General features: G+C 58.7%; 47 protein-coding genes, 1 pseudogene and 1 riboswitch (1 of these 49 running past the window's edge). Of the genes and pseudogenes, 19 read left to right on the top strand and 29 right to left on the bottom strand.

Features of this window, described 5'->3' with window-relative positions; translation table 11 throughout:
- Nucleotides 1-358 carry the 5' end (the start) of a hypothetical protein gene (locus CQ018_RS04295; RefSeq protein WP_105548764.1) on the bottom strand. 413 nt of this gene lie to the left of the window's left edge, so the window shows 358 of its 771 coding nt (coding positions 1-358); it begins with the start codon at nucleotides 356-358; its stop codon lies off the left edge, out of view.
- 261 nt (nucleotides 359-619) lie between these two features.
- Here CQ018_RS04295 and CQ018_RS04290 point away from each other — a divergent pair, with 261 nt between their 5' ends.
- Nucleotides 620-1,804 carry a thiolase family protein gene (locus tag CQ018_RS04290; RefSeq protein WP_105548763.1) on the top strand — a complete coding sequence of 395 codons (1,185 nt, stop codon included), beginning with the start codon at nucleotides 620-622 and terminating at the stop codon, nucleotides 1,802-1,804.
- A gap of 213 nt (nucleotides 1,805-2,017) precedes the next feature.
- On the opposite strand, the gene CQ018_RS04285 is transcribed toward CQ018_RS04290, so the two are convergent.
- Nucleotides 2,018-3,484: an MFS transporter gene (locus tag CQ018_RS04285; RefSeq protein ID WP_105548762.1), complete on the bottom strand. Its 1,467-nt coding sequence runs from the start codon at nucleotides 3,482-3,484 to the stop codon at nucleotides 2,018-2,020.
- A gap of 395 nt (nucleotides 3,485-3,879) precedes the next feature.
- The gene (locus CQ018_RS04280; RefSeq protein ID WP_258142400.1) at nucleotides 3,880-5,346 is read right to left on the bottom strand and encodes an MFS transporter; all 1,467 of its coding nucleotides are present in this window, start codon (nucleotides 5,344-5,346) and stop codon (nucleotides 3,880-3,882) included.
- Nucleotides 5,347-5,738: 392 nt separating this feature from the next.
- Between CQ018_RS04280 and CQ018_RS04275 the strand changes: the two genes are divergently transcribed.
- The 4 genes from CQ018_RS04275 (at nucleotide 5,739) to CQ018_RS04260 (ending at nucleotide 9,879) form a co-directional block, all read left to right on the top strand.
- On the top strand, nucleotides 5,739-6,494 hold the full coding sequence (locus CQ018_RS04275) for an SDR family NAD(P)-dependent oxidoreductase (RefSeq protein WP_105548761.1): 756 nt from the start codon (nucleotides 5,739-5,741) through the stop codon (nucleotides 6,492-6,494).
- Nucleotides 6,495-6,644: 150 nt separating this feature from the next.
- A complete protein-coding gene (locus CQ018_RS04270) occupies nucleotides 6,645-7,826 on the top strand; it encodes a Rieske 2Fe-2S domain-containing protein (RefSeq protein ID WP_219843992.1) in 1,182 nt (393 codons plus the stop codon).
- A 217-nt stretch (nucleotides 7,827-8,043) separates the two neighbouring features.
- Nucleotides 8,044-8,307, top strand: coding sequence for a hypothetical protein (locus CQ018_RS04265; RefSeq protein WP_105548760.1), 264 nt, complete (start codon nucleotides 8,044-8,046; stop codon nucleotides 8,305-8,307).
- Between the two features lie 288 nt (nucleotides 8,308-8,595).
- On the top strand, nucleotides 8,596-9,879 hold the full coding sequence (locus tag CQ018_RS04260) for an NADH:flavin oxidoreductase (protein WP_105548759.1): 1,284 nt from the start codon (nucleotides 8,596-8,598) through the stop codon (nucleotides 9,877-9,879).
- Between the two features lie 166 nt (nucleotides 9,880-10,045).
- Here the strand turns inward: CQ018_RS04260 and CQ018_RS04255 are convergent, their stop codons facing one another.
- Nucleotides 10,046-11,062: an alpha/beta fold hydrolase gene (locus CQ018_RS04255; RefSeq protein WP_105548758.1), complete on the bottom strand. Its 1,017-nt coding sequence runs from the start codon at nucleotides 11,060-11,062 to the stop codon at nucleotides 10,046-10,048.
- Between the two features lie 358 nt (nucleotides 11,063-11,420).
- Here CQ018_RS04255 and CQ018_RS04250 point away from each other — a divergent pair, with 358 nt between their 5' ends.
- The 3 genes from CQ018_RS04250 to CQ018_RS04240 all read left to right on the top strand — a co-directional run bounded on the left by CQ018_RS04250 (nucleotide 11,421) and on the right by CQ018_RS04240 (nucleotide 14,755).
- A complete protein-coding gene (locus CQ018_RS04250; protein WP_105548757.1) occupies nucleotides 11,421-12,008 on the top strand; it encodes a TetR/AcrR family transcriptional regulator in 588 nt (195 codons plus the stop codon).
- A gap of 403 nt (nucleotides 12,009-12,411) precedes the next feature.
- Complete coding sequence (locus tag CQ018_RS04245; RefSeq protein ID WP_105548756.1) at nucleotides 12,412-14,073, top strand: AMP-binding protein; 1,662 nt, start codon at nucleotides 12,412-12,414, stop codon at nucleotides 14,071-14,073.
- Nucleotides 14,066-14,755: an enoyl-CoA hydratase/isomerase family protein gene (locus tag CQ018_RS04240; RefSeq protein ID WP_105548755.1), complete on the top strand. Its 690-nt coding sequence runs from the start codon at nucleotides 14,066-14,068 to the stop codon at nucleotides 14,753-14,755. Before CQ018_RS04245 ends, CQ018_RS04240 begins: the two co-directional genes overlap by 8 nt.
- A 210-nt stretch (nucleotides 14,756-14,965) precedes the next feature.
- Here the strand turns inward: CQ018_RS04240 and CQ018_RS04235 are convergent, their stop codons facing one another.
- Nucleotides 14,966-16,516 (bottom strand): FAD-binding protein, encoded by a 1,551-nt coding sequence (locus tag CQ018_RS04235; protein WP_105548754.1) that lies wholly within the window; start codon nucleotides 16,514-16,516, stop codon nucleotides 14,966-14,968.
- 227 nt (nucleotides 16,517-16,743) lie between these two features.
- Here CQ018_RS04235 and CQ018_RS04230 point away from each other — a divergent pair, with 227 nt between their 5' ends.
- Nucleotides 16,744-17,859, top strand: coding sequence for a 3-ketosteroid-9-alpha-hydroxylase (locus tag CQ018_RS04230; protein WP_146111815.1), 1,116 nt, complete (start codon nucleotides 16,744-16,746; stop codon nucleotides 17,857-17,859).
- Complete coding sequence (locus tag CQ018_RS04225; RefSeq protein ID WP_181149727.1) at nucleotides 17,859-18,164, top strand: ferredoxin; 306 nt, start codon at nucleotides 17,859-17,861, stop codon at nucleotides 18,162-18,164. The genes CQ018_RS04230 and CQ018_RS04225 overlap by 1 nt, the downstream gene beginning before the upstream one ends.
- A gap of 358 nt (nucleotides 18,165-18,522) precedes the next feature.
- Here CQ018_RS04225 and CQ018_RS04220 read toward each other — a convergent pair whose 3' ends face one another.
- Both CQ018_RS04220 and CQ018_RS04215 read right to left on the bottom strand, forming a co-directional pair.
- Complete coding sequence (locus CQ018_RS04220) at nucleotides 18,523-19,578, bottom strand: ferredoxin--NADP reductase (RefSeq protein ID WP_105548752.1); 1,056 nt, start codon at nucleotides 19,576-19,578, stop codon at nucleotides 18,523-18,525.
- Entirely contained in the window at nucleotides 19,575-20,480 is a 906-nt protein-coding gene (locus CQ018_RS04215) for an alpha/beta fold hydrolase (RefSeq protein ID WP_105548751.1), read from the bottom strand. The genes CQ018_RS04220 and CQ018_RS04215 overlap by 4 nt, the downstream gene beginning before the upstream one ends.
- Nucleotides 20,481-20,740: 260 nt before the next feature.
- On the opposite strand from CQ018_RS04215, the gene CQ018_RS04210 reads away from it, so the two are divergent.
- From CQ018_RS04210 to CQ018_RS04200, 3 genes are all read left to right on the top strand, one after another.
- Nucleotides 20,741-21,925 carry a hydroxylase gene (locus CQ018_RS04210; protein ID WP_105548750.1) on the top strand — a complete coding sequence of 395 codons (1,185 nt, stop codon included), beginning with the start codon at nucleotides 20,741-20,743 and terminating at the stop codon, nucleotides 21,923-21,925.
- 51 nt (nucleotides 21,926-21,976) lie between these two features.
- Nucleotides 21,977-22,192 (top strand): hypothetical protein, encoded by a 216-nt coding sequence (locus CQ018_RS04205; RefSeq protein WP_105548749.1) that lies wholly within the window; start codon nucleotides 21,977-21,979, stop codon nucleotides 22,190-22,192.
- Nucleotides 22,193-22,300: 108 nt separating this feature from the next.
- Nucleotides 22,301-23,227, top strand: a complete 927-nt coding sequence (locus tag CQ018_RS04200) for a VOC family protein (protein ID WP_105548748.1) — start codon at nucleotides 22,301-22,303, stop codon at nucleotides 23,225-23,227.
- Nucleotides 23,228-23,532: 305 nt separating this feature from the next.
- Here the strand turns inward: CQ018_RS04200 and CQ018_RS20225 are convergent, their stop codons facing one another.
- From CQ018_RS20225 to xsc, 4 genes are all read right to left on the bottom strand, one after another.
- Nucleotides 23,533-23,781, bottom strand: coding sequence for a hypothetical protein (locus tag CQ018_RS20225; RefSeq protein ID WP_105548747.1), 249 nt, complete (start codon nucleotides 23,779-23,781; stop codon nucleotides 23,533-23,535).
- Nucleotides 23,782-24,137: 356 nt separating this feature from the next.
- Nucleotides 24,138-25,397, bottom strand: coding sequence for an exonuclease domain-containing protein (locus CQ018_RS04190; RefSeq protein WP_105548746.1), 1,260 nt, complete (start codon nucleotides 25,395-25,397; stop codon nucleotides 24,138-24,140).
- A 211-nt stretch (nucleotides 25,398-25,608) separates the two neighbouring features.
- A complete protein-coding gene (locus CQ018_RS04185) occupies nucleotides 25,609-26,946 on the bottom strand; it encodes an FAD-binding oxidoreductase (RefSeq protein WP_105548745.1) in 1,338 nt (445 codons plus the stop codon).
- 175 nt (nucleotides 26,947-27,121) lie between these two features.
- Entirely contained in the window at nucleotides 27,122-28,927 is a 1,806-nt protein-coding gene (gene xsc, locus CQ018_RS04180) for a sulfoacetaldehyde acetyltransferase (protein WP_105548744.1), read from the bottom strand.
- A 192-nt stretch (nucleotides 28,928-29,119) separates the two neighbouring features.
- Here xsc and CQ018_RS04175 point away from each other — a divergent pair, with 192 nt between their 5' ends.
- From CQ018_RS04175 to CQ018_RS04165, 3 genes are read left to right on the top strand one after another with little or no spacing between them, the layout of a single operon-like run.
- A complete protein-coding gene (locus tag CQ018_RS04175) occupies nucleotides 29,120-29,959 on the top strand; it encodes an IclR family transcriptional regulator (protein ID WP_105548743.1) in 840 nt (279 codons plus the stop codon).
- On the top strand, nucleotides 29,953-30,957 hold the full coding sequence (locus CQ018_RS04170; RefSeq protein ID WP_258142399.1) for an AAA family ATPase: 1,005 nt from the start codon (nucleotides 29,953-29,955) through the stop codon (nucleotides 30,955-30,957). Before CQ018_RS04175 ends, CQ018_RS04170 begins: the two co-directional genes overlap by 7 nt.
- 5 nt (nucleotides 30,958-30,962) lie before the next feature.
- A complete protein-coding gene (locus CQ018_RS04165; RefSeq protein WP_105548741.1) occupies nucleotides 30,963-32,690 on the top strand; it encodes a cobalt chelatase in 1,728 nt (575 codons plus the stop codon).
- Nucleotides 32,691-32,938: 248 nt separating this feature from the next.
- Here CQ018_RS04165 and CQ018_RS04160 read toward each other — a convergent pair whose 3' ends face one another.
- From CQ018_RS04160 to CQ018_RS04100, 13 genes are all read right to left on the bottom strand, one after another.
- Nucleotides 32,939-34,270 (bottom strand): LLM class flavin-dependent oxidoreductase, encoded by a 1,332-nt coding sequence (locus tag CQ018_RS04160; RefSeq protein WP_105548740.1) that lies wholly within the window; start codon nucleotides 34,268-34,270, stop codon nucleotides 32,939-32,941.
- A 17-nt stretch (nucleotides 34,271-34,287) separates the two neighbouring features.
- Complete coding sequence (locus CQ018_RS04155) at nucleotides 34,288-35,052, bottom strand: 3-oxoacyl-ACP reductase (RefSeq protein WP_105548739.1); 765 nt, start codon at nucleotides 35,050-35,052, stop codon at nucleotides 34,288-34,290.
- Nucleotides 35,053-35,123: 71 nt separating this feature from the next.
- A riboswitch (TPP riboswitch) is annotated at nucleotides 35,124-35,217 on the bottom strand.
- Between the two features lie 183 nt (nucleotides 35,218-35,400).
- Nucleotides 35,401-36,321 carry an NADP-dependent oxidoreductase gene (locus tag CQ018_RS20220; RefSeq protein WP_219843991.1) on the bottom strand — a complete coding sequence of 307 codons (921 nt, stop codon included), beginning with the start codon at nucleotides 36,319-36,321 and terminating at the stop codon, nucleotides 35,401-35,403.
- Nucleotides 36,322-36,779: 458 nt separating this feature from the next.
- Nucleotides 36,780-38,342 (bottom strand): APC family permease, encoded by a 1,563-nt coding sequence (locus CQ018_RS04145; RefSeq protein WP_219843990.1) that lies wholly within the window; start codon nucleotides 38,340-38,342, stop codon nucleotides 36,780-36,782.
- A gap of 78 nt (nucleotides 38,343-38,420) precedes the next feature.
- Nucleotides 38,421-39,434 carry a phosphotransacetylase gene (locus tag CQ018_RS04140; RefSeq protein WP_105548738.1) on the bottom strand — a complete coding sequence of 338 codons (1,014 nt, stop codon included), beginning with the start codon at nucleotides 39,432-39,434 and terminating at the stop codon, nucleotides 38,421-38,423.
- A 21-nt stretch (nucleotides 39,435-39,455) separates the two neighbouring features.
- Nucleotides 39,456-40,847 (bottom strand): aspartate aminotransferase family protein, encoded by a 1,392-nt coding sequence (locus CQ018_RS04135; protein ID WP_105548737.1) that lies wholly within the window; start codon nucleotides 40,845-40,847, stop codon nucleotides 39,456-39,458.
- 158 nt (nucleotides 40,848-41,005) lie between these two features.
- The gene (gene alr, locus CQ018_RS04130) at nucleotides 41,006-42,187 is read right to left on the bottom strand and encodes an alanine racemase (RefSeq protein ID WP_105548736.1); all 1,182 of its coding nucleotides are present in this window, start codon (nucleotides 42,185-42,187) and stop codon (nucleotides 41,006-41,008) included.
- A gap of 144 nt (nucleotides 42,188-42,331) precedes the next feature.
- Nucleotides 42,332-43,852: a PLP-dependent aminotransferase family protein gene (locus CQ018_RS04125; protein ID WP_181149726.1), complete on the bottom strand. Its 1,521-nt coding sequence runs from the start codon at nucleotides 43,850-43,852 to the stop codon at nucleotides 42,332-42,334.
- Nucleotides 43,853-43,871: 19 nt separating this feature from the next.
- Complete coding sequence (locus tag CQ018_RS04120; RefSeq protein ID WP_105548734.1) at nucleotides 43,872-44,768, bottom strand: universal stress protein; 897 nt, start codon at nucleotides 44,766-44,768, stop codon at nucleotides 43,872-43,874.
- 323 nt (nucleotides 44,769-45,091) lie between these two features.
- Nucleotides 45,092-45,928: a bifunctional allantoicase/(S)-ureidoglycine aminohydrolase gene (locus CQ018_RS04115; protein ID WP_105548733.1), complete on the bottom strand. Its 837-nt coding sequence runs from the start codon at nucleotides 45,926-45,928 to the stop codon at nucleotides 45,092-45,094.
- Complete coding sequence (locus tag CQ018_RS04110; RefSeq protein WP_105548732.1) at nucleotides 45,921-47,198, bottom strand: DUF6986 family protein; 1,278 nt, start codon at nucleotides 47,196-47,198, stop codon at nucleotides 45,921-45,923. The genes CQ018_RS04115 and CQ018_RS04110 overlap by 8 nt, the downstream gene beginning before the upstream one ends.
- Nucleotides 47,195-48,823: a malate synthase A gene (aceB, locus tag CQ018_RS04105; protein ID WP_105548731.1), complete on the bottom strand. Its 1,629-nt coding sequence runs from the start codon at nucleotides 48,821-48,823 to the stop codon at nucleotides 47,195-47,197. The genes CQ018_RS04110 and aceB overlap by 4 nt, the downstream gene beginning before the upstream one ends.
- Before the next feature lie 15 nt (nucleotides 48,824-48,838).
- A complete protein-coding gene (locus tag CQ018_RS04100; protein ID WP_105548730.1) occupies nucleotides 48,839-50,230 on the bottom strand; it encodes an NAD-dependent malic enzyme in 1,392 nt (463 codons plus the stop codon).
- 200 nt (nucleotides 50,231-50,430) lie between these two features.
- Here CQ018_RS04100 and CQ018_RS04095 point away from each other — a divergent pair, with 200 nt between their 5' ends.
- On the top strand, nucleotides 50,431-51,195 hold the full coding sequence (locus tag CQ018_RS04095; protein ID WP_105548729.1) for an IclR family transcriptional regulator: 765 nt from the start codon (nucleotides 50,431-50,433) through the stop codon (nucleotides 51,193-51,195).
- A gap of 114 nt (nucleotides 51,196-51,309) precedes the next feature.
- Here CQ018_RS04095 and CQ018_RS04090 read toward each other — a convergent pair whose 3' ends face one another.
- The 4 genes from CQ018_RS04090 to uraD form a co-directional block, all read right to left on the bottom strand.
- Nucleotides 51,310-52,908, bottom strand: coding sequence for a nucleobase:cation symporter-2 family protein (locus CQ018_RS04090; RefSeq protein ID WP_105548728.1), 1,599 nt, complete (start codon nucleotides 52,906-52,908; stop codon nucleotides 51,310-51,312).
- A gap of 76 nt (nucleotides 52,909-52,984) precedes the next feature.
- A complete protein-coding gene (pucL, locus tag CQ018_RS04085; protein ID WP_105548727.1) occupies nucleotides 52,985-53,911 on the bottom strand; it encodes a factor-independent urate hydroxylase in 927 nt (308 codons plus the stop codon).
- 4 nt (nucleotides 53,912-53,915) lie between these two features.
- Nucleotides 53,916-54,263 (bottom strand): hydroxyisourate hydrolase, encoded by a 348-nt coding sequence (gene uraH, locus CQ018_RS04080; RefSeq protein WP_105548726.1) that lies wholly within the window; start codon nucleotides 54,261-54,263, stop codon nucleotides 53,916-53,918.
- A 68-nt stretch (nucleotides 54,264-54,331) separates the two neighbouring features.
- The gene (gene uraD, locus CQ018_RS04075) at nucleotides 54,332-54,820 is read right to left on the bottom strand and encodes a 2-oxo-4-hydroxy-4-carboxy-5-ureidoimidazoline decarboxylase (RefSeq protein WP_105548725.1); all 489 of its coding nucleotides are present in this window, start codon (nucleotides 54,818-54,820) and stop codon (nucleotides 54,332-54,334) included.
- Between the two features lie 319 nt (nucleotides 54,821-55,139).
- On the opposite strand from uraD, the gene CQ018_RS04070 reads away from it, so the two are divergent.
- Together CQ018_RS04070 and CQ018_RS04065 are read left to right on the top strand one after the other, a co-directional pair.
- Complete coding sequence (locus CQ018_RS04070) at nucleotides 55,140-55,337, top strand: hypothetical protein (protein ID WP_105548724.1); 198 nt, start codon at nucleotides 55,140-55,142, stop codon at nucleotides 55,335-55,337.
- Between the two features lie 202 nt (nucleotides 55,338-55,539).
- Nucleotides 55,540-56,076 (top strand): hypothetical protein, encoded by a 537-nt coding sequence (locus tag CQ018_RS04065; RefSeq protein WP_146111814.1) that lies wholly within the window; start codon nucleotides 55,540-55,542, stop codon nucleotides 56,074-56,076.
- Nucleotides 56,077-56,150: 74 nt separating this feature from the next.
- Here CQ018_RS04065 and CQ018_RS04060 read toward each other — a convergent pair.
- Nucleotides 56,151-57,671 (bottom strand): annotated as a pseudogene (locus tag CQ018_RS04060) (pyruvate dehydrogenase (acetyl-transferring), homodimeric type); the annotation flags it as partial.

Raw genomic sequence — 57,671 nt, 5'->3', positions numbered from 1 at the left:
GTGCTACATAACCCTTAACCGGACGGAAAAATGCCAGCAGGCGACGTTCAACCCCGGGAATAATCGGTCCGCGGCCCCATTGGAACGAAGCTTCTCCCAGCTTGTCCCATTCCGCGACGCTTTCCCGAATTGGAGACCGGAACCAATACATTGCCACAAAGTCCGTACCGGCAAAGACCGGATCATGTTTCAGCCCTAGACCCGGCTCCTGAACACGTTGCCAGCGATCCCCCCAGGCGACCCCTGGCAGGGCAAGATTTTCCGGGCGGTGATCAAGTTGATGCCAACGGTTGTACTCGCCGTGCAAGGACGCATCGGCAAGTTCAACAAATGAGAAAAAAGCAAGTTCAGAAAGCATGTAATTCCGGTCTTTTGTATTCCCCTCGCAGGGCAATGACACCTACTGATGTTTAGTTTCAATAGTCACCGGACATGGCCAGTTACGGGGGAAGAATCCCAAACAGCGGGATCACCCACACACCAATCCCCGCCAATTTCGTAGCGTGCCCAGATAAGAAGGGCGGTCTATCGATACAACGGATAGCGCTCTATGTTCTGGGCTCTGCATTTAGGCAGTGCCTGTCTAAACTTTAAACCCAGCTAGCCAAAGGAAAGCTCCTTGCTCAAAGAAAAAATTGTCATTGTCAACGGAGCACGAACACCGGTGGGTCGATACGGCGGAAGCCTCAAATCTGTTCCCGCCCATGAGTTAGGCGCCTTTGCAGCTCGTGAAGCAATGGCTCGTAGCGGTGTTAGCCCCGAGAGCATTGATGAGGTGGTGATGGGATGTGTCGGGCAGGTAGGTGCCGATGCTTATATTGCCCGCCGGGTCGCGTTGGGAGCGGGTCTACCCGTGTCGACTCCCGCATTCACGGTAAATCGACTCTGCGGTAGCGGCTTACAGGCAATCTGGTCCGGTGCCCAGCAGCTAGCGTGGGGCTCGGCTCAAGCAATCGTTGCCGGTGGCACCGAATCAATGTCTCGCATGCCGTTCTTGGACTTCAATGCTCGAAATAACTCCCGGTTGGGTGACAGGAAGTTACTCGATGGCACCCTTGCCATGTTGACCGATCCTTTTAGCAGCCAGCATATGGGTATTACCGCTGAAAATGTGGCATCAAAGTACGGTGTTTCACGCCATGACCAAGATGAGTTTGCTGCCGAAAGCCAACGACGGGCAGCGACACCTGAGGCAAAATCCGCGTTTTCCGAGGAAATTGCGGAGTTCACTATTGAGGGCGGCAAGCCGATTACCGTGAGCTTTGATGAGCATCCACGTGCCGAGACAACCATTGAAAGCCTCTCGTCGCTACGTCCAGCATTTCGGGCCGACGGCACGGTCACCGCAGGCAATGCCTCGGGTATCAACGACGGAGCTGCCGCGGTAGTCCTCATGTCCCAGAGTCTGGTTCGCGAGCAGGGTCTCACTGGATTAGCTACCTTGGAACATGTCACCACGGCCGCGTTGGATCCCAGCATCATGGGATTTGCCCCGGCATTGGCCCTGCACAAGCTTTTTGCCGAAACCGGGTTGAGTCCCAAAGACATCGATACCATCGAACTCAATGAGGCTTTTGCCTCTCAGGCGCTTGCGGTTATCCGTGATGCCAGGTTAGATCCCGAACGAACCAATCCCTACGGTGGAGCCATCGCATTGGGGCATCCGATTGGGGCAACCGGTGCCATTTTGCTGTTACGTGCGGCAAAAGACCTCAAACGCCGAAACCTTGAATATGGGGTTGTCACGATGTGTATCGGAGGCGGACAGGCATTGGCTGCTTTGATCAAACGCTTTGACGGTTAGCCGAGGAAGCTAAGAGGATTTCAGTCTTCCTTCAGCTCTTCACCGAGATTACAAAAATAGACAGTTTTTACATCATAGGAGGGCTCCCGCGCATTGTCGCAGGAGCCCTCCTAGGTGTTCTAGAGGTAATACTATGAAGTTCTATCTTCCGCTACGTATGCAAGCTACCAACGGAAAAGAGCTCCCCAGCTAGCACCCCCCTAGTCCGGCGCCTTATCCTTCAAGCGAAGATACCAACTCCGGATTTTCTGGCGCCGCAGCTTCTACCTTTTTGTCTTTGATAAGCAAAGCCAAAATGAAGCCGACAACACAGGTGCCGAGGATAATCGCGTAAGCCAAACTGTAGGCTGCCTCTGTGGGAACCTGAGTCTCTGGAACTGTCGATGACGCCAGCGCCATCGTCGTAACGGTGGTGCCCACGGCCATGAAGATTGTTCGGGTAACGGTATTGATGCCCATTCCTTCACTGGTGTTTTCCATAGGCACCGATTCTGCGACCAGGTTCGGGAACGCGGTGTAAGCGAACATCGAGCCAATGAAGATGATGGTCTTGGCGATAATGAAGGTCACGAGGCCGTGCTGGGCCCAGAAGAGGAAAATAAACCCGACGGTAATGGTCACAATGCCAATCAAAAGTGCCTGACGTGCGCCCAACACTGCGGCGATCTTTCCGCTAATCGGCGAGCTGATAAAGGCGATTGACGACGCACCAAAGATAATGAGACCACCCATGGTAGCGGTGAGTCCCAGACCAACGGGTGAGCCAACCGGTGAGAGCATGATCATTGGACCGATAATCGATGCCGCAACTAGCGGGCCAATGCCCAAGATTGCCGTACACAGCTGAGTCAAGGCCATCTTGTTTGACTTTAAGAGACGCAAATTGATCATCGGGTTTTCGACACGCAGTTCCCACCAGCACCAAATTGCGGCTACCGCGAGCCCACCGAAGATGAACTGAAGCGTGCGGCTGTCGGTAATGCCCCAGGCCGAGGAGTTCGTTAGTCCGTAGAGGATCAAAGCGATGGCCGGAGCAAACAGCAGCCCACCAATGTAGTCAATCTTCTTGCGTACCTCGGGTAGCCCGGTCGATGGGCGCAGCATAAACACTGCCATGACCGTGGCAATCAACGCCAAGACACCCGACACCAAGAAGAGCGCTTTCCAGTTCCCGAGGTCAAGCAAGATTCCGGCCGCCAAGGCACCACCGGCACCGGCAATAAAGGATACCGCCGCTACCAGAGCAATCGCTCCGGGAACCTTTTCCTTTGGCAGCGACTCTCGGGCGATGCCCAGTCCCAGCGGAAGTGTCGCACCGGCTGCACCCTGGAAGGCACGTCCGATGATCACGCCGGCCAAGGTGCCGGAAGAGAAGCTGATAATCGACCCGACAATCGAGATAGACATGACGATGATCAGCATGCGCTTACGCCCATACACGTCACCGAGTCGACCGCAGATGGCAGCCGAGGCCGCCGCAACTAGCAAGAATGAGGTTGCAGCCCATCCTGCAGTTGCAGCATCAGCGTTGAATTCGGCCATGAGGCTGGGAATCGCGATGAAGATCATTGCCGATTCGAAGGTGCCGACAAGTTCCGTGGCGATCAGGACAGTGATGATGGTGGCATAGCTTGCGGCTTTGACCGTCGTCGGGTTTTGTTTCTGGAGAAACGACGCCATTGTGTTTCCAATCTGTTATTGGTGCATGAGTGAAAAGCAGTCCCCAAAATGCAGGTGCTGATTTGATGCGTACAGAAGAAGCAGTCCGAATCGGTTTCGCGCGTTCGCAGCGGCTCCGGCAACGGACAACACCGGCAGCATAGGCGTCCTTCCAAGGACGGGACGCACTACGCGTTGGTGCTTTCTAGCCCACGTCACTGGGCGAGCCCAGCTATCAGATGGCCCAGTAACGTGGTGGCGCGAGGGGATGGCTCTAAACCTCGCGCCCCAGATGCTCAGCTACAGATTTCTCCGTGCTGTGCGTTATTCGAGGGCCCCCCAGCACTAGTGCGAGGTGGTTCCCTACAAGCCAATACCGACGGCAACGACATTCACCACCGGCACTAGCAAATCTATTAATCCAGCGCGGCAACCTTCTCTGCTAGGTCAGTGCTTTGAGCTGTATCCGCAGCTTCATCCTTGATACGAAGTGCCAAGAAGAAGCTCACCACGCAGGTCGAAGCGATGATGATGTACGCCAGAAGGAACGATGATTCTGTTGGTACCGTGCTGCCGGCGACAGTCGATGAGGCAAGCGCCATGGTGATGACGGTGGTACCCACTGCCATGAAAATGGTTCGGGTCACCGTATTAATACCCATTCCCTCACTGGTGTTCTGCACCGGAACAGCCTCAGCGACAAGGTTCGGGAATGCGGTGTACGCAAACATCGTGCCAATCGAGATCACGTATGTGGCAATCACAAACGTGATGACATTATGTTGTGCCCAGAACATCACCGCATATCCAACAAGGCTGATCACGATTCCCACTAGTAGGGCTCTGCGAGCCCCCACTGCGGCAGCAACCCGGCCACTAAATGGCGATCCGATAAAGCATAATGCAGCAGCGCTAAAAATGATCATGCCACCAACCGATGGTGAGACCCCTAGGCCCACCGGATCTGTGCTTGGTGAAAGCAAGATGATTGGCGTCAATACGCCCACAGCAACGAGTGGACCGATGCCAAGAATTGCCGTGCACAGCTGTGTCAGAGCCATTTTGTTTGCGCGCATCAACCGTAGGTTAATCATCGGGTTTGTAATACGCAGTTCCCACCAGCACCACAGTGCTGCCACGGCAAGCCCACCCAGGACAAAGGCCATGGTTCGGCCGCTGAAGAGTCCCCACGCCGTGGAGTTGGTCAGCCCGTATAGGACCAACGCAATCGCCGGGGCAAACAAAATACCGCCGATGTAGTCAATTTTTTGGTTCGTACCCTGTGAAACGTGAGTGTTGTTGAGCAGGAATAGGACCAAGGCTGCAGCAATGACACCCATGGTTCCGGAAACCAAGAACAATGCCGGCCAGTTTCCAACTTCAAGCAAAATACCGGCAATGAGATTTCCGCCGGCACCCGCAAGAAATGATGAACCCGCGATAAGTGCAATGACACCGGGGACTTTCGCTTTTGGAAGAGATTCCCGAGCCAGCCCCAAACACAGCGGCAATGTGGCACCGGCGGCGCCCTGCAGGGCACGTCCAATAATGACGCCCTCCAACGAACCAAAGCTGAAGCTGATAATCGAGCCGACTACCGAGATCAGCAGGACAATCACCAAGAGTTTCTTGCGTCCATAGATATCACCGAGGCGACCACAGATTGCTGCCGATGCGGCGGCGACCAAAAGAAACGCGGTTACGGCCCAGCCAACCGCTGCGGCATCAGCCTGAAAATCTTGCATCAGGCTTGGAAGCGCAATGAAGATCATCGCCGATTCAAAGGTGCCGACAAACTCCGCAACTAGTAAAACAGCAATGACTTTGGCATAGCCAGGCATACTCGCCTTCGACGTTTCGTGTGGTTGACGAGTCAACGCCATGGTGTGTCCTATCTGCTAAAAAATCATTGGATCCAAGATTTGTCCTGCAGTTCCAGGGGAAGATTCTTGGTCCTTCAAAAACATGTATTTGGACTACTCTCGAGCGCAGTTCTACAAGTTCTGCAGGCGATCTACTCGAAGCAGTCGTGGTTAGACCCACTGTTTTTGCGGGATTCTCGTCTTGCTGCATCACGACAAACCGGTTGTTATTACCGCTTACTAGTGATGTCAACAAGGAGTGTGTTTTCTCCCGCCAAACGGTCCGAAAATAGTATGTTGCGGATCACATCTAGCATGGCTTTGGAGTCCCGGAGAGTGGGATGAACAAAGATTTTGCCCATCGTTACTGTGCAAACTGTGTCCTAATACCTTGACGAAAGGGAGCACTAAACATGGGTGTACTAACAGGCCGCGTGGCGCTGGTAACCGGCGCGGGCCAAGGAGTGGGACGTGGCATTGCCCGCGCCCTCGCTGCTGAGGGAGCTCGCTTGGCCATAGTCGGTCGGACCTCGCAAAAAATAGAAGACGTCGCTGCGGAGATTCGTAGTGAAGGCGGTGAGGCACATGCATTCACGTGCGACGTGCTGATTCCAGAACAGATCGAACAGCTCGTGACGGACGTTGTTGAACATTTCGGCAGCCTCTCAATCCTGGTAAACAATGCGCAGAGCACGGTTCATGGCGAACTGTTGGACCTCTCGGAAATGGAATACTTCCGCGGCATGGAGTCGGGGCCGCTGGCCACCTGGCGACTCATGCGCGCTTCCCACCCGCATATGCGGGGCCATGGAACCGTCGTCAACCTCGGCTCGGCAGCTGGCGTGCGGTGGAACCCGTCCGGCTATGGCGGCTATGCGGCAGCAAAGGAAGCTATTCGCGTACTAACCCGAACCGCAGCCTGCGAATGGGCCGCAGATGGTATTCGCGTCAATGCAATCCTGCCCTTGGCAAACTCACCGGCGCTCGAAGACTGGGCCAAGATCAACCCGGAAGAATCTGCCGAGTACATGACTACCATTCCGCTTGGTCGGCTAGGAGACAGCGAAACCGACATTGGGCCGGCCGTGGTATTCCTCTGCTCTGAAAGCTCGCGTTACATCACCGGGCATTCGCTTCCGGTCGATGGCGGTCAAGTACTGATGCGCTAAGCACGCCGCCAAACGTATCAAGCACCGTGAAGTGACTTGCAACTTACGAACCGTTTTCTCATTCCGTTGAAGCCATCAGCTGGACCCAAAACATTCACTCGCACCAAAGCAACGAAAAAATAAAACAAACCACCATAGATTGGAGAAGTCATGACCACCGAAATGACTGCCCAGAAGGACGTCGTTGAGATCGATCTTGATGATTCCGACGAAGTACGTCTGATCGATTCGGGCAAGAACCCCACGCGTTATGCACGTGGCTGGCACTGCTTGGGCTTGGCCAAGACCTTCCGTGATGGCAAGCCGCACTCGATTGAGGTTTTTGGCACCAAGATCGTCGTGTGGGCAGACACCAAGGGCAAGCTCAACGCGCTCGACGCATTCTGCCGCCACATGGGTGGAGATCTCTCGCAGGGACTCGTCAAGGGTGACGAGATCTCCTGCCCATTCCATGACTGGCGTTGGGGTGGCGACGGCAAGTGCAAGGCCGTGCCATACGCGCAGCGTGTACCAATGCGTGCCCGCACCGCACGTTGGGAGACCATGGAGCAGAATGGTCTGTTCTTTATCTGGAATGACCCGCAGGGCAACCCGCCACCGGCCGACATCACGATCCCGGAAATCCCAGGCTACGGCACCGATCAGTGGAGCGAATGGACCTGGAACACCTTCGTGGTGAAGGGTTCAAACTGCCGCGAGATCGTCGACAACGTTGTCGACATGGCTCACTTCTTCTACGTGCACTACCAGATGCCACAGTTCTTCAAGAATATTTTTGAAGGTCACGTAGCGGCCCAGCACATGCGTTCAACCGGCCGCGAAGATATCAAGACCGGCGTTCAGTTTGACCTCCCGGATTCCGAAACTATCTCCGATGCGGCCTACTATGGTCCGTCCTTCATGCTTGATACCGTCTACACCGTCGCCGGTGACACCACGGTTGAAACCAAGCTGGTTAACTGCCACTACCCGATCTCTCCGGATTCCTTCGTGCTCCAGTTCGGTACCAGCGTTAAGACCGTTGACGGTGTGACTCCGGAAAAGGCCGCCGAAATGGCTGCTTTGTTCACCGAGGGTGTGGAGACCCAGTTCAAGCAGGACGTGGCCATCTGGAAACACAAGACCCGCATCGAGAACCCTCTGTTGACGGCCGAAGACGGCCCTGTTTACCAGCTTCGCCGCTGGTACGAGCAGTTCTACGTTGATGTCGAGGACATCACCGAGGACATGGTTGCACGCTTCGAGTTCGAGGTGGATACGACCAAGGCCTTGGAAAGCTGGGCCGTCGAGGTTCAAGACAACATCGAAAAGGCTGCCTCAGCAGCCGAGTAACCACCGAATCCGGAACCTGTTCATTCGGGTCCGAGATGACCATGCCGGCGCTCCCCGAGAATTCTTCGAGAAATTCCTGAGGAGCGTCGGCGCACCGGTAGTCAAACACTAAATCCATCCGGGCTCTGCCGGATCAAACGCAATAGCTACACATTCCCTGCGCTGCTGTCCCACAAAATTCCGTAGCAGCCAGGTTCAAGAACTTCTAGGAGCAAGAATGCAACCGATCGATTGTCACGAGTGTGGCACCGCCGTCTTGGTAGAGAAATTCTCAGTCCCACACACCAGTGTTCAGTGGCTCAGCGATTCGGCCTCTGCATGCCCTCGGATCTCACAGGCAAATGCTAACGGTGAAGGCGGATTGTGTGGCACCACCGGGCTGTCTTGCTCCTCACTGCGCAGCACCATTGATGAGGCAGTGCGTCAGGGGCGCATCGAAATCGGTGGCCGGGTGGAACCCGTCATCGGCCAGCTTGGCTAAATATTCTCTGCTTCCAACGGATCACTGTCCCTCGGCCACATCCAGCAGAAGAATCACCCCGAGGGATCCCGTCATCACAGCTACATGCTGACGTGGGTCCCTCAGTGCTTTCCCACCGCATCGATTGAAACTCAATATTGTGCTGCCCGAGCTAGTGCCGGGCAGACTCTACAGCGCTTGCGACTCTTGAATTACAGCTGTCCCCTATACGGATTCGAAACCCAGGTAAGCCGTCCAACTACGAAGACCCGTATCTTCGCTGCGGCCCATTTTCGTGAAAGGAACTCCATGTCCCTGACAAGTACCCAGCCTCAGGCCTTGCAGCCGCATCCAGACCTGTTTGCACCGATAGCGCTGGGCCCAGTGCAGCTACGCAACCGCATTATCAAGGCGGCCACCTCCGAGGGCCGTTCTCCCGAGGGACTCGTCACCGACGATCTGATTGACTTCCACCTCGATTTTGTCCGTGGTGGGGCGGGCCTGACCACCGTTGCCTACTGCTGCGTCTCCCCCGAAGGCGCTTCGGCTCCGGGCCAAATCCTGATGAGCGAAAAGGCTCTGCCGGGTCTGCGCCGACTCACCGATGCGGTTCATTCCGAAGGTGGCGCTATTTCTGCCCAACTCGGTCATGCGGGAATGGTCGCTTCGAAGAAAATCACCGGGGTCACCTCCATGGGTCCCAGCCGCTTCGTTAACCCCTCGTCAATGGAATACTGCCGCGCCATGCGACGCGAGGAAATTCCCATGGTCATCGACCAATTCGGTGAGGCCGCCAAGATCGCCGTCGAAGCAGGATTCGATGCGGTAGAGCTACATTTTGGCCACAACTATCTACCCAGCTCATTCCTCAGCCCGCTGCTCAACCGCCGCAAGGACGAATATGGCGGAAGCATCGAGAATCGCTCACGCCTCGTGCGTGAAATTGCCCAACGAGTGCGCGAAGTTGTGGGTAACAAGGTCGCCGTAATTGCCAAAATCAGTATGGATGATGGACTGCCGGGAAGCATCTGGCTGACCGAATCCATCCGTACCGCGCAGCTCTTGGATCAGGACCGCACGCTGGATGCCCTCGAGTTAACCCAGGGCTCCTCAATCATTCGTCAGATGTACCTGTTCCGTGGGGATGTCCCAGTCGCAGATTTCGCCGCGGTCGTGAAGGAACCCATGAAGACCGGTGTCCGGCTATTTGGTAAGTTCGCGCTGGGCAACTTCCCTTATAAAGACCTGTACATGCTTGAGGCTGCCCGTCAATTTGTTCCGGTCATGAAGAACACCAAATTGATCTTGCTCGGTGGCATCAACAATCTCGAACATATGAACACGGGAATGCAGGAAGGCTTTGATTTTATTGCCATGGGCCGTAGTTTGCTTCGTGAACCGGACTTGATCAACCGAATCAAGGAAGACGGAAACGTAACTAGCCGCTGCGTTCATTGCAATAAGTGCATGTACACCGTCTATGCCCGCACACACTGTGTGCTGGAACCCGACAGCCACTTCTCACCGCTTGACGACTCAGTCTCAGCCTATTCGGTCCCAGAGGAATACCGTCTCTCGGTCACCCCTGTCTAAGTTTAACAAGGGCCAGGTGCTCACGCTTTTTCTTGCCTAGACTCCCCGGGAGCTTGGGGCCATAAATTCCGCAACAGCAAAACAATGTAGCCGGTGTCGTTTCGCTCCTTCACTTTTGAAGGGGCTACCCGACACCGGCTACAGCTTTAGCTGGGTCAAGACCGAACTATCGTGCAGTAGCGTTCGTAAGCTCAGAAGTTCCCGCCGGATGAGACGAATCAAGCTCACGCAAGAACTCAATGAAGGTTTCGCTGACTTCCTTGGCCCGTTCCATCGCCAGCAGGTAACCACCACCCGGAATCGTGCGCAATGCCCGAACGTCAGCATGACTTTGGGCAAGTTGCGCGGCAAGCCCCGCCCCATACTGTTCGGCCAGCTGAACATCGGCCTCAGAGGCCGTGAAGTACATGGGAACGGCCGTCATGTTAGTGCCGCGTTGCCTGCGGTATTCCCAATTGTTGTCAGCTGCCAGGTACCAGTTGATCCCGCCCCGAAAACCACTGCGTGAATAGTCCAAAACATAGGACTCGATCTCCCATTCATCAATCCATGACCAAGGAAGCAGCGGTGGCTCCGGCAGGGCATCACGGTATGCGGTGCCCGGTGCGTGCGCATCAAGCCGAGAAAAGTCCCCTGTGGAGGAGAGGATACTGAAGATTTTGGTGATGATTTCCCGCGGATGCGCCTCATAGTCGGCACGTGCTCCCGCAGGATCCTGCGCATAGTAGGACATATGGTTGAAGTTTTCCCGCCCTCGCTCGCGTTCCACTTCCGATGGCAAACGGTCATAGGCCGGAAATCCCGAGTACTGCAGCCCCAATAGCCCGCGTACCCGTTCGGGGTGTTCGCAGGCCATATCGTATGCGACAAACATGCCAAAATCCATACCCGAAAGTACAGCTTCGGATTCACCCAGATGGTCAAGCAAAGCACAGACATCCTTGGTGATTTCATCGCACCGATAATCTGCGCTCCGCAGGGGTGCTTCGGTCTGCCCCATACCCCGCAGATCCGGTGCCACCACCCGGTAGCCGGCCTCGGCCAGGGCAGTAATCTGATGCCGCCAGCTAAACCATGTGTGTGGAAATCCGTGCAGCAGAACCACCAGTGGCCCCTCGCCTTCTTCCACATAGTGCATATCCAACCCATTGATCCGGGCCTGGTGATGGGTCCAATTTCTCAATTTTTTCCTCCTCGGGATGGCAAATTTGCATGACCGCCGCAGGCCTCCGAAAGGCTGCTCAGGGTGCCCACAGGATGCCTCATTTTCGCCTAATTACAGCGCAGGAACCCGGAGGTTTCGTGTTCCATCCCGCTAGACGGGATGCACCATATGAGCCGTTTCGGCGCTCCGTACGGCACCTACTTGCTCCTGTGTAAAGGGCTAAACTCAGTTACTAGTGGCGCTGTCGGTCCCTGTTCCACGCACAAATCCTCATCACCAACATAGCTAGCGCTTGGTTTGTTGCTACGATAGATCATTGCTACGTGAGCAAACCACACTTGGTGCGCTCGCTAAACCAAACCCGAAAAGAGTGATCATGGCCGAAAAGACCTCACCGGACCGGCGGACAGACATCTTAGATAACGCTGCACGTCTCTTCGCGGAACAGGGCATCGGATCGACCTCGGTTCGAGAAATCTCCGCCTCCGTGGGAATGCTTTCGGGCAGCCTCTACCACCACTTTGTCTCCAAAGATGAAATGGTCGAGGAAATCCTCAAAGGGTTCCTCGACGATCTACAGGGGCGCTATCGAGCTGCCCTCGAGGAGGGCGTCGGGCCACGCGATACCCTGGAGCGCCTGATGCGCGTCACCCTAGAAATTATTCGCGACTACCCGTACGCGACGCAGATTTATCAAAACGAAGTAGCCTACATTCAGAAGTTGCCGAAGACTACCGGTGCCCGTGCCATCAGCAGCGAAATTGCCAAAATATGGGTCGATGTCATTGAAAGCGGCATTGCCAGCGGCTTGTTCAAGAAGGATCTAGACGCAAATGTTGTACACCGTTTGCTCCGCGATTCTTTGTGGCTTACCGCTCGCTGGTTCGCACCTTCACCGACCTACTCGCGAGAAAAGCTCGGCGATGACTGCACTGCACTTTTCCTTGACGGGCTAATCGCCTAGGCGTCGTTTCTCGAAACTTTGAGCAGCGGAAGCTCCTTTCCCACTCATCCCACCCATGCCACCGAATCCTTTGGGTGGCATGGGACGTTAAGGCCCAAAGGCAACGCTCTGCCCCTCGTTCCCGGCCAGCGAGACCGCTCGGACGGCACACGAAATCCAGCTGTAGTCTCAAATTATTTCCCCGGAGAAGGACAACCAACAACACCCTCCATACGGTAGGAACAACTCCCTCCACTTCCAATTCATTGCCCATACCGCGAACTTCTCGGCATGGGCACGTGGGGGCATAAGTGGCTTGGTGTAAGTCGTTGTCTAGGTGAAGACACCGGCCGGGGCAACTAACGAGACATTGGGACCCGCGATGAGTGGGTTTCCCCTCAGAGGATTCAAGGGAGCACTTTGCATGCAAGACGATGAGCAGCCGCAGACAATACCTGCCTTGCTGGCCTACGCCGCCGAGCGGTTCCCCGAGCGCGAGGCGGTTGTCGATGGTGACATCCGGATTACTTTCGCCGAACTCGCAGATCAGGTGCGCAGCGTAGCCGCCGGGCTGATTGCCCGCGGCATCCAGCATGGAGATAGCGTTGCTATCTGGGCACCAAACAACTACCGCTGGGTCATTTCCGCGTTGGCAGCCACCACCATTGGTGCCCCCATGGTTCCGCTTAACTCGCGTTACCGCGGCATCGAAGCACACGAAATTCTCCGCCGCGCCAAGGTCAAAGCGCTCTTTGCCGCCGAAGGATTCTTGAACACCGATTACCCGGCAATGCTTCTCGAAGGCGCCACGCAATTAAGCTTTACCCAAGACGCCCCGTTGGTCCCTGGTCTCCCGGAGCTTGAGAGCATCATTGGCCTACCCAGCAGCGAGTCAACAACAACACGTGGAGCAAGCTCAGCCGCCCTTCACATACTGAGCTGGGACGAACTACTGCACCTGGGAACCACCATTGAGGCAATAGAAGTTCAGCTGCGTGCCAATTTTGTTGAGACGGACGATGTGGCCGACATTGTCTTTACCTCGGGAACTACCGGACGCAGCAAGGGAGTTGTTTCTGCCCACAGGCAAACACTTGGCGTGGCCAATGCCTGGGCACAGGGAGCACAGGTAGGTTCCGAGGATCGCTACCTGATCGTCAGCCCGTTCTCACACACTTTCGGCTACAAAGTGGGGATTTTGGTCTGTCTGTCCACCGGTGCCACCATCTATCCGATGGCAACCTTCGATCTTGATGAAACTGTGCGCTTGCTGCGCGAGGAACGCATCACGGTGCTTCCCGGGGCACCCACCATCCACCAATCAATTCTTGATCACCCACAGCGTCCCGATGCTTCCGAATTAAGCTGGCGTTTGGCCGTCGTGGGCTCGGCCATGGTGCCGGCGCGCTTACTCGAACGCCTGCGTGAAGAGGTAAAGGTCAAGCAGGTGACCACCGCCTACGGCCTGAGTGAGGCAGTGGTGGTGAGCATGTGCAAGCTCGACGACAGCCATGAAACCATCAGCACCACCTGTGGTGCCCCCACCGCTGGCTTTGAGGTTCGTATAGTGGACTCCGCAGGAAGCCCGGTCCCCGCAGGAACTGCCGGAGAGATCTTGGTCCGCGGGCAAAATGTCATGATTGGCTACCTTGACGATCCCGAGGCAACAAGCAAGGCCATTGATTCGGACGGATGGCTACACACCGGCGATATGGGAATGTTCAATGAACAAAACTACCTATCGATCGTTGACCGAATCAAGGACATGTTTACCGTAGGTGGATTCAATGTTTATCCGGCCGAGGTCGAAAAGACCATTTCTTCATTAGAAGGGGTAGTGGCCTGTGCCGTAGTAGGTGAACCCGATGATCGGATGGGCGAGGTGGCCCGCGCCTATGTTGAGGTACTGCCAAACACCGAGCTAAGCGCGGAACAAATCATCGCTCATTGCAAGCGTTGGCTTGCAAATTTCAAGGTTCCCCGCACCGTTGAAATCACTGACAGCTTGCCGCGCAACGCCATGGGCAAAATTTTAAAGCGCGAGCTACGCCCCGAGGCAGTACCCGTAGGAGGAACCCGTGCCTAGTATCAAAACCGTAAACGATGTAGCAATTCTGGATTTGGGTGCGGGCGAGAATCGGTTTACGCCAGCCTGGCTAGAAGAAGTGGATCAGTTGCTCGACTGGTTGCTACTTGACCCTCCGCGAGCCCTGGTGACCACGGGTTCGGGCAAGTTCTATTCAAACGGGCTGGACGTCGATGAATCGCAAGTTACCACGGAGTTGGAGGCCGGCTACGTCTATCAGATTCATCGGTTGTTCCGCCGTATCCTGGCCCTCCCCATGCCAACGGTGGCAGCCATCAATGGTCATGCCTTTGGTGGCGGTGCCTTGCTCGCCATGGCCCATGACTACCGGATCATGCGCGAAGACCGCGGGTATTTCTGTTTCCCGGAGGTCAATATCGGTATTCCTTTCACCCCTGGCATGGCAGCCCTTATCCAATGCAAGCTTGACCCACGCAGCGCGCGCGATGCAATGCTTACCGGCCGTCGCACCGGTGGTGCCGAATCCGTACAGGCGGGTCTCGTCGACGCTGCGGTAGATGCTGGAAGCCTCCTGGCCCACGCCACCGCGCTGGCCATCACACACGTTCCGGCTCACCCCGGGACCTTGGGCACCGTGAAGTCGGTAATGTATGCAGATGCACTCAGCGCGCTTCAGCTGCCCCACCGTCAGCAAACGCCACAATTACGAGTGCTCAGCTAGCGTTTCCAGAGCAATATCCCATGAGAAATGAGAGTGGAACGAGCCGATCGCCACTCTCATTTCTTTGTCACCCCAAAATATTGGAATCGGTCACCCTACACGTAGGGCTGTGCCGGCGAAGCAGCACAGCAACTGAAAAGCCGCGGGCGGGTTTCTTCTTGTTAGAAGAAACCCGCCCGCGGCTTTCACGCAAGTAGAGAACTCGCGGGATTAGCTAACCTTTGCAGGAATCATGCTCTTGACCGCACGGTATGCAAAAACCATGGCCGAGCCCAGCGGAGTACCGGGACCTGGGTAGAAACGGCCGGAGAAGGAAGCGCTGGTATTACCTACCGCGTAGAGACCTTCGATGGCGTTACCGTCCTTGGTCAGCACGCGAGAGTCCTTGTCCACGCGCAACCCGCCCTTAGTTCCTAGATCGGCCAGCACCATGCGAGCCGCATAGTATGGACCCTGCTCGATAGCTACCAAGGCCGGGTTAGGTCCGTAACTTGGATCGGCAAAGAACAGGTCGTAGGCGTCCTCACCACGGTGAAAGTCGACGTCGACGCCGGAGGCAGCAAACCCGTTAAAACGCTCAACGCTAGCATTCAGTGCATCGGCAGGAAGATTAGTCAGCTCGGAAAGCTCGGCAAGTGTATCGGCCTTCACCCAGGTACCTGCGGCAAGGTGCTCCTCGGGGCTGGTATTCATGGGCCGCTGGATGCCCGGCATATCGCCACCGAATTTGGAATCGAAAATAAACCATGAAGGAATACGCTGCGCCGCAGCGTTGGCTAGAACACGGCCCATTTGATCGTAGGGAAGGGACTCGTTGGCAAAGCGCTGACCATTGGTGTCTACCCAGATGCCGCCACGGAAACCCAAGGCAAAGGCTGTCTGGCCGGAGGGCTGCACGCTTCCCGGAGCCCACCAGGCTTCATCCATCAAATCAACCACGCCACCAACGGCTTCCGCGGCCCGGATGCCGGTGCCGATGTTCGCGCCATCCGGCGCCATGGTCCATTCTGCAGCGCCCGGTGCCCCAAACTCCTGGCGCATTTCATTGTTTGCCTCGAACCCTCCGGCCCCGAGGATCACACCAACTTCGGCGTGTAGACGCTGAACGCCTTCTGGACCCTGGACCACGATGCCCACGACCTTGTCGTTTTCGGTAATAAGTTCGGTCAATGCCGTTTCCAAACACACGGCACCATTGCCGGTGTTGGTGTAGGCAAGCAGCAGACGGCCAATCAACGCCTGGCCGGCGGTCAGCGGGCCATCCTCGTGTCCATTGCCGTGGCGGTCTTCTTCGACACGCGGACGCACAATATCGGCCAGGTCGCCGATCTGCTCACGCGGCAGATCCTCCGGCATAACCGAACGCCCCACGTCCTTACGACCAGGCCCGGCAAAGTAGTCTGGGAAAGCAATGAACTTGAACTCAATGGCCGGGTCTTCTTCGAATTCGGCAACAAACTCCGGTGCTGTTTTCACGAAGGCTTCGCGGCGTTCAACTTCATGGTCACCCAAGAGCGAGGTGAGGTAGGTCAGCGCCTCGGTCGAGGAGTCCTCCACCGCAAATCGCTCCTGGACCTGAGAGGCCGGCAACCAGCAGGAAGCACCGGCATAAGCCGAAGCACCGCCAAGCAGCTTGGTCTTTTCCACCACGACGGTCTTCAGACCCCGCTTCGCGGCACTATAGGCGCCCGCCATGGCACCTGCACCGGAGCCGACAACGATGACGTCAAATTCACCGTCCCAAACCTGATTTTTGGACATTCCATCTCCTTTACTTCTTGCACAGACATGTGTGGGATACACAATCAGAACCAGGGAATTTGGCTTGCTCCGTGTCCCACCCAGCAGGATTTTCCTCGAGAAGAAACCTACTTATCCCACACAGCGAGACAGGACGTGCGGCACGTCACACTCCTGTGGCTAAATGTGTGTTCGGGAATGTGATCAACAGGGTGCCGCGTAGCGGCTTTGGGAAGGGCAAAATCCGCATGGATAACGTTGCAACCGGACCGGACGAAATCCGCCACATCGTTAACAACGGGGCGCCCACCCGGTTTGCCCGGGGTTGGCACTGCTTGGGACCAGTTCAAAAATTTCTAGCCCAAAATCCGACCCAGTTGAGGGCCTTTGGACAGGACTTAGCAATCGAGGTTTTGGCCGATGGTCACTGCGTCGCATCTAACGAGCGTTGCTCTCTAAGTCTCGGTCAGGATCCCGGAGCGCAAAGCGAAACTATCGAGCCTTTCTGCAACGTCCACGGCGCAGAGCACTCCATGCCGACGACGCTGGCACCTTGCTGGCCGGTACTCCAGCAAGATGGCCTCCTCTTTATCTGGCATGATGCAGAAGGGGCTCCCCCGCGTGCGGGCCAGTCAATTCCACGCGTCCACGGCACCAGTCCGGAACAGTGGACCGATCTTGTCTGGAACGAAATAACTCTCAAGGCCGATCCGCGCGATGTTGTAGAACACTTGGTAGATACCGCAACGTTCTTCTATGAGAGCTCCAACCGTCCGACATTCTTTAAGAACGTCTTCGAAAATCACGTTGCCACCCAATATTTTGATGGACCCATGCGCAGAGAATACTCCCACCACGCAGCCGAAGCCGCTCCGGAGAAGCTGATTTGGACCAACTCCGTAGCTTCATACTTTGGGCCCTCATTCATGATCGATGAACTGGATTATGTTCATGATCGATACGACATCAACGCCATCCTAGTTACCGCCCATTATCCGATTGACGAACACACCCTGGTGTTATTCTGCGGGGTAAGCGTTAAACACAGCAAGGAACTTGGCAGCGATCCACAAGAATTTGCCGCCGACCAATCGGCCCGCATGCTGCATGGGTTTGGTACGGACGCCGAACCCTGGCAGCAAAAAACCCGCGTTGATAATCCTTTGCTGTGCGAGGAAGACGGCCCTGTCTATCAGATGCGCCGCTGGTATGAGCAGTTCTTTTGCGATGCCGCCGACATTGAGCCGCGGATGACCGACCGGTTCGAATACGAAATGGATACGACAATGCCATTGGACATGTGGAAGCGATCACTGGCCCGCACCCCCGTCTCCAGTAAAACCACAGGAAAGCAGCCGGTCTGATGGATCAACAAAGCGATGCCCGACTCATTGAAATTCCACTCCAGTCGTTGGACTGCACAGAGTGTGTAGCACGCGTTCTGGTTCGGAAATCAACCTGGCAGCAAACCAGCATCCAATGGACGGAAGAAGCCCTCGAGGCCTGCCGAGAGCGTCCTGCCACTAGGTGTGGCGAGCGGCCCAAGGATAGATTCATTGGCTGCGAATCGTTGCGTCATGAGATCCGCGAAGCAACTAACGACGGGCGGCTCAACGTGGTGTATCGAACCGACTCGGAAACCGAGCCCGACCGACCCACGGTTAGCTAACACGGTCGAGCGAGCTGCCCCGAGAAGGTACAGTGCAATAGCTTTTACACCGCGGCCTTGCCTCCGCTTAGTGCCCCCCAGCGAGAGAATTAAGCACTACCTGACGGATACCAGAACCCTTGCGTAATGCTGCCTGAGCGGCTCTCCCGGCCATGCCCTATCGAGGGCTTTCTCCCGGTGTACCCCGATGGCAAGAGCTAGGCCTCAAGTGACACCACACAAGTTTGCGCGCGCACGCGGGGAATCAATTCATACCCGCCTCGGTACCAGATAAAGAGCACTGGCCCGGACCCAAACACCCCCCAAGCTTTAGCCGCTAGGAGGGTACTGGGGACGGGCCAGAACCAATTTCGAGTTATTACTCGTCGTACGTGATCTTCAGTTTGTCACTGACGGGTCTGGCCTGACAAGCAAGGATGTAGCCATCTTCCAGGTCTTCCGGTTCCAAGACCTCATTGCGATCCAGGGTAACTTCACCCTCAACGAGAATGCAGGTACAGGCGCTACAAGAGCCTTCACGGCAAGAGAAGGGAGCATCGATTCCGGCGTTGAGCAGAACCTCAAGCAGCTTGTTCTTTGGCGGCCAAAGCACGGTGCTGGTCTCGCCATTGATCTGAACTTCAACAACCTTGTTATCAGTTGCATTCTCGTCAACTTCGATGTCGATCGGCGCAAAGGGATCAGTGGTTAATGAGCTGAAACGTTCAATATGAATGCGTTCATGTGGCATGCCAGCACCGAGCAATACCTGCTCAATGGCATCCATGAACGGACCCGGGCCGCAGATAAATGCCTCCCGGTCCAGATAAGGACTGGCCAACGCGGTGAGCGAAGCACGGTCCGGAATGCCCTGGACACTTTCGAGCCAGTGAATAACATTGACCCGTCCCGGGTATTCTTTCGTCAAGGCGATTAATTCATCCTTGAAGATGACATTTTGTTCATCACGGTTTGCATAAATCATGGTGACTAGCCCCGAGCCGGCAATGAGCGCCGACTTCAGGATGGACATTACCGGGGTCACCCCGCTGCCGCCAGCAAAAAGCAGGAAGTCGCTATCTAGTGAGCTAGGTACGAAGGTTCCCGCTGGCTTGAGCACTTCAAGAAGATGCCCGGCCTGGACATTGTCACAAATCCAGTTTGAACCGTATCCGTCGCGGGTGCGCTTGATAGTGATCTTGAGCTTCTCGTCCTGCTGTGGAGAACTGCACAGTGAGTAGCAGCGAGCCGCTCCACCTTCCCAATCGCTGGGAATTCGCAACGTCAGAAACTGTCCGGGCTTGTAGTTGAAGTTTTCTTCGAAACCTTCCCCTGGTTCTAGAATCAGCGTGTGTGCGTCCGAGGTTTCTCGGATCACTTCGACCACACGCGCCTGCAATCCGGTGATTCGTGGGGCGCTCAGCGTGCTTGTCATGATGCAGTCCCCTCACCGCGGCGCAGGAAGCTCAACACAGTGCTTTCAAAGGCTTCTTTTTGCTCGATCATGGCCCAGTGTCCGCACTTGGGGAAAATGTGCAACTCAACATCTGGGATGGTGCGCATCGGCACCAAAGCACCATCTACGGGCGACACCCGGTCATCTCGTCCCCAGACAATCAGGGTCTTGGCCTTGAGCCGGTGCAAGGTGGCCCAGGCCGGTGGAGCATCGGAGGTCGCGGTTGCCTCAATCATTGCCTTCATGGCAGCCCTGCTGTACATCCGGCGAGCGCTTTCTAGCGTCTGCGGATCGGTTGCCTGAGCCCAGCGCTCCTCAATCAATTCCTCGGTGACCATCTTTGGGTCAAACACCATGGAGCGCAGCCACTGGATCAGTCGTTCTCGGGTCGGATCCTCGGTGAATTCAACCAAGAGGTTGATGCCTTCGGCCGGGAACGCACCAAAGATGCCAAGTCCCACACCGCCAATTGTGACAAACCGGCGTACGCGTGTTGGGTTCTCAATGGAGAACTGAGTCCCAACAAACCCGCCCATGGAGTTACCAATGATGTCCACCTGCTCTAGGCCCAGGCCGTCAAGCAGGTCGGTAACCGCCTGGACGCCGGCCGGCATGGGGTGAAGATCGGTAGGATCACTCACCCCAAAGCCGGGGAATTCCAGGATGTAGCAGTGGAAGTGTTCGGCAAAGGCCTCGAGGACTCCCCCGAAATTCCTCCATCCCGTGACTCCAGGACCGGAGCCATGGAGGAAGACCAACGGCGGGCCCTCTCCGGCTTCGTGGTAGCGAAGTACGCCACGTTCGGTCTGCAGCTCACGCAGGGTTGATTCAGCACTGAGGCTAGGCAATGAGCCCGGTTTGTGGCGAAGGTCGACAGTCATTTCTCGCATCTCCTCGTGGCGTAGGTCTCAACGGTCTTTTGTGAACCTTAATCCGCAAGGCGACGAGAATCCGCAGTGGTCCCGATGACCGGGATGCGCGGGCGGGCGCACTCAGATAGGCGCGAGAAACGTCTCTGGCAAACGCCAAAATCAATGATCCCAATAGGTGAGACATGGATCACTCCCCAGGGCGTGGGGCATTTAGATTCATACATAACAGCGGCGTGTAGACGCCTTATGAGGAAGTGAGAAATAACCCCATGACCACCATTGCCACCACCGATGTGCTCACCGAACGCGGAGCAGAGCTTCGTGCCGAAGGCGAGGTCAATGAGCGCCTTGGAAAACTAAGTGAGAAGTCAGTTGAGATCATGCGGCAGTCCGGGGTTATGAAGCTTCTGGCTCCGCCGGAATACGGCGGAACCCGCGCGCATCCTGCAGAATTCGCCGAGATGGTCATGAAAATGGCAAGCCTCGATGGCTCTGCCGGCTGGGTTGCCGGCGTCGTGGGTGTACACCCGTGGGAACTTGAACTCATGTCTCCGAGGCTTCAGGAAGAAATTTGGGGCCTGGATAACGAAACCTGGGTTTCTTCCCCGTACGCTCCAATGGGTGTTGCTACCCCGGTTGATGGCGGTTATAAGTTCACCGGCCATTGGCAGTTCTCTACCGGCACCGATCACGCGGACTGGGTCATCCTCGGCGCGTTCCTCGCAGACCGTTCCGGCGAAAAGATCATGCCTCCGCGTTTCCTCCACGTGGTAGTTCCACGCTCCGATTACACGATCGTGGATGACTCATGGGACGTGGTTGGGCTCAAGGGCACCGGAAGCAAGGACGTCATCATCAATGATGTATTTGTTCCCGAATATCGCGTCGTTGACCAAACAGATTTGTTCTCCGGCAAGGTTGCCCGCGATGCCGGCAAGACCGAACCGATCCACCGTCTACCGTTCTACAGTATCTTCCCGCAGGGCCTGACCGCCGCGGTCGTCGGCATCGCCGAAGGCGCTTTGCAGGCACATCTTGATTACCAGAGCAGTCGCGTACAGATCAATGGCTTCAAGAGTGTCGAGGATCCGTACACCATGTACGCGGTCAGTGAGGCTGCCGGAGAAATCCGGGCTTCCCGAGTCTCCCTGCTAGATAACATCAACCGGCTCTACGACACGGTGGCAGCCGGGAAGGAAATCTCCATGGAGCAGCGTGCCGTGGGCCGCCGCACCCAGATTCAGGCCGCATGGCGCGCTACCGCAGCAATCGATACCATTCTTGCCCGTTCGGGTGGCAACGGCTTGCGCATGAACAACCCGATCCAGCGTTTCTGGCGCGACGCCCACATGGGTACCGCTCACGCGATTCACGTTCCGGGCCCTTCCTACCATGCAGCGGTGCTGACCGAGCTGGGACTCGAGCCACCGGTAAACCTGGCAGCCGCGGTCTAAGACGTTCGATTCGGCAGAGCACTATCAAATCATTCGTCGGAAAGGAAAGCGATGCGCGGAAACCCTGATTGGAAGTCTCTGGTTGGAGAACATGTCAAGGTGCAGAAAGATGGAAAACTCGTCCGGACCGGCTATGTCCTAGACGTCATGAAGTCTGCCGACATCTTATGGATTGAAGCCGAAGGAAATCATCAGCGTGCGCTTTTCGAGAAAGCGATGGGCTACACAATTCAGCCCATACAACGCACCATCGCGCACCAGTCCTGAAACCCCGGGCACTGCATCCAGGATGCTTAGTGCCCTGCACTAACCGCACCTTGCGGCATCAGCACAACCACCATCACCAATTCACACTTAACCCTTAAGCGAGGAACAATGACTCACATTCGAGGCCTGGGCTACCTGAAGGTCCAGACACAACACATCGCACGCTGGCGCGAGCTGACGGTTGAGGCACTAGGATTTGCCGAGACCATCGGGCCGAACCCGGATGGAATCTACCTACGCATGGATGAGCGCGAGGCTCGCCTCATCGTACTTCCCGGCGATTCCGACCGTGTAGTGGCCGTGGGCTGGGAAGTTCGCGACCACTTTGCTCTGGCAGCCGTGGCCAAGGACGTAGAGGCCTCCGGCGTCGAGGTGACCTGGCTGAATGAGGAACAGAACGACGAGCGCGGTCTAGAACAGGTCATTACCTTCACGGACCCGGCCGGCACCCCTGTGGAAATTTTCTTTGGTCCGCGCATGGACCACACCCCGCTGAAAACCGGATACGCACAGAAATTCATCACCGGAGCGCAGGGCATGGGCCACGTGGTACTGCCAACCACCAAGATGGAGGAGACCACCTCGTTTTACACCGAGGTACTCGGCTTCCTGCCGCGCGGCGCCGTCCGTCTTGGCCCGCAGCGCCCGGCTACCCGTTTCCGCTTCTACGGCTGTAATGAGCGCCACCACTCGCTGGCCATGGGACCGGCCCCGCACGGCGAGGCACCGGGCCTTGTGCACCTGATGGTTGAGGTCGAAGATCTGGACACCGTGGGCCGCGCCTACGACAAGGTCCGCCAGATGGACTTTAACATCACCGCGTCCCTGGGCCGCCACACGAACGACCACATGGTTTCCTTCTACGTCCGGGCTCCGGGCGGCTGGGACATCGAGTATGGCACCGATGGCATGATTGTCGATGAGAAGTACTACACCTCCGAGGAAATCACCGCCGAAAGCTACTGGGGGCACTCCCACGAAGGTGCCGAACCACTGGCTGCATTCGAATCATCGGTAGTTACAGCAGCCGTATAGTTCCACGTGCCTTTGCGCAGCTAGAAAATCCCATACAGTTTTCCCCGGATGGCGAGCCGCTCGTGCTCACTCGTCCGGGGAATTCTTGGTTTCCAGTTCCCGGAGCCCCTCCCGTAACAGGCTATGAGGCTCTTTTGGTGACTATCCAATAGTCGTTCCCGCTTACCTTCACCACCCACCAAGCCAACGTTTGTCCCCCCACTAGATATCCCAAACTCACGGAGCAAAGTTCACCTCGTGGACTGTATTCGACAGCTTCATCCTTTTAACGCAGTAGTCGAGCCACCCGTATGGAGCGCTCTTTGTCACGGGGAAAAGGAGTACTTTGAACTTTCCGGACATCGGAGGCTAATTTTCACATTATTGCGGCTTTGCCAGAAATCCTTGTTGCACCGAGCAAAGGTGCCATATTCAGGCCCAGGGCGATTCAACAGTTCTATTTCCTCGTCGGCGGGATCTAGGAACCGGTACTCGATCTCGGGGCCAGGTGCGAGTTCACGCACGAGGCGTTTGCGCAGGGTCGGCGAAATGCCAAGTTTTGCCTTGATGGACACCAGTTCCTCATCCTGTAGCCGTTCAAGCCGATTTCAGGAGTACTCGATGATGGTGCGGTCTCCTCGTGGGTCGAAATCATCTAGCTCGCGCACCGGGTGTGGTTGATTTCCTCGTTCTGCATCAGTTCACAGGTACGGTAGCTGACAGCGCAACCGACGCTCACCGATGCCAACAACGTTGGGGTTCAGCTCATGGGGATCCATTTTATCGGGATTTCCGGCGTCGGGGTCTTTGTCAGACATCAGCACTCCGCGTTGGGTGAGCCTTCAAGATGGCACGTTTTGCGGGGGGGGTACCTCCGCTGATGATTCGAGCATACTAGCGGGCCGAAACCGATGGTACCGTTAGCCCGGACTCAACCTTGGCGTGAGGGGGTTAGCGGATTCAGGACCTGATTCCAGAGGTATTCCTCCCCCACCACCGGGATGCCATAGGATCGCGCCTTGCGAGCTTTGCCGGAGAGACTGTCTGGATCGGCTGCCACCAGTAATTTCACCTTCTTCGTTACCGCGGGGTGGGCGAGGTAACCAGCGGATTCAAGTTCGGCCTCTATCAGGCTACGACTCCTCGTCATATCTCCGGTGAGCACAATCAGATCCCCGGGTTCAAAGAATGATGCGGCAGCTCCGGTCGGTGATGGTCCGGAACTAGGAGAGAGTTCACGGGCAAGCGATGCAGATGCGAGCTGATCGGCTGGAATTTGCAACAGCTCGGCCATGGTGGCGAGATCCTGTAATTCTTCGGCGGTAAGCACACCATCGGCCCAGGCAGTATCGGCAACCGAGGAGAAGTATTGGCCGTGCAATTCCATCACCGTGGTTTTACTCAGTTCCAATTCTTCGGCCAGCCGTACCAGCGCCGATTGTTCATGGGCCGACAGATATCTATCGAGCAGCGCGCGGTCGAGCAATGCGAGGTATTCCTGATGTGCTGCCGGACCGGTGATCTCCGGCAGGCGCACCACGATCCGATCAACAAAATGCGTTTGAGCGGATTCGGCGGAAGAACGGTGCACCGGTGAACGCAGCGTGTCTGGCGGAGTCTCATGCCAGCTGGTTGCCGCGGCTTGGGCCAGCAAGTAATCCCAGTCATCGAGGTCTGGGTCAAGGTCTATATAACGGGATAGGAGCACCGCTGTGGCTTGCGCATCGTCTCCGGCACTGTGCGCATGGCGCAGCTCGATGCTGAAGGAATCGCAACAGTCCTGCAGGGAGCGTCCGGCGCCGGGCAGGTATTCGTGGGCCATCTGCATGGTGCACAAGCCGCGGGGCAGGTAGTAATCCGGCAGGGCCAGTCCCGCACGCTGGAATTCGGATCCTAGAAAACGTGCATCAAAGCTTAGGTTGTGTCCCACGATAATGGTTCCGGATAATCGCCAGTCGAGCTCGTCGGCGATGTCGACAAAGCGCGGTGCATCAAGAATGTCTTTGGCCCGGATGCCGTGGATGGATTGCTTGCCAAGGTCCCGCTCGGGGTTTACCAGAGTCTCCCAACGGTCTAGCACCGTGCCGGATCTATCCAGGGTGACCACCGCAATCTCCGCAATGCGATCATGGTTCCCGGGGAATAGTCCCGTGGTTTCCGTATCGATCACGGCAAAATATCCCTGTGTCATGTGCTCCCCCGATTCACACCAGTTTCAATAGCTTGGTTCCGATCCTAGCCCGGTGGCCACGGAGTCACTATTAGATGATGGCCGGTAGGAGGCACTCATGGAATTTGTACCGCGGTCTCTTGCCACCAAGTGCGGGTTTTCGGTGCGTGTGGAGCGATGCCCGCAAAAGCACCACACCACACGCACCTTTCCTCGTTACGCCAAACGGCGATCAGCGCAACGGGTTGAAATGCCGCATGATGGCAGGCACCGATTCTCCGGTGATCGAGGCGGCAAGCATCTTTCCGGTCAGCGGGCCCAGTGCCACGCCCCACATGCCGTGGCCGCCGGCCACATGCACGCGGGATGAACGAGTTGCCCCGATCAACGGCAGGCCGTCGGTGGTGCAGGGGCGGGACCCGACCCACTCCTCCTGGCGGTCTTCCCAGTTGATGCCGGTGAACAGCGGGGAGGCTGCGGCAACGATCGCCTCAATGCGTTTGGGCTCCAGTGGGTGGTCGGCATCGCGGAATTCCATGGTGCCGGCGACCCGGAAGCGGTCCCCCAATGGGGTGCAGGCCACGCGCTGGGACGGGAAGTAGATCGGGTGGGTCGGCATGACCTCGGGAAGAACGGTGAAGGAGTACCCGCGCCCGGCCTGGACCACGCGCTTGACGCCGAACTTCTTGGCAAGCTGCCCCAACCAGGCTCCGGAGGCGATGACCACCGAGTCGGCATGCTGGATCCGGCCCTGCGCATCGATGACCTCGACGCCGTTGGCGTGCTCGCGGATGTCAACCACGTCGAAGTCGGTGACGATCTGCGCACCGCGGGCCAGCACCGAGTCGGCCAGTGAATCCATGAATTTTGGTGGGTTAATGAAGCGCTGGTCGTGGATCTGCACGCCGGCCTTGACGCCGTCGCCAAGGGTTGGTTCCATGGAGCGGATCTCATCGGCACTGAGCAGGTCGAACTCGACCTTGCCGCCGGAGGCGCGGATGCCCTCGAACTCGTGCAGCAGCGCGTCGCGGTCCTTGAGGTTCTTGAACCCCGTGAGGAAAGGTTCGGCCGGCTTGGTTTTTTCGCTCATGCCCGTGGCCAACGCCACCGACCCTGCGTCGGATCCGTCGCTGGCCTGCATTTTCGAGGTGGTGTGTGCGGATTTAGTGATGCTGCTGCCCTCGGCAAGCTCGTCGAAGGCGTCGAGTCCGGTGGCCCCGATTTCGCTGAAGACCGCCATGGCCTCGCGCCATTTTCCGGGCGTGCAGTGCCGCGCGAAGCCCAGCAGGAAGCGGATCAGCGAGGGCTTGGCGGACAGTGGGATATACAGCGGCGAGGCAGGGTCGAACATGGTCTTCAGCCCATAGGTCAGCACCGAGGGTTCGCTCAGCGGAAGTGTGAGCGCCGGGGTAAGCCAGCCCGCGTTGCCCCAGGAGGAACCCGCGGCCACTCCTTCGCGGTCCACGATGGTGACCTTGACGCCGCGTTCCTGCAGGTACCAGGCGGTGGAAAGACCCACCATGCCGGCACCGATGACTACAACATGCTCCGGGGTCTGCGTGTTGACCATTCTTCGCTCCTATCGGAAAGTTCGTGTTTGCGGCCGCGCTGGCACCTCAACCGTGCATCCAGCAGCCGGGCAAGCAGGGGGAAACTACATCTGCGGGTTCGTAACGGGGGGCCGTCCGGTCCCCACTCTGGCCGGGCGGCCCCCATTACGGATCTTGCTGGAATACGTCAGGGGTTTAGACGTAGTCCTTGTACTTTTCCAGGTGGCGGACCGGGGTGGAGAGTGCATCGCGGCGGAACGGGTCGCCCAGTTCGCGGGTGCACATGACCTCGATGACGGTGGTCTTGCCGTCGACCATCTGGGCGTTGAGCGCGTGCTTCAGGGCCGCGCCGACGTTCTCCAGCTTGTCCACCACAATGCCCTCGGCACCCATGGAACGGGCCATTTCGGCGAAGGATTCGCCGTTGTCCAGCTCCCCGGCGATGAAGCGGCGGTTGTAGAACTCGACCTGGTTTTTCTTTTCCGCGCCCCACTGGCGGTTGCGGAAGACGACAGCGGTGACCGGCAGGTCGTGGCGCACCGCGGTGAGTACCTCGCCCATGCTCATGGCCCAGGCGCCGTCGCCGGCGTAGGCAACCGCCGGACGGTGCGGGGCAGCGGCCTTGGCGCCGATGATGGTCGGCAGCGCGTAGCCGCAGTTGCCGAAGGACATCGGGGCGAAGAAGCTGCGCGGCTTCTCGAAGCGCAGGTAGCTGTGGGCCACGGAGTTGATGTTGCCGATGTCGGTGGAGATCATGACATCTTCCGGCATGGCGTTTTCCAGTTCACGCAGCACCTGGCGCGGGTGCAGCCAGTTGCCTTCCTCGCCTTCGGCCTCGGCGATGACATCCAGGGAGTATTCGTCCAATTCGTGCGTCCATGCGGCGAGCTCCTGCTCCCAGGCATCCTTTTCGGCCTTGATGTTCGCGGCACGCTCGGCCTTGGTGGCATCCGAGGCCAGCTCGGTGCCTTCGAGGCGCTTGACCAGTTCGATGGCCACGGCCTTGGCGTCACCGGTGATGCCCACGGAGATCTTCTTGACCAGTCCGAGCTTGGTGTGGTCCGCGTCGATCTGGATGATCTTGGCCTCGGTGGGCCAGTAGGCCTGGCCGTACTGTGGCAGGGTACCGAACGGGCCAAGCCGGGTGCCTAGGGCGATCACGACGTCGGCCTCGGAGATCAGCTTCATGCCGGCCTTGGAACCCTGGTAGCCCAGCGGGCCGGCCCAGAGCGGGTGGCTGGCGGGGAAGGAGTCGTTGTGCTGGTAGCTGTTGACCACCGGTGCGCCGAGGCGCTCGGCCAGGGCTTTGGCTTCCTCGACACCATCGGCCATGACCACGCCGCCGCCGGAGACGATGACCGGGTTCTTGGCGGTCTTGAGCAGTTCGATGGCCTCCTCGAGTGACTTGGTGCCGCCGGCACCGCGGTCCACGCGGCGCGGGGCCGGGATCTCGGTGATGGATTCGCCGTAGAAGTAGTCGCGCGGGATGTTCAGCTGGGTCGGGCCGTTTTCGCTCATGGCGCGGTCGAAGCAGCGTGCGGTGAATTCGGCCATGCGGTTCGGGTGGGTCACGTGACCCTGGTACTTGGTGAATTCTTGGAACATCGGGAGCTGGTTGGCTTCCTGGAACCCGCCCAGGCCGATGGTGTTGGTTCCGGCCTCCGGGGTGATGATGACGACCGGGCTGTGCGCCCAGTAGGCGGCGGCGATGCCGGTGACGCAGTTGGAGATGCCCGGGCCGTTCTGGCCGATGACCACGCCGTGGCGACCGGAGGCCCGTGCATAGCCGTCGGCCATGTGGGCGGCGCCCTGTTCGTGGACCACCGGGACCAGTCGGATGCCGGCCGGGGCGAAGATGTCCATGGCGTCCATGAACGCCGAGCCCATAATGCCGAAGATGTCGGTGACATCGTTGGACACGAGGGTCTCAACGAAGGCTTCCGACGACGTCATCTTCTGTGCGCCCTTGGTTACTTCGCGGGAAGTGGCCTTTTCGGTCATAACAACTCTCCTTCGGGGTATCGAAACCTCACAAACAAGCAAAGTCTCAAAAAATGGTTCGTTTTGTTCCCAAAAGCGGGATTAGTGACAAAACTATGCGACTCAGGTCACATCCGTCAACCCCCTATTCCATTTATTCTTCTCACTGATACTATTTAATGAAACTTCGCACATTGGCAGATTGGACAAATCATGGAAAATCTCACGGAACCGGAGCTGGGACCCGTAGGCGCCGTCGAGGGGGAAACCCCGGCCCTGCGACTGTTCGCACTCCTAGAACTCATCACCACCCGCGACCAGCTCTTTACCTTGCAATCGCTCGTTGACCAGACCGGCCTACCCAAGCCCACGCTGCACCGCATGCTGCAACAGCTAGAGGGTGCCAACTTGCTAACCCGGCAATCCGATGGCCGGCACTACGGAACAGGTGCACGCATGCGCCGCATGGCCGAGGACGTGCTACTCAACGACACCCGGCACGGCACCCGGCACGCAATCCTGCGCCGGCTGGTCGACGAAATCGGCGAAAGTTGCAACATCACCTCGTTGTCAGGCAACGAGGTGATCTACCTTGATCGTGTGGAAACCAACGAGCCGATCCGCGTGCACCTGGGCCCAGGATCCAGGGTTCCGGTGCATTGCTCGGCCAGCGGCAAACTCATCCTTTCCCAATTCGGTCCCACCCAGCGCGAACGGGTGCTCGCCACCGGGGAATTGCAACGCTTCACCGCCCACACGCTGACCGACAAGACCCAGATCGAGGCCGAATTGGCCCAGATTCGCCTGCACGGCTACGCCCTTGACCGTCAGGAATTCCTTGATGGTCTCGTCTGCCTGGCCGTGTTGGTCCCGAATACCTCGGGGCGTTCAAACCTTTGTGTCGCCGTGCAAGCCCCGATGATGCGCAAGAGCATTGAGGACTTGCTCAAGTTACTTCCAGCCCTGCGCCTGGCCGCCGAATCCATTGCCCGCCTTGAAGACCACTCAGATCTCGGTTCCCCGAAGGCCGAACCTGTAGCTGCGGGATGGTGACAAGCATGGAAAATCTTTCAGCCTCAAACCCGGAGCTCATGAGCCAGGAACTCGTATCGGTGCGCGAGGTCTTTGGCATCGACAGCGATCTACGCGTCGCCAGGTTCGCCGAACCCACCGAGCATGTGCCCGCCATCGATCCGGCCTACCGTTTCGACCCGGACACCACCTTGGCCATCTTGGCCGGCTTCACGCACAATAGCCGCGTCATGATCCAGGGGCTGCACGGCACCGGAAAGTCCACCCACATTGAACAGGTCGCCGCCCGGCTGAACTGGCCGGTGCTGCGTGTGAACCTCGACGGGCACATCAGCCGGCTAGATCTGGTCGGCAAGGACACCGTGGTAATCCAGGACGGAGCCCCCGCCACCCGGTTCCAAGAAGGTGTGGTTCCGTGGGCCATGGTCCAGCCCATGGCGCTGATCTTCGACGAATACGATGCCGGGCGCCCGGACGTAATGTTCGTCATCCAGCGTCTGCTCGAGCGCGAGGGCAGCTTCACGCTGACCGATCAGAACCGAGTCATCCGCCCGCACCCGCATTTCAGGCTGTTCGCCACCTCCAACACCGTGGGGCTGGGCAACCTCAACGGGCTTTACCACGGGGTGCAGCGGCTGAACCACGCCCAGCTGGACCGCTGGAACATCGTCGCCTCGCTGAACTACCTCCCGCTGGAGGAGGAAATCAAGATCATCGCGGCCCGGGTCCCCGCCCTGGCCGACGCCCGGGGCCTTGAGCTAATCCGGTCCATGGTGCAGGTGGCCACGCTGACCCGCGACGGCTTTGCCGCAGGGGACATTTCCACGCTGATGTCTCCGCGCACGGTCATCACCTGGGCGGAAAACATCTCCATCTTCCGTGACCCGGGGCTGGCCTTCAGGCTTTCCTTTGTCAACAAATGCGACGAGGCCGAACGCTTCACCATCTCCGAGTACTACCAGCGCTGCTTCGCCGCCGAACTTGACGAGTCGTTTGCGCTCGTTCCGGCCGGGGTCTAGCGGACATGGGCGCCACCGGTGCGCAAGTCGCCTCCGAGCGCCGGGTCCAGGAAATCCGCCAGCTGTGCGCCGCAAGCCTGCGCGCGCTGAGCCGGGACCCGGGCCTGGACCTGTTGGGCAAGCACGTGTACCGCGGAACCGGCATCCTGCCACTGAACGCACCGCACCTCTACCCGCCCGCCGAATCGGCTTCCTTCGAATCCTTCAGGGGCGCCAGCGACGGCATGGCGCTGCGCGTACTGCACTCCGACGCCGCGGCGCACCGCGCCGCCATGCCGGATTCCCCCAGCGCCCGGCTGGTATTCGAGGTGCTCGAACAATTCCGGTGCGAATCCCTGGCCGAGCTGCCCGGGGTGTGCGCCAACCTGCGCTTGCGCCACGAAACCTGGTCCAAGGAATACCTAGCTTCCGGACTCACCGAGACCGCGCTGGGCATGCTGATCTACACCATCATCCAGGTCACCCGCTCGCGGATCACCGGCGAACCGGTCGTTGAAGAATCCGAAGACATGATCGAATCCGCCCGGGCCAACCTCGCCGGGTCGCTCGGGCAGTTGCTTCCAGCACTGCGTCGGAACCGGCAGGACCAGGCCGCTTTTGCCGTGGCAGCCCTGGAGGTGGCCGAGCTTGCGGCCCAAAATGTTCAGGCGCTCGAATCCCGGTACAAGCCCGCGGCAAAACCGAAAACGGACAAGCTCAGGGAAGCGGCCTTCGATCTTCTGTTAGATGTGGAGAACGAGGCCTCGATGATTGGCACCGCGACCTCCGGAACCAGCACCTCGCTCACCAATTCCACCCAGGGCTACAAGGTTTTCACCAGGGCCTACGACAAGGAACGTACGGCTGCCTCGTTGGTGCGCAAGGACTTGCTACCCGGATACCGTCAACGTATTGCCGAACGCGTGCATACCGAAGCCGTCAATGTGCAGTTGTTGGCCAAGCGTCTGCAGGCACTACTCTGCGTACCCGAGGACTCCGGCTTCGATTCCGGCGCCGAGGAGGGCATCCTAGATGGCTCTCGGCTGACCCAACTTATCGCTTCCCCCGTCGAACGCCGGCTCTTCAAGACCCGACGATTCGAGCCCCGGGCAGCGGCAACACTCACGTTTCTGGTTGATTGCTCGGGCTCCATGAAACAGCACTCCGAGGGGCTCGCCGCCTTCCTCGACGTGTTGGTGCGGGCGCTCGAACGCATCGAGGTTCCCTGCGAGGTCCTGGGCTACACCACCGGGGCATGGAACGGCGGACGCGCGCTGAAGGACTGGAGACGCTCCGGCACACCAGCAAATCCCGGACGGCTCAACGAGTTAAACCATCTGATCTTCAAGGACGCCGAAACTTCCTGGCGCACCGGCCGCGCTGGCCTGTCCGCCATGCTGAAACAGACCCTGTACCGGGAGGGCGTTGACGGAGAGGCCGTGCGCTGGGCCATGTCCCGTTTGGCCAAGCGCGAGGAAGAACGCAAGATCCTCATAGTCATTTCCGATGGCAGCCCAGCCGACGGGGCAACGGCCACCGCAAACGATGAAAACTACCTGCAGCACGACCTCGGACAGGTGGTTCGAGGCATCGAGGCCGCGGGAGAAATCGGCATCGCCGGCTTGGGATTGGGGCTGGACATGAGCCCGTATTTCGGACGCAACCTGATCCTCAACAAGGACCGCTTGGGCGGTTCGGAATCCGTCCGCGACCTATTGGGATTGCTTGAACGATCGCTGCGTGGCCGCCGCTAAGTGCGCATTGACACTGAAATTTTTGGTGTCCCGCGGTTCGAGATCCAATGGGCCAGAAATCACTTGCTGGCACCAGCGTCACGATGAGGAAGGCCATCAGTTGGAGCAGAACGACGAAGCAACGCAATCGTCTGATTCGACTCTAGCGGCCCCCAGCGACCAAACGAGTAACCGGAAGTAGAACCCAGAATGCGTCAGTATCTGGAAGGGGAGCCAATGCAATCTTTGCCCCCCCTTCCACGTCCGCGTTACTGTGCCGCCACCGATTCCTTGATCGTTGGACGAATCAATCCCAAGCTTTCGCGCAAGGTGGTGCCCGGGTATTCGCTACGGAAGAGTCCACGTTCTTGCAGGATCGGAACCACAAGCTCCACAAAGTCTTGTAGCGAGTGCGGATAGCTCGGGCACATCAGGTTGAACCCGTCACAGGCACCGGATTCAAACCATTGTTGAATTTCATCGGCAACTTCGGTGGGAGTGCCAATCATCGTTGCGTGTCCTCCCCCGGCTGCCAGGAATCCGAGAAGTTCACGCAGCGTCGGTTGCATCGTCCCGATGATACGTTGCACCGTCTGGTACCGCCCCTGCGGTCCGGCAAAGGTAGTGGCCGGGGGCAGCTCCTGGACCGGTTCATCCAGCCCGTGGCCACGGTAGTCCTGTCCCGTAAAGATGTTCAGCTGGGCAATTGCCGCATCGATATCCAGGTACGCATCGAGGGCACGCTTCTTCTCGAAGGCCGCGGCCCGCGTGGGCGCCACATAGGTCACCAGACCGGGCAGGATCGGCATCGGTGACTCCGCCCTGCCCGAGGCGCGCGCCCGCCTGCGCATGTCCGCCGCAAATTCGAGGGCAGATTCGCGATCCCATGCGACCGAATAGATGGCTTCGGCATATTTGGCGGCAAAGGCCCTGCCCGTTTCCGAGGAACCCGCTTGAAAGAGCACCGGTTGGCCCTGCACAGAGCGGGGTACCGTCAACGGCCCGTCGACCGAGAAGTACTTGCCGGCATGGTTGATGGGTCGAATTTGCTCGGGGTCAAGGAAACAGCCTCGTTCCTTGTCCATGGGCAGGGCCTCATCGGACCACGAATCCCAGAGTTGCTTGATGACCTCCACAAATTCTTCGGCCCGTTCATAGCGTTGAGCATGCGCGGGCAACGCCGAGAATCCGTGATTTCTAGCCTCGGCGTCGAACATGGAGGTCACCACGTTGATTCCGGCGCGTCCGCCACTGATCTGGTCCAATGAGGCCACCAGTCTGGCTGCGTGAAAGGGCGTATAGAAGCTTGAGGAGACGGTGGTGACCAGCCCAATATGCGTGGTGCTGCGGGCAATGGCGCTAAGCATGGTGATCGGTTCGAGCAGCCAGGGGATGCCGGCCGAATAGTCCCTGTTGATGCTGTGCCCGTCGGCAAAAAAGATCGCATCCAGGCACCCGCTCTCGGCCAGCACCGCCAGTTCCTCGTAATAGGAGATCTCGCCGACGCGTTGGGCGCTTGAATCGGGATGCCGCCATCCCATGGTGTGGTGTCCCGCCCCGAAAAGGAAGGCGTTAATATGCATTGTTCGCTGCATGCTCATGTGGGCTCTCCTCGCCGCTAGTTCATCACCAGGCCGCCGTCAACGACGAGGTTTTGCCCCGTCACCGCCCGCGACCAGGTGGAGGCAAAGAACAACGCCGCGTCGGCGAATTCTTCCGGAGTGGTGACCTTGCGTAGTGGCGTTCCGCTGGCGATCAGGTCAAAGACCGCTTCGGGGGTTGCCGCCGAGGCATCCGTGGTGCGCAACAATCCACCGGAAACCATATTCACGCGGATGTTCGCCGGACCAAGATCGCTGGCAAAGGTACGTGTCAGCGCCAACAATGCCGCCTTGGCCGCCGTGTAGTCGTGGTACGGGACCACCGGATGCTGGAAGAGGTTGGTACCGACATTCACGATCGACCCGAATCCGGCGTCTTTCATTCCTGGTACCACTGCCTGAATGGTGTTCAGTGCTCCGCCAATCACGCCGGTGAACTGTGCATTGAACTCCGCAAAGTGAATCTCTTCCGCCCGGGAGCGCAAATCGCCATTGAAGGAGAAGTCAGGCAGCGCATTATTAATCAACGTGGTGATGGGAGACCCGAAATGTTCGGTAGCGGCCTTCACCAAGGCGGCCACCTCGCCGGCGTTGGTGACATCTGCTTGGAGTGCCAAGACACGGTCCGAGCCGAGTTCCTCGGCAAGCTGGCGAGCGGCTTCTTCACTCGCACGATAGTTCAGCACCACGCGGGCACTCTCACCGGCAAACGAGCGGGCAATCTCCGAGCCCAGCCCTCGTCCGGCACCGGTAATCAATACAATCTGGTCTTTGATACGCATTTACTGCACCTTTCGGTTAAGCGAAAGGATGCCAAAACGCCATCAAACACGCACCCACACGTGGATACACCTTGACGCCGGACCGGCATCCCTTCGCTCGGATTATCGAGATCAGGTTCAACGGGTCTATCTCTCAGCCGCCAAGCGGCACCCCGTGTCGAGTCCTAGGCACACCATAGCACCACATCAGATACCGGAAGCAGAACATGAACCTGTCAGCAGTTAATGCATCCGCACTGCATTCGCGGGGCACCGTGTCGGCGAGCGAACCAGCGAACCTCTGCACCTGCTGGTCTCAGGGGGGTACTACCGCGTCGATGATGAAAACACCGGCTCCACTGCGATGCCTCATTCAAGTCGCAGGACATGCTTACCGCGTGCGCGCCGCGTCTGCACCTTCGCCAAGGCGGCTAAGCCCTGCTCAAACGGATATACCCGTTCGAGCTCCACGTGCAGCTCCCCTTCGGCGATATCGGTCAGGAGTTGCGCCAGTTCATCACGGACGTCCATCGGATAAGGAACGCCGCTCATGCGCACGCCTCGCTCGGAGATCAGGGCATCGCCTGAGATCGTGACCAGCGCGCCGGCGTCCTTCAGCAGCTGCATGCTCTGGCTTGATGTCCCGGGCTGTACCGCAACAACCGCATCGAAGCCGTCTGGCATCCATTGAAGGACCTGCTCGACCCAATTCGGGTCATGATAATCGACAGCTTTTTCGGCACCCAGCGACAGCAGATAGGCATGGTTGGGCGCCGAAGCCGAGGCCACGACCCGCCAACCTCGCCTGCGCGCAATCTGAATGGCGAGCGTGCCAATGGCCCCCGAGGCCCCGGCGATAAACAGCGTTCCGCCTGACGGCATCAACTCAAGCGCACGAAAGGCCCGCAAAATCGTGTTTCCCGCAACGGGTACGGCAGCGGCCTCAGGAAAGTCAATACCATCGGGAATCGGAATGATCAGTGAGTCGGCATTGACAGCGACGAACTGAGCCCAGGTGCCCCCCTTCGATTGCATTGAACTGACAAATGTCACCCGGTCGCCCGGCCGATAGCCTAAGACGCCGCGGCCAGTCTGTTCGATCACGCCAGCGCCTTCAATGCCGATTGGATAGGGGTAAGTCGCATTGGTAGGCAGGAAATAAGAATCGTGGATCCCCACGCCGACTGCGCGTATCCGCACAAGCAATTCCGCATCGTCGATCTTTGGAACCGGCACTTCGGCCAGTTCAACTGTGGGCGCACCGGGCCGAGGGATAACGAATGCCTTCATGACATGCATATTCTCCATCAATCACGATCGGACGAGACACACCCCGCGCTCGGCTACGAACAACGTGAGGCCGTAGCCCCAGTATGTGGCATCATCTGAACGTTTGCTAGATTCCGCTACCCGTTCCTGACGCTGAATCATCAATTCGTCGGCCGATATTGACCCGGCCGGGTGCTGGTTGCCGGATTTTAGGGCGGGGATGGCACCCAACAGATTAACTGACCTTGCAGGGGACAACTTCTTGCATGACACTAGCCCCCTCAACAACAATGCAATTACTGTTGAGGGGGCCGGGCCGAACAATTCACATCTTGAGCGTTCCACGCCCATTCTGGCTCGATACAACCCTCAGCAGAGGTGCCCTGGCTTGACTGCGTGACAAAAAGCATGGTGCATCCGGCCCGCATTTGAAGGCTAGATGCACCACACGTGCTAGATGTTTTATCTAGCCTCGATTATCACTTGGTCGCCTGCGACGCCGCGGTGCGGGCCGCCTTGAAGTTGGTTTCCACCGGGCGGGAACCGCCCAAGACCAGGAAGTCTACTTGTTCGTCGGAGAGCGTCTTATTGTGCTTGCGACGCATCAGGAAGAAGACGACTCCCAGCAGGGTCCACACGGCCAGTGCCGTCATCGATTCCTTGCCCAGCACACCCGGGGAACCCGGAATCAGCAGTAGTGCCATGAAGACCAGTGCCGTCACCGCGCCCAGAGCGCTCAGGATCTTCTTGGACGTCGAACGGGTGCCCTCGAGGTCGCCGGCAATCTCCGGGGAGTTGGTGGTGCGGAAGATCTTGAACGCACACAGGCAGGTGTACAGGTAGGCAACCGTCACGCCGACCGCGCTCATGTCCACCACCCAAGTCAGTGCCGCACGGCCGAACCACGGGCTGATCAGGCAGACCGCGCCGACAAAGATGACGCCAACGTATGGGGTCTTGTACTTCGGGTGCAGTCGAGCAAACATCTTGGGAACCATCTGCGCCCGGCCCATACCCAGCAGGATGCGGCTGGCCGAGACATAGAAACCGTTCAGGCCGGTGCTCACGCCCATGGTGATGCCGATGGTCAGCAGCAGCATGCCCGATCCACCCATCACGCCGGTCAACGCATCGGCGGTGCCCCAGGCCGAATCCCCGGCGACCAGCGCCTGCCACGGTGCGGCCATGGCGACAGCGGCAATCATTGCCGCGTAGAGCAGGGCCGCGGCAAGCAGCGCCAGCACGATCAGTTTCATGGCCTTGGACGGCGGGAAGTCGAATTCCTCGGCCGCCTGCGGCACATTGTCAAAGCCGATGAAGGCCCACGGGGCGATGGCAACGATGGCGGCGATGGCGGCGATCGGGTTCACTCCCTCGGGGAAGGCCGGCAGTGCGTTGGCGAAGACGACCTGCGGGCTGGCGATGACTGCCACCAGGATGCAGGCCACGGCGATCAGCATGATCACGCAGGCGATGAACTGGATGCGTCCGGAGAGCGCGGTGCCGCGGATGTTCAGGTAGGCGAAGACGGCAAGCGCAACCATGGAGATAAGTACCTCGACGATGTACACGTCCCAGCCGGCCACCGTATATAGGTAGCCTTGCTGCACCACGTCGGGCATGAGCTTGCGGAAGAGCAGGGCCAGTGCCGAGGCATTCAGCGCCACGATGCAGGTGTAGCCAAGGGTGAGGAACCAGCCGCAGAAGAAGGCGTGGGTCCGTCCGAAGCCGACCAGCGCAAAGGCAAGTTCACCGCCGGAGACCGGGAAGGTCTTGATCAAGAACCCGTAGCTGACGGCGATCAGCACCATCAACGCTCCACCAATCAGGAAGCCCGAGATTGCACCGAGCGGGCCACCCATGGCCAGCCAGTCGGTGGGCAGGATAAAGGCTCCCCAGCCCACCGCCGAGCCGAGGGCAATGGCCCAAACCCAGTGGGTCTTGAGGGTTTTGGCCATGCGTTCGGGCTGCTCGCCGACGCCGCCGCCGATGCCGGCTGGCACCGTTGCGGGTGAAGCCGACTGTTCTGTTGTCGCTTTCATTGAAACCTCGTTGCTCGGTGGACGGCGTCTGCGTCGTCCATGTGAAGTCATGTCCGTGGGCGGGAATCCCGCTCTGGGTCAAGATTTTTGAGATTGCATCATGCTGATCAGTGAAACGTTGACGATGTCCGCAACGCAGGCGCCGCGGGACAGGTCGTTGACGGGTGCGGCCAATCCTTGGAGGATCGGGCCGTAAGCTTGGGCACCGGCGAGGCGTTGGGTGATCTTGTACCCGATGTTGCCCGCTGCCAGGTTCGGAAAAATGAAAACATTGGCATGCCCGGCGACCGTCGAGGCCGGGGCCTTGGAAGCCGCCACGGATTCAAGAAGTGCGGCGTCGAACTGAAGTTCGCCGTCGACCTTGAGCCCGGGGTTCCGGGTGCGGGCGAGTCCTGTTGCCTGGCGAACCGCCGAAACGGTTTCGTGTTCGGCGCTGCCTGCGGTGGAGAAGGACAGCATGGCCACGGCCGGTTCCTGCCCGGTGAGCGTGGCAAAGGTGTCGGCGGTGGATATCGCGATGTCGGCCAGTTGGCCGGCGTCCGGGACCGGGATGACGGCGCAATCGCCGTATCCCACGTAGCGGCCATCGGCCAGCCGCATCAAAAACGAGGAGGAGACCGTGGTGGTGCCCGGTGCGGTGCCCACCAGCCGCAGGGCGGCGCGTAGGACATCTGCGGTGGGTCGGGTCGCCCCGGCCACCACAGCATCGGCAAGCCCGGCGGGCACCGCGGCCACGGCAAGGAACAACGGATCATCCAACCAACCGGCGGTTTTTTCCGCACCCAGCTCGGCGCATGTGCCGGCCAGCAGCATTCCGGCGGGACCGTCGTGCAGCTGGGCAACACCCATGATGGTGGTGTCGGCGGTGAGTGAGATGCCCTGTTGCTGCGCCATGGCGGCCACCGCGTCGTGCTCCCCCACCAAGATCACCTCCACCCCGAGGGAATTGAGCACCACTGCCGCTTCCACTGCCCGCTGGTCTTCGCCGTCGGCCAGCACGATGCGGCCCCGGGCGCCATCCGTGGTGCTAGCAAGAAAGCGTGCCAGCATGTTTTCATCGACGCCCGAGGGCCTCACCGGTGCAATGGTCATGGTTTTCTTGCTCCTCGCGCCTTAGACCGACGCCAAGGCGGCGGGCGACTTCAGGAAGCTGTCGGCCGCGCTCATCACGTGATCAACCTTGGTCAGCAGGTCATCGAGCACATCCTGATCGGCGACCAGCGGCGGGGAGAGCACCAGCATGGTGGCGCCGCGGTTATCCGGACGCGTAATGAGGTTGACCTCGCGCATGGCCTGGGGCATCACCTGGGTGAGCAACGACTTGGATTCTTCTGCGGTCAGCTCGCGGCCGGTCTCGCGGTTGCCCATGAGTTCGATGGCGTAGAAGAAGCCCGTGCCGCGGTATTCCTTGATGCTGGGGTGCGCCGAAACGAGGCGGTCAAGGCCGTTTTGGAAGTACGGCTCGAGGCTGCGCACGTTGCCCACGACATTCTCTTCCTTCAGCGCCGTGAGGTTGGCGACGGCCACCGCGGTGGAGACCGGGTGCCCGCCCCAGGTGGCGCCGTGGGTGAAGATCCCGGCCAGCGGGGAGGCGAGCATCGCGTCGGCCAGCGGCTTGCGGATGATCACGCCGCCTAGCGGTGCGTAACCGGAGGTGGAGCCCTTGGCAAAGGTGATCAGGTCCGGAACCACGTCGTACTTGATGCTGCCGAACCATTCGCCCAAGCGGCCGAATCCGGTAATGACCTCGTCGGCGACCAGCAGGATGCCGTGTTCGTCGCAGATGGAGCGCAGTTCCTGCCAGTAGCCAATCGGCGGGACCAGCGCGCCGCGGGAGTTCTGTACCGGCTCGGCGAAGAGCGCGGCAATGGTGTGTGCGCCTTCGCGGGCGATGACCTCGCGGATGGCCTGTACGGAGGGTAAGTCCGCGGCGCTGCCGCCTTCCGGGATGACCTCACCCAGAGTGTTCGGGACGTGGAAGACGCCGGGCATCAGGGTCCCGAAGGCTTCCTTGTAGGCCGGGATGCCGGTGACGGCCAGGGCGCCAAGGGTGGTGCCGTGGTAGGCCATATTGCGGGCGATGATCTTGGTACGTTCGGGCTCACCCTGACCACGGTGGTACTGGCGGGCGAACTTGATGGCCGATTCCACTGCCTCGGAACCCGAGTTCACGAAGAACACAACGTCCAGGTCGCCGGGGGCCAGCTCTGCGATCGCGGTGGCCGCGTCGACGGCTGCCGGGTGTGCCGAACCCCAGTTGGTCCAGTAGGCCAGCTTGGACATCTGCTCGTACGCTGCCTTCGGAATGTCCTGGCGACCGTGCCCGATGTTGGCGCAGAAGAGTCCGGCCAGGCCGTCGAGGAACTTGTTGCCTTGCTCGTCGAAGAGGTAGCTTCCCTCGCCCTTGACGATGATCGGAAGATTCGGGTCGTTCCACACCTGACCGGTGGTGAAGTGCGGGTAGAGGTGCCGCTGTGCACGAGTGCGGATATCTGAGTTGGTCACGAGACCCTCCATTCAAAGTTTTCTAGTCGGGCTCCGCAGCGTTCTATGCGTGGCCCCCACCAACCCGATCAATCGGTGTGGTGCATATCACTCTGCCCTTGAGCTGGGCCCATAAACAGTCCCAAATTGGCACGTGTTTTTTGGTACCAGATGTTTGTCTAGAGATAGATTCGTGGCACCCTGGACCCAATGCGCGTGAGAATCTCATAGGGAATCGTGTCGGCGGCCTCCGCCCACGCCTCCACGTGTGGCTCTCCGGAATCACCCGGACCAAAAAGCACCGCTCTGTCGCCCGCGGAAATCTGGTTCTCGCCAACGTCAATGGTGAACTGATCCATGCAAACCCGCCCCAGCACCCGGAAGCGTTGCCCGGCGACCTGCAACTGCCCCCGAGAACTCGCGCTTCGGAAGACTCCATCGGCGTACCCCAGCGGCACCACTGCCAGCGTCGTTTCGGTATGGGTGTGTTCGGTGTGCCCATAGGAAACTCCCACTCCGGCGGGCGCACGTTTGGTGTGTGCGATAGTTGCGCACAGGGTCATGGCGGGGCGTAATTCCGGGTGTCCGGCTCGAAGTTCCTCCGGTAACGGGTTGATTCCGTAGACGGAGATGCCGGTTCGCACCATGTCGAAATGGGCCGCGGGACTGGCCAGCGTGGCAGCGGAATTGGCGATATGGCATAACTCGGGGTCCAGCCCCAGATCCCGTGCCACGTCGATGGCCCGGGTGAATTCCGCAAGCTGGGCGGCGACCGAGGGGTGCCCGGGTTCGTCGGCGCAGGCCAAATGGGACCAGATTCCCACGACCTTGATTTCCTCCGCCGCTTCAAGAGCCAATGCGCTGACGCACAATTGCGGCCAGTCGGCGGGTGCGGCACCGCCACGCCACATACCGGTGTCGATTTTGAGGTGCACGCGGGGAATTTTCCCCTCGTGCACCCCGGCCCGCGCAATCTCCTCGAGCTGATCTACCGAATACGCGGCAAGGTCAATATCCAGGTCGATGGCTCGGGCGTAGGGTGCCCCGGGAGCTGCCAACCACGAAAAAAGTGGTGCACTGATCCCCGCTTCCCGGACGGCAAATGCCTCCTCTAACACCGCTGTCCCCAGATAGTCCGCTCCCCCGGCGAGGGCGGCCTGGGCAGCGGGAACGATGCCGTGGCCGTAGCCGTCGGCCTTGAGCACCGCAAGTAATTTGGCCGGACCGGCAACCGTGCGTAATGCGCGGACGTTAGCGGTGATGGCCAAGGTGTCAATGAGTGCGGCGCGCTGGGGCAATTGCCTAGTCGCCGCTTCCTGTCCGACTCCGCGGCGTGGTGTGGTGGTTTCGGGCTGTTTCATTGCGACTCCTTTGTCGGCTTTTCGGGCAGAACTAGGCACCGGAAGGACACCAATGCCCCTATCAGCAACTGTTCTTTACCCCGGGCCCGGAGCACAGATCCAGTTTTGTCCCGGATATCGGGGACCAGGCCTGCGCAAAGCGTCTCAAGCCGCGTTTTCGGCCAAGACTTCCTCGATAACCCCTGCCAAAACCTGTACCCCGCTCCTGATGGCGTCGAGTTTGATTGCAGCAAAACCAAGCCTAAAAAAGTTCCGATTGGCTTCCGGATGGTCAAAAAATACGTCGCCGCGCTCGATGACAACCCCTGCCTCAAGAGCTTTCTCTGCCAGTTTCACGCAGTCGAGCCCCCGTGGGCCTTCGATCCAAACACTCACACCACCGGGCGGGCAATGGATAGGCCACGGCACAAACTCCTCCAGTGCCGTGGTGAGTACCTGCCATTTGCGTTGCAGCTGGGTGCGACGACGGGAAATGGTCCGATGATATTGACCGGAATCAATCAACAATGCCATGGCTCGTTGCGGGTGCCCGGCAATATGCCGAATCCTGTAGCGACGCTGATTACGTAGTTCGGCAACAAGCGCCGCATCCGCAACGAGATACCCCATGCGCAGACCCGGTGCTAGAAATTTGGTGAACGATCCAAGATAGATCACGCATTCGGAGCCGGGGAGGGCTTTGAGTGCGGGCGTTGGTTTTCCGCGGTATCTGAACTCGCTGTCATAGTCATCCTCGATGATCAGCGTTCCCGCGTTACGTGCGTTATCTAGTATTAGTCTGCGGCGGGCCCCGGATAATGTGACATTTGTGGGGCTGTGATGACTGGGGGTCAGATACAACACGTCGGTTCCCACCAAGCTGTCCGGTGGAATCAATCCATGCTCATCAACCGCCAGCGGGTTTAGCGTTGCGCCCGAACGAACAAAGGTGTGTCGCGCATCGACATACCCCGGATTCTCTACTCCCACACACGTGCCTTGGCCCATCATGGTTTGTGCCAAGAGATCAAGGCCTTGTTGCGACCCCGCAGTAACCAGAATATTTTCGGGCTTGGCATGGATCCCGCGGGTAGGGAGCACCCGCTTGCACAAGACTTCGAGCAGGTAAGGATCATCCTCGTCCACTGAATCGCGCAATGAATAAAAGAGATGTGGCGGATCAAGTGCATCGCGCAGAGCACGCGACCAGCCCAGACGCGGGAAGTCCTTTTCGTCTACTTGTCCCGCAACAAATGGATACGGGTAGCTGGCCCAGTCTCGCACCTTGGTAATTTCTGGCATTCCAGCATCGAGTCGGGGGCGAATATGCCTTGACCAATCGATTGTTGATTGGTTCTCTGGCGCTGACTCCTTCGCTGGTTTTCCTTGCGTGAGCATCTGGGTATTAATGAAATATCCACGACGGGCACGGGACTCGATCACCCCAGAGGACAGCAGTTCCTGGTATGCAGTATTGACCGTGTTGCGAGAAAGCCCAAGTTCTCTTGCCAGCTCTCTGGAGGAGGGCAACGGCAACCCCGGTACGAGACTGCCCGAATGAATCTGGTGCTCCAGTGCCTGGCGAAGTTGGCGGTAGAGAGGCTCGCCGGACTCCTCGGATACGGCGATTGGTGTGGTTACCGTGGCAAAAAATGCGGGCTTGGCTTGCCCAGACTCAGATTTCATCACGCTATTTTCTTGCCCCTTAGCCATGGGCGAGGCTCGAAGCCGCAGGAACTGGAACGTGGAAACGGGGTACAACGATCATCGGAACCGGTAGCGCCCTAAGCATCTTGTTCGCTGTCGAGCCAAGGAATATTCTGCTTCGTTCGGCAAGCCGGCTGGAACCAATCATGACGATTTCGGACTCATCCCATTCAAGTGCCTCGATCGCCGCCTCAATAGATCGGCCCTGCGCAATATCGGCTGTGACTATAGTTCGGCTGGCAACTCCTGCCACGGCATGGTCCAGTGTCCTTTGCGCATGAGTGCGCGCCCAGTTTGGATCATCGCTGTGGTGCGGATCGCGATCCAATGCCACCAAGGAGATCAAACGCAATGGAACATGTCGAATCGCTGCCGAATCCAGTGCCACTTCCAGGACGGATTCGGCGCCCGTGCGCGTACCCAAGGCACAGGTGATTCGTGTGATTTCCCGTGGCGGCAAATATCCGGATGGGGCAAGTGCCACCGGCATCGGAGAAGAATGCAAAAGTGCGTTGGCGACACTTCCCACCGTAAAGCGTCTGAATGGCCCGGTACTTGCTGCACCAATAATCACCATGTCAGCTTTGAAGTCTGTGACGGCTTCGAGCAATCCCTGCGCCATTGAGTCAGCGAAACGGAGATGGATTCGAGCCGTGAGGGCCGAGGGTATCAGAGCTAAGGCTCGCTGCATCCATTTGTGGGCTGCCAACTGCTGGAATTCTTGGTATGCCCTTTCGGACGCGGAAATTGCATGGCTTGGTTCTGCGCCACGAATAATATGTACCAGCTCAATTTCTGCATGCATGGGTGCGGCGAGAGATTTCGCAAGAGCCAAGGCCAGGGAAATTGCCTCCCGGCCGCGTTTGTCCTCGGTACATCCAACTACGTATTTCATGCTTAGAGCTCCTCATCGGAAAACCAGAAAGCCTGCAATTTCACCCAAACCGGCCGTATATCACTTACAAAAGTTCCCCAAAGATACAAGGGGAACACTAACACTCGTGTGACCTACAGCACCGCCGGGCCGAGGTGTGTTGTTTGAATAAGTCATCCCGTCGCGCCGGGTTCCACCAACCAGCCTTGCTCGCTTTTCAGTTCAAGCCGCTGCAGGGACCGAGGGAAGCAAAAGGCCGGTCGCGTGCCCCCAGGAGGATGGGAACTGGCATGCGACCGGCCTTGTCTAGTGCACCGCCAACGAGCGGAGTTTATGCGCCTAATTTACAAGGCAACCTGGCGGTTCTGATCCTTGTAGAGCAGGTAACGGAAGTTCGACGGTCCGCCTGCGTAGCAAGCCTGCGGGCAGAAGGCGCGCAGCGACATGTAGTCCCCGGCTTCTACCTCAACCCAGTCGGCGTTCAGACGGTAGACGGCCTTGCCCTCAAGCACATACAGGCCGTGCTCCATGACGTGAGTTTCGGCGAACGGAATCGATGCGCCAGGTTCGAAGGTCACGATGTTCACGCCGAAGTCGAAGGCGACATCTTCGGGATCGAGCATGCGCGTGGTGCGCCATTTGCCATCGGTTTCAGGCATGGCGCCCTGTTCCATGTCCTTCTCGTTGCCGAAGACCGGGCCCGGTGCTTCGACGCCGGCAAGCGGTTCGTAACGCTTACGGATCCAGTGGAAGGTGGCAACCTCGACGCCGTTGTTGTGCGCCTGCCATTGAGAACCCGCAGGTGCGAAGGCGAAGCCGCCCTCTTCCAGGGTTTCGGTCTTGCCGTTGATGGTCACTGTCAACTTGCCGGAGACGACGAAGATGAAGGACTGAACCTCGGCCTGTGGCTCCGGCTTACTCGAGCCACCGCCCGGGGAGACCTCGACGATTGACTGGGCGAAGGTGGTGGCTCCCCCGGCGACCGGGCGGTTCAGAACCCAGGAGCGGGTTCCTGTCCACTCGGGGAATACCGAGGTGACGATGTCGCGCAGCACGCCGCGTGGAATCACGGTATAGGCCTCGGTGACGATGGCGCGGTCGGTCAGCAGATCGGTCTGCGGCGGGTGCCCACCGTAGTTGGTGTAGTAGCTTGCGTCGGCACGGGTTTGGGTCTTAGACAAGGGAATCCTCACTTTGGGTTGTTCGCGCCAGCGCGATTGATTCAAGGGTAGCTATCTCGATCTGTGCTGCGGAAGTGATTTCCGCTTCGGTTAGTGCGCCACAGATCAAACCGCGGCGGATGAAGTTGGCAAGTGCCTTAGCGGTTGCCGGTTCATCCATGATGGCGGACTCGATCTTGTGCACGTAGTTACGCAGGCGGGTCGCCGCAGCCTCGAATCCTTCGCGGTAGAACGCGTAGGTTGCTAGGTAGCGGGTAACCAGCTGGTTCTGGTGCAAATCCCAGCCCTGGTAGATGCCGCGTTCCAGGTGGCGGCGGACCAGCCGGGCATGGAGTGCCCAGGCTGCTTCCATGGCTGCTGGCTCACCCAACGGAAGGATGTTGGTTGAACCATCTGACATGTGTACGCCGGTGCCGGCGATGGCCACCTGCATGACGTTCTTGGCGTAGTCGGCTGCCGGGTGTTCCATCGACTGGTAGGCCGCGGCAATGCTCAGGGATGCCGAGTAGTCGTAGGTTCCGTAGTGCAACGAGGTGACGCGGCCCCTGCCCGCGTGAATCAACGCCGCGGAGGGCACCGTGCCCTCGTGGGAGAGGATCAGCTGCGGGGTTTCCATCTGTACTTCAAAGCGCAGACGGCCATGTGGCAGGTTGTGCGCCGCCTCGAGCTTCTCGCAGATGAACACCATTGCTTCAACCTGGGCGATGGTGGTGACCTTGGGGAGGGTCAGCACCAGGCCCTGGGGCAGAGGGCCCATGGCGACGAGTTCGGAAATGAACAAGTCTAGGGTGCGCACGCCGCGGTCCCTGGTGGGGGCCTCAAAGCACTTGAAACGGATGCCGATAAATGGTGGTGCGATGCCCTCGGCCACGGCGGTGGCTACCTCGCGGGCGGCCTGGATGACAGCAGCGTCTTCTTCTCCATCGCTGCGGTTTCCGAAGCCGTCTTCGAAGTCTAGACGCAGATCTTCGATGGGCTCGGAGGTTAGCTTGGCTGCCACAAGTTCTGCCAAAACCTCGGGAGTCTGCAGACCAAGCGTAGCGGCTAGTGCGCTCAGGCCGGCGGTTCCGCCCGCAGCAGTGAGTGCCTCGGTGCCCCAAGCTGCCGGGGTACGTGGTGCGTAGCGGTCGGCCGGGATGTACGCGGTGTGGATGGGCTGACGAGCCCCGTCATCGCCCGGGTAGCTGTTGGCCAGCAGTTCATCGGTTGCCGCAAGGCGGGTTTCGATTTCCGCAAGAGCTGCGGTGTCTAGAGCTGCGCGGCGGGTCACTTGGTCACCAACTCGGTGCTCAACAGGCGGTAGGCCGGAAGCGTGAGGAATTCTTCGAAGTCCTCGTCGCGGCCGGACACCAGCCGACCGATCAGGTCTGCTGCCGGTGCGTAGTAGGCGTTGAAGGTTTCCTCGTTGTTGACCTCATCGCGTAGCTTGGCGACCTGAACCTCAAGGGCCTTGGCAACTAGTTCTGCGGTGATGGTATTGCCGGTGTCTGCCGCAACAACCTGGTTGTGGATCTGCTGCCAGATCTGCGAGCGGGAGATTTCCGCGGTTGCGGCATCTTCCATGAGGTTGTGGATGGCCACCGCGCCGGAGCCCGAAAGCCAGACTGCGGTGTAGGCAACTGCCACGTAGAGGTTGGCGTTGACCCCGGCCTCGGTGACCGAACCCGGGGCAGAGGCGACGTCGAGCAGCTGGGCGGCGGTCACGTTGACCTCCGGGCGCTGGCGGTCGAGCTGGTTTGGCTTATCTCCCAGGACGGAGTCGAAGACCTCGACACAGATTTCTACCAGGTCCGGGTGGGCCACCCAGGAGCCGTCGAAGCCGTCGTTTGCTTCGCGGGTCTTATCGGCCCGGACCTTCTCGAAGGCTGCCGCGGTGACTTCTGGTTCGCGGCGGTTGGGGATGACAGCCGCCATGCCGCCCATGGCGAAGGCGCCACGCTTGTGGCAGGTCTGCACCAGCAACTCGGTGTAGGCGCGCATCATCGGAGCCGTCATGGCAACATCGGCGCGGTCCGGCATGATGAAGGCGTCGCCGGCTTCCTTGAAGTACTTGATGATGGAGAACAGGTAGTCCCAGCGGCCGGCGTTGAGGCCCGCCGCGTAGTCGCGCAGTTCGTAGAGCATCTCATCCATTTGGAAGGCTGCCGGGATAGTTTCGATAAGCATTGTGGCGCGGATGGTGCCGTGTTCGATGCCCAGTTCTGCCTCGGCGAAGGTGAAGATCTCGTTCCACAGGCGGGATTCGAGGTAGGACTCCATCTTGGGCAGGTAGTAGAACGGGCCGGCGCCCGATTCTGAAAGTACCTTGGCATTGTGGAAGAAGTGCAGACCGAAGTCGACAAGTGCGCCGACGCCCTGTTCGCCATTGATCAGTACGTTGGCTTCCGGCAGGTGCCAGCCACGCGGACGGACCACGACGGTGGCCAGCGGGGCATCGGTGCGCAGTGCGTAGGACTTGCCGTTGGAGGGGTCATCGAAGGTGAGTTCGCCACGGGCCGCGGCGCTCAGGTTGGCGATCGCGTCAATGACGTTGTGCCAGGTGGGCGTCGAGGCATCTTCGAGGTCCGCGAGCCAGACCTTGGCACCGGAGTTCAGTGCGTTGATTGCCATCTTGGCCGGGGACGCCGGGCCGGTGATTTCCACGCGGCGATCCTGCAATGCTGCCGGAGCCGGGGCTACCTTCCAGTCGCCGTTGCGGATTTCGGCGGTGGCTGGGTCAAAGTCCATGGTTCCGGTGGCCGTGACGGATTCCTGGGCGGCGACGCGGGCGAGGATTAGTTCATCGCGGGTTGCAGCGAACTTGGTGTGTAGCTTCTCGACGAATTCAAGTGCTGCCTCGGAGAGGATTTCTTCGCCCTGGGCTACGGCTGGGACGTGGGTGATGCTGATGCTCATGGTGGTGCTCTTTTCTTACTTCTTGTTCTTGGCTGCCGCGTTTGCCACGGCTTCGGCGACGTCTGCTGCAACATGCGGGTCAAAGACCGAGGGGATGATGAATCCCGGGTTGAGCTCGTCTTGTGAAACGCGGGCGGAGATTGCGTCGGCTGCTGCCAACAGCATGGAGTCGGTAATGTCTGAGACCTTGGCATCGAGCAGGCCGCGGAAGAAGCCCGGGAAGGCCAGGACGTTGTTGATTTGGTTTGGGTAGTCCGAGCGTCCGGTGGCAACCACTGCTGCGTGGCGTCCGGCGGCTGCCGGGTCTACTTCCGGGTCCGGGTTTGCCATGGCAAAGACGATTGCGTCACTGTTCATTGCCTTGATGTCTGCTTCGTCGAGCACGTCGGGTGCCGAGACACCGATGAAGATATCGGCGCCGACTACTGCTTCCTTGAGGGTGCCGGTGAACTGTTCCGGGTTGGTATTTTCGGCGAGCCACTGGCGGTGTGGGTCATCGGAGGTGTCTTTCGCGCTGATCGCACCGTTGCGACCACAGGCGATGATGTTCTTTGCGCCGCGTGCTGCCAAGAGCTGGATGATTGCGTTGCCTGCCGCGCCCACGCCGGAGACGACGATGCGGGTCTTATCGATCTGTTTGCCGACCACCAGCAGTGCGTTGGTCAGGGCGGCGAGGGTAACGATGGCGGTGCCGTGCTGGTCATCGTGGAAGACCGGGATGTCGAGTTCTTCGCGTAGACGGGCTTCGATCTCGAAGCAACGCGGGGCGGCGATGTCTTCGAGGTTCACGCCACCGTAGACCGGGGCGAGCGCCTTGACGATCATGATGATCTCTTCGGTGTCTTGGGTGTCCAGGCAGACCGGCCAGGCATCGACGTTTGCGAACTGCTTGAACAGTGCTGCCTTGCCTTCCATGACCGGAAGGGCGGCGGCCGGGCCGATATTGCCAAGTCCTAGAACTGCTGAGCCATCGGTGACAACCGCAATAGTGTTGCGCTTAATGGTGAGGTTGCGGGCATCCTCGGGATTCTCGGCGATGGCCATGCACACGCGAGCAACGCCCGGGGTGTAGGCACGGGAGAGGTCTTCGCGGTTACGCAGGGCAACCTTCGGGACGACCTCAAGCTTGCCGCCCAGGTGCATGAGGAAGGTGCGGTCCGAGATATTACGGACGTTCACGCCTTCAAGCTGGTTCAGCGAATCGCGGATGAGCTGGCCGTGTTCCGCGTCGGTGGTGTTGCAGCTGACGTCTACGACCATGGTTTCGTGGCCGGATTCGGCTACGTCTAGGGCGGTAATCGAGCCACCGGCACGGCCTACAGCCGCAGCGAGTTCGCTGGTTGCGGTGATTGATACGGGTGTTTCCACTCGTAGTGTCAATGAATATCCGGGGCTTGGTACAGCCATGTTCATCCTCCTGAAAATGTTTCCGTATAGTGGATACTATTATCTACTACGTGAAATTACAAGGCCCCACTGTGGATTGAGTCACAGAATTTTTGCCGAAAGTTCCGGATAGCGGAAAAGTGCGAGTGAAATCCGGTATTCTAAACAGCACGGACCCAGCGTCGGGCTTCGTTTCCCCACCACCTACCAGGAGTTTTTCCATGGCTGAAGCTAAAACCACTGCCGGCGTTCAATCCGTTGAGCGTGCCTTTGAACTCCTAGAACTCATTGCACGCGCCGGAGGAGAGGCCGCACTGAGCGAGATCGCCTCGGAAACCTCGCTGCCCCTGCCGACCATTCACCGCCTGCTGCGCACGCTTGTTGGCATTGGGTATGTGCGTCAATTGGCCAATCGTCGCTACGCGCTGGGACCGCGGCTGATCCGCTTGGGCGAAGTTGCCAACCGTCAGCTCGGTGCACTTTCCACTCCAATACTCAAGGCACTTGTCACCGAGCTTGGCGAATCGGCCAACATCGCAGTGCTCGATGGGGATATGGTCACCTATATTTCGCAGGCACAGTCCCCGCACTCGATGCGCATGATCACCGAGGTTGGACGCCGTTCCTCGCTCCACGGCACCGGGGTGGGCAAGGCAATTCTTGCCGAGCTTGATGATGAGCGGGTCCAACGCCTGGTCAATCAGGCAGGCATGCGCCAGCAGACCCCCAAGACTATTTCCTCGATGGATCAGCTTTTCATCGAACTCGATGCAATTCGTGCACGCGGTTTCGCCATCGATGAGGAAGAGCAAGAACTCGGTGTGCGTTGCCTGGCCATGGCCGTCCCCGGCGCACCAACGCCCATGGCAATCTCCATTTCCGGGCCCATTACCCGCGTCACCGAAGAGTTCGCGGCACGCGCGATCCCGCACATGCGCGTGGCAACGGCAGCCCTTTCCGCGGCCCTAGCCGTGGCCAACGACTAGTTTTCTACCCCCTGGGGGGTAACCACGGGGAACGGGCCCGTAGTTGAATGAAGTTTCCTTCATTCAACTGCGGGCCCGCAGCAGTTTTCCCAATCAGTCGCTTCGACTGTTCCCTTAGTGTGTCTCTGGCGCTCCTCTCACAAATTCTGATTCATCGGGGCATTCAACCCCTGCTTCCTCGCATTTTTTGCGATATTCATCGACAATTCCGCGGAACTCTTCATCATCGACCACAGGTATTTCCTCCCCGTCGGCGGAAATAACCTTGTCGGATTTGAAGACGTCACCCTCCATCAGGCCGCGAACTTCCGAAGCTTTAATAATGCGTGGCAATTGCTCGGCAATGACCAACCGCGGCGGGGCCGCGGTATACGCCACAGCGTTCTTCTTGGGTGTACCAAACTTGAGTTCGTTGAATAGCAGGTTGAGCAAGATCGCCATGACCGCTGCCGAGCTGATTCCCGAGTGGAATATTGTGCCAAACCAGGTTGGGAATGCATCATAGAAGTCGGGCTTCACGATCGGCAGGCAGCCGAAGGAAATCGAGGTGGCAACGATGATCAAATTCAGGTTGCCCTCGTACTTCACGGTGCTCAGCGTGCGGATACCGGAGGCTGCAACGGTTCCGAAGAGCACGATTCCCGCACCCCCCAAGACCGCAGTAGGAACCGCGGCGACCACACGGCCAAGTATTGGCAGTAGTCCCAAGAGCACCAAGATGCCGCCACCGGCGGTGACAACAAAACGGGATTTCACCCCGGTGATTGCTACCAGGCCAACATTTTGTGCAAAGGCACTTTGCGTGAAGGTGTTGAAGAACGGAGCAAGGATGCTCGAAGCCATGTCCGCACGTAGTCCATCGGCGATGCGGCGCTGATCCACGCGGGTTCCTGCAATCTCGCCGACGGCCAGGATATCTGCGGTGGTTTCGGTGAGGATCACCATCACCACAATGAACATCGAAATAATGCCGCCAAGCTCAAATACCGGCCAGCCGAAGGCTAGTGGTTGCGGGAAGGCAAAGATTGCTCCCTGTCCGACCTTGGAAAAATCTGCCATGCCCATCAGCACGGCTAGAACGGTTCCCAGCACCATAGCCAAGAGGATGGCTAGGCGTGAAATGGTTGCGCTGCCCAATTTTGACAGCAGCAGGGCCACCAAGAGTGTTGCCCCGGCCAGCCCAATATTCTGTAGGCTTCCGTAGTCATCGGCCTTGGCGTTCCCGCCCATGGCCCAATTTGCTGCCACCGGGGTCAGCGAAATGCCGATCATGGTGATCACCACGCCGGTGACCACCGGCGGGAAGAAACGCACAATTTTGGCAAAGAACGGGGCAATGAGGAAGCCAATTACGGATGCCGCAAGTACCGCGCCAAATACGGCTTGGATGCCCCCTCCCCCGTCGATAATGGCAACCATTGTGGCAACCGAGGCGAAGGATGTTCCCTGCACCAGGGGAAGCTGGCAACCGAAGAATGGGATGCCGACAGTTTGCAGGATGGTGGCTAGGCCGCCGACAAAGAGGCAGCTTGCGATCAGTACGCCGATGGCTTCGGAAGATAGTCCGGCCGCGCCACCAATGATCAAGGGTGGTGCAATGATGCCGCCATACATGGTTAGTACATGCTGTAGTCCGTAGGCGATGGTCCGGCCCAGTGGAAGTTTCTCGTCCTCTGGCCTAGGTTTGGTACTTTTGACTTGCGTAGCGTTCACAACTGACCTCCTAGTCGGCTGCTGCGATGAAGGGTGCGCCGGCGCTGGCACGCCGGCGCACCCAAAAGATCACCGTCTAGCAAAAGCCGGGTGTATTTTCCCAGATTGGGTGCGTGGAAGGAACTCCCTCACGCGTGATTGTTGCTTCGATGAGGCCGTATGGGCGATCCGCCGCGAAGAAGACCTCATTGGGGTTGTCCTGGCCAAACGGGGTGAGATCTACCAGGAAGTGGTGTTTGTTGGGAAGCGACATCTTGATCTCGTCGATTTCCGGATGTGCTTCAAGAACCGCACGGCCCATTTCAAACATCGTCTGCTGCAGGGCGTACGAGTGGTTGTTTGCGAACTCCGTGAGTAGATGCGAACGAACCGAGGTATAGATCGAATCGAAGTCTAGGCCACCGGCATTGACGGCTTCGTCGTTGTAGCGCCAGCGTGCGGTGACATCTGTGGCAAGAATGCGATCAGAAGTTTCCTGCAGCGTGGTGTAACGGTCAACGGGGAATCCGTTGAACTCGCTGCCCGTGGTTTTCAGGACCGTGAGGTCTGAGATGCCGGCAAGCAGTGACTTCTTGCCATCGGCAATCTCCAGTACCGCCGTACGGACCTCTGACTTATTGCGTGAGAACGCGTGATCGTGGTCATTGATCCGATCCCAGAAGTACTGCTCGGCCGACCAGTGGCCGCCGGTGATCCAGTCGAATTCGCTGGTGAAATGGGTTCCCAAACGAACTAGGAAGTCTTCAACTGCGCCAACTCCGTCACGGGCCAGACCGTAGACGGTGTTCTTCTGGGTATCGGTGGGGACCACGCGGTCGTTGTTGCCATCGATGTGGGCCTTGGTGAAGTCGCCGTGCAGCTGCGAGGAGACGTTGAGGTCCTCGATCTGGTGGCGGTCGGTGTCGCGGGTGACCTTGACGAGGCGGACTTCTGCTTTGCCGTACTGGTTCTTGCCCAGGACGATTTTCGTCGAGACTGCGGTGTCTGCGATTGTGCTAGTCATTGTATTAGCTCCCTCGGTACGTGGAAAATGCAAACGGGCTGATAAGAAGGGGTACATGGTAATGCTCGGCGGTGTTATTCACCACGAAGTTGATAGTTACCACGGGGAAAAAGGTTTCCGTACCCTTGCTCCCAAAGTAGGCACCTGTCTCGAACGAGACACGGTATTCGCCCGCTTCAACCTGCACCGGTCCGAGGTTTGCGATCCGACCATCACCGTCGGTCACCCCGGTTCCGATTTCTTGCCAACCGGATGCCGTCTTGGCTTCCAGCGTGGCCTTGACACCGGAGGAAGGCCTCCCGGTCCCGGTGTCGAGTACATGGGTAGTGATGTGGCTACGAGTAGTAGTCATAGTTGTGCTCTCAGAGCTCCTCAAATTCGATTGTGGACGCGGTGAATAGCGCGTAGGGAGAAAGTTTTTTAGAAAAGTGCGCTGAGCCGAAGTGCAGCAATTTGTTGCAGCTGCTCACCGACTTCACGAATCTCGGTGGCTTCATCGTTTTCGAGGCGGCGGTCTAGCTCCGCCAGGATTTGTTCGCTGCTGCGACCGGCAGCGCGAATGAGGAAGACGCGGTCAAAGCGTTCTTCGTAGTTTTTGTTTCCGGCCTTGAGCGCGGCCATGATCGAATCTTCAAGGTTTAGGCCGGATTGTTCGTCACGGCTGAGTGTCGCCTCGGTAGATCCACCCTGAGCACGTTCGCCAATACGTGGGTGGTGGGCCAACGCCGCATCGATTTCTGCGATTTTCAGAGGGGCTACGGCATTTTCTGCGTGATCAACCAATTCCTCAAGCGAGGCGTAGGGGCGGTTGGCAACGATGGAATCGATCCAACGCTCAACATCAAGGCAGGGACGAAGCACTGTTGAAGCGCCTACTGCTTCAAGGGAATTAAAATGCGACAGTTCCATCGGGTGATCAGCTCTTTCGATACATTGTGAGCCACGCTCAATCGCTGAACACCCTTACCACCGGAAGTACCGGCTTCGACTAGATGTCTTGAATCGTGGAATTCTTCTTCCATCTATGTAAGCCGCATCACACACCTTTCGTCAAGGGGTGTTGCGAAAATTCTTTTTGAGCACCACCCCGCCCTGTCGGCCAAGGGGAGGATGTTACAACATTTTTCGCCTGGGGTCTTGTGCAACCAGCCCAAGTGTGATGATAATTATTCCATCAGACAATAGTTTGATTCCAGCATACGAAACTACAAACCTCGAAGGGGGTAACATGAACACCGTCGATTCGACAGCCGGATCTTCCACAGGACATGAGGCATTGGCAGCCAAAGCGCTACCCACAAAACCGTGCATTTCAATGTTTGAACCCATTCGGGGCCTTGACCCAGACTTTGGTGGCGGAGCCCCACGGGGCAAGAAATCCGTTTCCTGGTGGTCATGGTTCCAGCCAAGCAAGTCGCACAGCTAAAAAGTTCTTCGTACGACGATTAATTCGTCCCATAAATTCGCGGGGAGATGTCATTGGAGGCGCCATGACATCTCCTCGTTGTTATGCACAAAAATATGTGTGCTCGACGCACCACGGCCCTTCACTAAAGAGCCAATAACCAGCATGTGACTTGGGCCAAGATTTTTGCTTTCAGCCCACACGCTGTGCCCAAGATGAGCAGATGACTTCTTTCTCTAAGCCACGTGGAAGGATGTTTTCATGCATCCTTGCTGGGGCTGCAGTCCTCGCCCTTGGCCTGACTGCAGCTTCCTGTGCCGCACCTCAGAACAAGGCCTCCCAGGGCACTGGAACCACCCCGCAGGGGCCCAGTATGACCCCGGCGACTAGCACTACGCCTTCGGATAGCCCGTCTTCCCCCGCCGCATCCTCGTCTGCTCCTACTGACACTCAAGAAAAAACTCTGAGACTGAGCGTTTCCGGTGAAGCACCCGCTGCCTTGGTCAAAACCTTGGTCATGACGCGCGATGGCAAGAAAGCGGGCGGTCAAATGATTCGACAGAACCTTCCCTTTAGTCAGGACATCGTGCTTCCTGCGGGAAGCGAGCTGACCAAGGTGCTTGTTCTGGGAAAGAGTATTGACGGGGCTAGCAACGAACTCACATGCTCAATCAACATTGCTGGCGGAGCGCTCAAGGAATCCTCTTCTCGTGGCCACTCACCCGCCGAATGCCTATTCCTAGGTTCCGGTGCCGAATAGATAGCAGCAGAAAAGTCCCGCGGGTTGGCCTCTACGAAGCCATCCCGCGGGACTTTCTGCCCTAGACAGCCGGATTATGCGCCAGTGGTGCCCGCATTGACGTCATTGAGTTGGTACTTAGCAAATGCGGCACCGGGTGCCGAAGCATCAACCTCGCCACGTGCTGCAAGCATCTGCAACGTACGCACCACCATCGAATGAGAATCGATCTTAAAGAAGCGACGTGCGGCGGCACGGGTGTCCGAGAAGCCAAAGCCATTGGCGCCTAGGGTGGCAAATTCGTTGGGGATGAACTGGCGCAGCTGATCCGGAACCAACGACATGTAATCGGTTGCCGCAACCACAGGTCCCGTGGCTCCCTGAAGCTGCTGGGTGACAAATGGAATCCGCGGCTCGGAACCCGGGTTCGAGAAGTTCTCGTATTCGGCTTCCAAACCGTCGCGACGCAGCTCGTTCCAGGAGGTTACCGACCAAACATCTGCCGAGACACCCCATTCTTCGGCAAGGATACGCTGGGCCTCAAGCGCCCACGGAACCGAGACACCGGAGCCCATGAGCTGGGCGCGTGGCCCCTCAATGGTGCTTTCCGAGACCCTGTAGATGCCCTTGATGATTCCCTCAACATCAAGGTTTTCTGGTTCCTTGGGCTGCTGGTACGGTTCGTTGTACAGCGTGATGTAGTACATCACGTTCGGATCCTCGTGCGCCCCACCGTACATACGCTCAAGACCATCGCGCATGATGTGTCCGATCTCGTAACCGTACGCAGGATCATAGGTAAGAACTGCCGCATTGGTTGCCGCAAGGATTGGCGAGTGACCATCCGCGTGTTGCAGGCCCTCGCCGGTGAGCGTGGTCCGCCCGGCGGTGGCGCCCATGATGAACCCGCGGGTCATCTGGTCCGCAGCTGCCCAGAAGGCATCGCCGGTGCGCTGGAAGCCGAACATCGAGTAGAACACGTAGATCGGGATCAACGGCTCGTCGTGCGTGGAATAGGCGGTGCCCGCTGCGGTGAATGCCGCTACCGCACCTGCCTCATTAATGCCCGGATGGATCAGCTGACCGGCAGGTGATTCCTTGTAGGCAAGGACCAGTTCGCGGTCCACCGAGAGGTAGTTCTGACCGGCCGGGTTGTAGATCTTTGCGGTCGGGAAGAACGCATCCATACCGAAGGTGCGCGATTCATCGGGCACGATGGGCACCACACGCTGACCAAAGTCCTTATCGCGCATCAAATCCTTGAGCAAGCGGACAAATGCCATGGTGGTGGCCGCTTGTTGCTTGCCCGAACCACGTGATGCGCTCTCATAGGCCTTATCCACGGGGAGGTGGATTTCCTTGGACTCGGTACGACGGGCCGGTACTGAACCGCCCAGCGCCGTACGACGTTCCATCATGTACTTGTACTCGGCCGAATCCTGGGTTGGACGGTAGTACGGAGGCAGATACGGATCAGCCTCGAGCTGTTCGTCGGTGATCGGGATACGCAGGTAGTCGCGGAACCCCTTCAAGTCATCAAGGGTCATCTTCTTCATCTGGTGCGTTGCGTTACGCGCCTCAAAGTGCGGACCCAGGCCGTAACCCTTAACCGTCTT

The sequence above is a fragment of the Arthrobacter sp. MYb227 genome (genome assembly GCF_002975435.1).
Classification (GTDB): domain Bacteria; phylum Actinomycetota; class Actinomycetes; order Actinomycetales; family Micrococcaceae; genus Paeniglutamicibacter.
The sequence above is the reverse complement of the archived record's forward strand: the minus strand, read 5'-3'. Positions and strand labels throughout refer to the sequence as shown.

Coding starts and splice junctions, on each gene's coding strand:
- xsc (WP_105548744.1), bottom strand. CDS start 28,927: ATGACCGAAAAGGCCACTTCCCGCGAAGTAACCAAGGGCGCACAGAAG.
- CQ018_RS04170 (WP_258142399.1), top strand. CDS start 29,953: ATGGTGACAAGCATGGAAAATCTTTCAGCCTCAAACCCGGAGCTCATG.
- CQ018_RS04160 (WP_105548740.1), bottom strand. CDS start 34,270: ATGAGCATGCAGCGAACAATGCATATTAACGCCTTCCTTTTCGGGGCG.
- CQ018_RS04280 (WP_258142400.1), bottom strand. CDS start 5,346: ATGGCGTTGACTCGTCAACCACACGAAACGTCGAAGGCGAGTATGCCT.
- CQ018_RS04070 (WP_105548724.1), top strand. CDS start 55,140: ATGAACACCGTCGATTCGACAGCCGGATCTTCCACAGGACATGAGGCA.
- CQ018_RS04245 (WP_105548756.1), top strand. CDS start 12,412: ATGCAAGACGATGAGCAGCCGCAGACAATACCTGCCTTGCTGGCCTAC.
- CQ018_RS04190 (WP_105548746.1), bottom strand. CDS start 25,397: ATGACACAGGGATATTTTGCCGTGATCGATACGGAAACCACGGGACTA.
- aceB (WP_105548731.1), bottom strand. CDS start 48,823: ATGAGCATCAGCATCACCCACGTCCCAGCCGTAGCCCAGGGCGAAGAA.
- CQ018_RS04275 (WP_105548761.1), top strand. CDS start 5,739: ATGGGTGTACTAACAGGCCGCGTGGCGCTGGTAACCGGCGCGGGCCAA.
- CQ018_RS04165 (WP_105548741.1), top strand. CDS start 30,963: ATGGGCGCCACCGGTGCGCAAGTCGCCTCCGAGCGCCGGGTCCAGGAA.
- pucL (WP_105548727.1), bottom strand. CDS start 53,911: ATGACTAGCACAATCGCAGACACCGCAGTCTCGACGAAAATCGTCCTG.
- CQ018_RS04260 (WP_105548759.1), top strand. CDS start 8,596: ATGTCCCTGACAAGTACCCAGCCTCAGGCCTTGCAGCCGCATCCAGAC.
- uraD (WP_105548725.1), bottom strand. CDS start 54,820: ATGGAACTGTCGCATTTTAATTCCCTTGAAGCAGTAGGCGCTTCAACA.
- alr (WP_105548736.1), bottom strand. CDS start 42,187: ATGAAACAGCCCGAAACCACCACACCACGCCGCGGAGTCGGACAGGAA.
- CQ018_RS04205 (WP_105548749.1), top strand. CDS start 21,977: ATGCGCGGAAACCCTGATTGGAAGTCTCTGGTTGGAGAACATGTCAAG.
- CQ018_RS04220 (WP_105548752.1), bottom strand. CDS start 19,578: ATGACAAGCACGCTGAGCGCCCCACGAATCACCGGATTGCAGGCGCGT.
- CQ018_RS04230 (WP_146111815.1), top strand. CDS start 16,744: ATGGATAACGTTGCAACCGGACCGGACGAAATCCGCCACATCGTTAAC.
- CQ018_RS04285 (WP_105548762.1), bottom strand. CDS start 3,484: ATGGCGTCGTTTCTCCAGAAACAAAACCCGACGACGGTCAAAGCCGCA.
- CQ018_RS04125 (WP_181149726.1), bottom strand. CDS start 43,852: ATGAAATCTGAGTCTGGGCAAGCCAAGCCCGCATTTTTTGCCACGGTA.
- CQ018_RS04095 (WP_105548729.1), top strand. CDS start 50,431: ATGGCTGAAGCTAAAACCACTGCCGGCGTTCAATCCGTTGAGCGTGCC.
- CQ018_RS04200 (WP_105548748.1), top strand. CDS start 22,301: ATGACTCACATTCGAGGCCTGGGCTACCTGAAGGTCCAGACACAACAC.
- CQ018_RS04250 (WP_105548757.1), top strand. CDS start 11,421: ATGGCCGAAAAGACCTCACCGGACCGGCGGACAGACATCTTAGATAAC.
- CQ018_RS04270 (WP_219843992.1), top strand. CDS start 6,645: ATGACCACCGAAATGACTGCCCAGAAGGACGTCGTTGAGATCGATCTT.
- CQ018_RS04120 (WP_105548734.1), bottom strand. CDS start 44,768: ATGAAATACGTAGTTGGATGTACCGAGGACAAACGCGGCCGGGAGGCA.
- CQ018_RS04185 (WP_105548745.1), bottom strand. CDS start 26,946: ATGGTCAACACGCAGACCCCGGAGCATGTTGTAGTCATCGGTGCCGGC.
- CQ018_RS04215 (WP_105548751.1), bottom strand. CDS start 20,480: ATGACTGTCGACCTTCGCCACAAACCGGGCTCATTGCCTAGCCTCAGT.
- CQ018_RS04225 (WP_181149727.1), top strand. CDS start 17,859: ATGGATCAACAAAGCGATGCCCGACTCATTGAAATTCCACTCCAGTCG.
- CQ018_RS04265 (WP_105548760.1), top strand. CDS start 8,044: ATGCAACCGATCGATTGTCACGAGTGTGGCACCGCCGTCTTGGTAGAG.
- CQ018_RS04175 (WP_105548743.1), top strand. CDS start 29,120: ATGGAAAATCTCACGGAACCGGAGCTGGGACCCGTAGGCGCCGTCGAG.
- CQ018_RS04235 (WP_105548754.1), bottom strand. CDS start 16,516: ATGTCCAAAAATCAGGTTTGGGACGGTGAATTTGACGTCATCGTTGTC.
- CQ018_RS04210 (WP_105548750.1), top strand. CDS start 20,741: ATGACCACCATTGCCACCACCGATGTGCTCACCGAACGCGGAGCAGAG.
- CQ018_RS04140 (WP_105548738.1), bottom strand. CDS start 39,434: ATGACCATTGCACCGGTGAGGCCCTCGGGCGTCGATGAAAACATGCTG.
- CQ018_RS04145 (WP_219843990.1), bottom strand. CDS start 38,342: ATGAAAGCGACAACAGAACAGTCGGCTTCACCCGCAACGGTGCCAGCC.
- CQ018_RS04100 (WP_105548730.1), bottom strand. CDS start 50,230: ATGGCTGTACCAAGCCCCGGATATTCATTGACACTACGAGTGGAAACA.
- CQ018_RS20220 (WP_219843991.1), bottom strand. CDS start 36,321: ATGAAGGCATTCGTTATCCCTCGGCCCGGTGCGCCCACAGTTGAACTG.
- uraH (WP_105548726.1), bottom strand. CDS start 54,263: ATGACTACTACTCGTAGCCACATCACTACCCATGTACTCGACACCGGG.
- CQ018_RS04155 (WP_105548739.1), bottom strand. CDS start 35,052: ATGCGTATCAAAGACCAGATTGTATTGATTACCGGTGCCGGACGAGGG.
- CQ018_RS04065 (WP_146111814.1), top strand. CDS start 55,540: ATGACTTCTTTCTCTAAGCCACGTGGAAGGATGTTTTCATGCATCCTT.